Source organism: Bartonella sp. P12B, from assembly GCF_055796185.1.
On the sequence record NZ_JBTTDI010000009.1, the window covers coordinates 1 to 48629 of the forward strand.

Below are 48629 nucleotides of genomic sequence, written 5' to 3' on the forward strand. Positions count from 1 at the left end.
GGTGTTAACCAGTGCCGGTGTTAACCAGTGCCGGTGTTAACCAGTGCCGGTGTTAACCAGTGCTTGAGATCTGGAAAAAACTTGTGAAGGAAAACGCAAAAGAAGGGATTGAAAAGTTTTATTAAGACTGGTAAACGAATCCTTAATGCATAAAGCTGTCAAATACTTGTGAATGGGCGTTGGCTGTTTTGTTTCATTGGGTGCAAAGAGCCAAGGGGTGCGAAAAGTTAGGGTGTTCGTGCTGAATTGGGTTCATGGCATTTCGTGCTGTTCATTGGTATGTGCGTGTTTTCTTATACATGTTGAATATGGGGGGAAAATCCGTGAAAAAGCTCTAGGCAAGTGTCTCGTAAGAGTTGGTTTGTAAAAAAATGAAAAAGCGGAGTAATGTCAGCATGACAAATGAAAATATACCACCACAAGACAAATCACAAGCACAACGCGAATATGCCAAAACGTAAAAGGGCGCCGCAGCATATGGTAAGGGATCTAAGCTCTTGTCCTTCAAAGGGGATATGGTGCTTTCGATGAAAGATTATAAAATGATCTTGTGCATCGCTCTCGTTTTGTTGATCTTAGGGGCCCTTCGAGCCGTGTATCTGCCTATGTTTTTCTTCGGATTATTCGTTGGAGGAATTTATACTGGGGGCGAGGGCTTTATGGATTTCATAATCTTCTTGCCGACTTTTCTATGGGCGTTGGCTGTCATCTTCTTACCGGTTGTTTTGATCCTCCATTTCATCATTGATCGACGTTTGAAAGCAATGTTTCAGCAATTGGAAAAATCATCTGAACAGCAAAATGAATCTGCTGTTGCACAAACACGATAGGGGGAAAAAATGATTATTATTACACTATTGTTGGGTATTCTTGCCTTTTTTGGTCTTATCATCATTGCTGTTTTAAATAGTATGGTTCTGGTCGGAATTTATTACTTTTTTGTCAAACGTTTAAGATTGTATCTTAGAATGGATGAAGAACTCAACAAGAAGAGTTAAAAAGTCATAGAAACAAAGGTATGCTGCTAGAGTGTGCTGATAAAGCGTCTTCTTGTAAAAGGCATGGTGAAAAGAGAAGGGGCAGAGCTCAAAATTGAGTAAATGAGCGCTGCTCCTTGCCTTCAAAAAAATGCTCCTTTCGGAGAAGAATCTAAGGAAAAGATCAAAAGCGTCTTTTTCGTTTTTTTTTCTCTGAGGGGTGTAACAAGGGGGGCGTTTTCAGAAATGCCGTTCTGAAAAGCGGTCATTCTTAAATCTGAAAAAATAATTCTGAAGAAAGACAATAACGGGCTCTTTTGCACGGTAATCTTGCGCTCCACACGAAAATTGTGCCCCGTAAAGTGTGGTTTATCATACAAAGAAAGGGAGTGTTCCTTTGATAAAAAGGATTCGTTTGCTTTGATGTGGGGTGATTGCTCTTAATGTTGATTTCTTGGGCTTTGTATTGACGATCCAATCGACTGGGTGAAATCAAACTTACTTATGGGTCTAATAAAACTTATGGATGAAATAAAATGATCCTCTGTCTGATAGAGGTGTGAGAGGGTCCCTCTAAAGAGTGCTTGCTTAATTAATACATTGATTTATGAAGAGAATTCATCGTTTGCACCTGGAATGACAGGTTCGAAGAGCGTAAGATTCTTCTCTTTTAAACCCTTTTAATTGAATCCATCAAAACAATCTTCTTGCTCCTTATAAAGGGGATTATCGTGGGGGATAACTCTGGGCGAAAAGGCGTTGAATTGCCTCTCATGAATCGTCTTGATGCAAGGGCTCTCGCACCATTGGAAGTTGGCAAACAGACCCTTGGAAGCGAGAAAATATCATGATGATGCCGGCTTGTTCCTTGAAGTGAGACATAGAGAGGGGCAAAGGTTTCTTCCTTTCGTTTTACGTCCTCTTTTTAGCAGGATTTAACGCTTTTTAATGCAATACAATTGGAAAAGTAAAGCGCATGGGGGCATCATCCGTGTTGTGGGTGAATGCTGCTTAGAATATGTTTTGTCAGTGTTTCTCTGATTTGCTGGTCTGCATCCTTCTTGCTTTGTGAGGGAAAAGGGATTCAGCATTGAGAAAAAACAATAAAAATAATCAAAGGCAATTCGATGACAAGATGGTTCGATTATAAGGAGAGAGTCATTTCTCTGTAGAGTGCTAAAAAGGGAAAAGAATAGGAGAGGGGTAAAGTTATCAATGCGTTTCTCTTTTAAGTGTTTTACTTTTGCTGTTTTGGATGTTAAAGGAACTCCTTACTTTGACTGTGTTCGTTTATGTCATGTGATTCTTTTTAAAATGTGTGGCATTGTTCCTCGTTTTGTTGAGAAACTGAAAAGCATGATATGAAGGAAAGTGCATGGTTATAAGAAGAGTTTTTAGCAGAGGCTTCACTTTGGTGAGCGTCTGAAATCTTTAAGAAGGGGGGGAATCTCAGCGTGACGATAGATAAACCACACCAGCAATCTTTGCAAAAATGTGGGGGGACGGCTTCTGTCCCTCAGGGAACGTTTGAGAGAGCGCAGCTTTTTGCTTTCAAAAAGAAGCTGGCTCTCTCAGCAAAAGATTATATCCTCATCTTTTGTTTGGCTGTGATCGTCTTGTTGGCTATGGCTGCGGTAGTCTACATCAATCCTCTGGATTATTTTCACGTGATCTCTAGGGAACAGCTTCAAGCCATGGTTCCAGAACAGCAGCAAGGAGCGTTTCTGGAAAATTTGACCGCACAGTCTTGGCAAGAAAGTTATCGCCAACAAATGCAGATGGTAGAATTGTTTCGTGCTGCGGGGTGGAATGGTGTTTGGGCTCTTCTCTGTTTTCTACCGCTCTTCATTTATGGAGCTCTTGTTGGGTTCTTTCCACTCATTTTTGTCTACTCTGCTCTCTTGAAGCGTGAGTTAAAAGCAATGTTTCAGCAATTGGAAAAACCGCTCGAGCAGCAAGGTATCCATGACTTAGCAGAACATAAGAGGGGGGGAAAGTGACTGTTATTTTCATCTTAAATGTAATAGGGGTATCTGTGCTGGTTGGGCTAAGCTTTATCATGGTTAGCTTTGTTACCATTATGGCAATTATTGCACTTTACTACTCTTTTGTTAAGCGTGCTGCGGTGTTGTTTAGTATGTTTCGAAAACTAAAAAACAGTGCAATGCAGAAATTGGGCAATGAGAAGAACGAGAAGAAGGGGCACAAGAGCGTTCTTGGGACAAAGTTAAATGCCTTTTCCTTTCAAGAATCTCTCACGCTTTCAAGAAGAGATTATATAATCATTTTTTTGGTCGCTTTTATCATGGTTGCTGGTTTTGCGGGAATCGCGAGTTTTATGGCTTTTCTCCCAACATCCGCGGCTTTCTTGGCAACGCATGCCCCTGCTTTTCTTAGGGTTTTTGACGTCGCCTTCCAACTGTATTTTATGATGTGGGAATGTATTGTCTTCTCTTTACCAGTCCTTTTGATCCTCCATATGATCCTTAATTATGGAGTGGAAAAAGTGATAAGGAAATTGGAAAAGTTTGCTTGAGAAGAAACGAAATCAATTGTTTCACACAATGTGATAGGGGAAAAAAGTGCTTTTTTTTACAGAATATTTGGGTCTTTTAGGACTTGGCATCATTGTCATTTTATTCTTTATGGTTATCATTGGGGCTGCTTACTCTTTTATCAAGTTTGTGAGACTGTACTGTAGCATGGCTCAGGAATTGAGAGAGAACATGATGCAACAAAAGAAGGCAATCCAACAATTAAGCAATGATGAGAGGGAAATAAAGGGGCAAAATTTAGCACGCGATGCAAAAAGACGCTTGCTTTCTTTCAAAGAGTCTCTGTTCCTTTGGCCAAAAGAGTGTAAAATATTGTTTTTCATCTCTCTCATCCTTATCATTTTACAGCCTCTCTTCTCTATAGGGAATCTCTATTGGTGGAAGAGTGAAGGAGTTGCTTTTATAACTCTGCTCTTGGGGATTCTATCACTCTATGCTTTTCTCTTGTCTCCTCTTATTGGGGTGTTCTTGATCAGATTAACTGGTAAATTGAGAAAAGTGGTCCAACAATTGGAAGAAGCAACTGAACAACGCGATGAAGCTCTCCGCATAAAGAGTGCAACAGGGGGAAAAGATGACCAGTAGTTCTATAGCATTAATCGTTTTCTCTTTGCTGGTTTGGATAATAGTAAGCGTTTTTATTACTCTGCCGATGTTGGTGCTTTTTTACCTGTTTATCAAGCGTGCAAGAGTGTATTGTAAAGCCAAACAGGAGTTGAAACGCGTGCTTCAAGAACGCGATAGCGTTCTTACAGAGATTTCAAACAAACAATAGCAAGATAAAAGAATCTTCAGTGTTTGATAAAGAGCAGCTTTCTCTTTCTTGGCAAGATTATAAAAGAATATTTTACGTCTCTGCGGTTATGATGACGACAGCCATTGTTGTAGGATTTTGGAAAACGTGGGGGGATGTTTGCGTTCTTTTCCTTTATGATCTTACAACTGTTGATTTTTCTTAAAGCCGTTATTAATTCTTAGATGTGCTGTTTTATTCTCCTTAATGATTGGGGTGCGCCATGTTGTTGTGACGCGTCAATTGAGAGAAATGATTCAGTATTGAGATAAAACAACGCATAAAAAACAATCAAAGGCAATTCGATAACAAGATGGTTCGATTATAAGGAGAGAGAGTCATTTCTCTGTAGAGTGCTAAAAAGGGAAAAGAATAGGAGAGGGGTAAAGTTATCAATGCGTTTCTCTTTTAAGTGTTTTACTTTTCCTATTTGGGGTGTTAAAGGAACTTCTTACTTTGACTGTGTTCGTTTATGTCATGTGATTCTTTTTAAAATGTGTGGCATTGTTCCTCGTTTTGTTGAGAAACTGAAAAGCATGATATGAGGGAAGGTGCACGGTTATAAGAAGAGTTTTTAGCAGAGGCTTCACTTTGGTGAGCGTCTAAAATCTTTAAGAAGGGGGGAATCTCAGCGTGATGATAGATAAACCACACCAGCAATCTTTACAAAATCGTGGGGGGACGGCTTCTGTCCCTCAGGGAACGTTTGAGAGAGCGCAGCTTTTTGCTTTCAAAAAGAAGATGGCTTTCTCGGCAGAAGATTATATCCTCATCTTTTGTTTGGCTGTGTTAGTCTTGTTGGCTACTGTTGCTACATATTACATCAATCCTCTGGATTATTTTCACGTGATCTCTAATGAACAGCTTCAAGACATGGTTCAGACACAAAAGCAAGGAACGTTTCTGGAAAATCTTAAAGAAATATTCCAAGGACAGTTATCGTCAGATGGAAAGCATACAGAAGAATTGTGGCGTGCTGCGGGATGGAATGGCGTTTGGGCTTTTCTCTGTTTCTTACCACAAGCAATCCTTGGCTGGATTCAAATAATTTTTCCTAGCCTTTTATTCTTATTCATCATTTTAAATCGGAACTTGAAAGAAATGGTTCGGCAATTGGAAAAATCACCAAAATAGCCAAGAAAACCAATTGCTTTATAGAAGACCATAGGGAGAAAAAGGTGGATTTTTTTGTAATATCAACCGCAATAGTGTTCATTGTGTCAATGGGTATCGTTTACCTCATAGCGGGTGTTTGTGCTGTTATGGCAATTCTTGCACTTTATTATTCTTTTGTGAAGCGTGCTATGCGTTTGAGAGCGTTTTCTAAGTTCTTTAAGAAACTACAAAACAGGGAAACACTGGGCTTCAATGGGCATGAAACAGACAAAAGAGTGCAGACTATACTCTGTGATATGCAAACTAATCCCCTTGCATTTAAAGAGTTTTTGGCTCTTTCAGGAAAAGATTATAAAAGAATATTCATTTCCTCTTTGATTGTCTTTCTTATAATGTCTGCGCCCATCATAATCTCAGCTGTGTGGGTTGGGGTGGTGGGATTGATGGGAATGGACGTCAGTCAAGTGATGAAACAGTTTTTTCAAAGTCATCCTGTAGGGTTTTTCGTTTATGGCTTTACAGCTGTATTAATGGCTTTGGTTTGGGCTTTGTTTGCCTTCTCTTTACCGGTGATTCTGATACTCTACGCTATGCTTAATCAGAAAGTGAAAAAAATAATGAAAAGATTAGAACAGTTTTCTTAAGGTGCTGCTAGACTGATTAAGTCTATAGAATACGAGAGGGAAAAAAGTGCTTTTGTTTATCGGATATTGGGGTCTTTTAGGGCTCATCATAATGGCCATTTTATTCTTTATGGTTATCATCGGGCTTCCTTATTTTGTTATTAAACGTGCGAGATTGTATTTCAGTCTACTGAGAGAGATGAAAAAGAAGATGCCGCTAAGTTTTCAGGAGAGAGGAAAAATGAGCCAAAATTCAGCCCTTAATACAGGGTTTGGCTCCTTTTCTTTTATAGAATCTCTAGATTTTGGTCGTAAAAAATATAAAATGCTGTTGTTTATCTCTATTCTCTTTGGAATTTTACAGAGTCTACCCCCTTTCTTGAGCATGATTGGGGAGAGCAGTGATGCGAAGGCTTTTATAACCTTTCTTCCAAATTTTATAGCAGGGTGTCTGATGTTCTTCACACTCATTCTTGGGGTTCTCTGTCTAAGATCTCATGGCAAATTGAGAGAAGTCAATCAACAATTGGAAGAAGCAATTAAACAACGCGATAAAGCTCTCTATATAAAGGGTACGATAGGGGTAAACGATGACCAGTAGTTTTATAGCATTAATGACGTTACGTTTTTTGACTTCGACAATCGCCGGTGTTCTAACTATTATGCCAGCTTTGGTGCTTTTTTCCCTGTTGATCAAGAACGCAAAATTGTCTTGTAAAGCCAAACAGGAGCTCAAACGCGTGCTGCAAGAACGCGATAGCGTGGTTGCAGAGATCTCAAGAAAAACAAGAGCAAGATAAACAAGATAAAAGAGTCTTCCATGTTTGATAAAGAACAGCTTTCTCTTTCTTGGCAAGATTATAAAAGAATATTTTATATCGCTGCAATCATGACGACGGCTCCGATAGCCATTGTTGTAGGGTTTTTGAGTGCGTGGGGCTATGATTCCTTTTCCTTCACAATTTTACAGCCGCTTGCATGGATTCTTGGTTGTGCTATTTTATTCTCTCCGATTATTTGGGTGCTCCATCTTATAGTGACGCGTCAATTGCAAAAAATGATTCAGCAGTTAGAAGCAGAGAGCCAGCAGTCAGAAAAATAGGCGCTCTCGTCATCTTGCCCAAGCGGAGACCTGCCAAGTGGGGGACTGTAAGTAGTGGCAAGGGAAGCTTTTAAAATCAAACCTAAAGCGAGACTTGTTTCGTCGTTCTTCATGGCTGTTTTTTCGAGCCATCATTTTTGATTTGGTCGCTCGGGGGCGTTGTTGCGCTCTATGCTTCTTTTTTAAGAGGGAAGATCTATGGGGCAAAATCATTGGCGCAATGACTCCCTGTGATGGGAACCCCGTGAAGCATTTTCTTGCAGGATGCTTTATTGTCTTTTACGATTTTCGCTGTGCTTAGCGATGTTGAGATCCTAGAATTATTTTACCATAAAAGCTTTTTGAGAGGTCATCAACTACTTGATTTTAGTGGGAGTCTCTGTGATGAGAGTATCTTCAATGTCAATATTGTTTGTAGAGTCCTACCGATCTAGTCCTACCGATCTAGTCCTACCGATCTAGTCCTACCGATCTAGTCCTACCGATCTAGTCCTACCGATCTAGTCCTACCGATCTAGTCCTACCGATCTAGTCCTACCGATCTAGTCCTACGGGTATCGTCCTACCGGTGTAGTCCCTTACCAGTATCAATATTGGCTCTGCAAAGGTACCAAAAGCCATCTTGAATGTGTTTTGTGAGGGAAGAAGAGAGGAAAGGACAAAGCAAGTCTGTTACGCTTTGCTTGAAATGAGAAGCAGTCCGAGTGTTTATACAGAGTTGGTTTGCTCTCAGAACTGAGAGAGCCCTGCAATTCGTGTCAATAAAGAGTATATCGTTGAAAGTGAAAAGAACTGACAGCGAAAAGAACAATAAAAAAACAGGAATTTCATGGGGGTGATGAAGGAGCGCTCTTTGGTTTGAAAAACGCAAAAAACTTTGTTTTAATCTTTTCATGACGAAAAATGGGCAATTAAATTTATGGTTAGAAAGGGGGCGGATGCAATTACGTCTTGAGAAAAATCAATAATCCTTCTATAGAGAATAACTCTTATAAGAGATGAAAAGAAATTAGAAATTTGAGAATAAAAGATAGAGCGGGGGAAAATGAAGCAAAAAAATTTAGAACTTAAAAAAGAGCCACGCTTTTTTTTCTTCGAGCAAGCGCGTCTCTCAATGAGAGAGTATAAAGTTATCTTCTGCTTTACTGCTATCTCTGTGATGTTTATCGTGCTGCTCTGGTTAGGGTTGGACTTGACAAAGTGGCAAAATACGACTCTTGCTCTTGCTGGGCTTATTTGGGCCATTATAGCGGGATGTGTTGTTAGTCTGATACCAATTATGGTGGTGCTTCGTATTATATTGGGCGTTCTTTTGAAAAAAAATATCAAAAAACTGAAAGAAGCAATTCGGCAACGCGAAAAAATGAGTCAGGAGCAGTAGGGGAAATGGAAAATAATCTTGCAGCGATCATGTCCGTGATACGGCTCGTGGTTGACTTTGTATTTTTCATTAACATGTTCATTTTTGCACTTTATTACTCTGTCTTTAAGCGGGCAAGATTGTATTACCAGGTCAGAAAAGAACTGAAAAAAGTGCTTCATGATATAATGTTTGTGCCGCCCATAGGTGAGGGGAATAATTCAGCAGATGCGTGAAGAAGAAGTCCGCGAAGAGCTTTGTGAATATGATGATGTTCTGGCTATGGAAGGTGCGATAGCGCTTTTAAAGAATTTGTGATTGGTGAATGAAATTGAGAAAATGAGAAAAAAGCTGATCCTCTGGCACGCACGCATTGATCCGGTCGTGAAGTGTTGTATCGGTGTCATGATGAGAGAATGAAGAATTCTAAGGACGAGAAAAGAGAGGATTGTCGTGATGAGAAAGGGAAAGATAGCTCCAATTTGATTGTGGTTTGTGCGTTATGAGCGGTCTTCTTCTCATGATTTATGACACGCTTGATCCGAACAATTCTAAGATTTTGTCGGGCTTTTAACGGGATTTTGTGGTGAAGGAATTGGAAATTTTTTAAGAAAGGTGCGTAGAGGGTGCTTGAAACAGGTGCTTGTTGAAGCAAAAGGATGGTGAGAAATTGCTTTTCATGCATTGCTGCGTTACTCATGGGCACCCCTCCCTTGGAAAAGGAGACTTCTTTAAGGAAATTTCCTTTTTGGAACAAAGGCGAAACAAAGAGAGCCTCTTATGCTTAGTGGTATCTTGGGGGGCTTGCTTTGCTTGGTGAGGTGGAGATTTGTGCTCTTACAGACAAAGTTTTGTGCAAAGAGAACAACTTGGGAAAATTGACTTTGGAACTTGACTTGGAAAATCCGTTTGGGGAAAATCCGTTTGGGGAAAATCCGTTTGGGGAAAATCCGTTGGGGACAATCATCTTGGCTTTGAGAAAAAGAATAGAGAAATGCATCTTGAACGTGCTGTAATGGGAAAAGAGAGGGAAAAGACAAAGCAACTCAGTGATGCGTTGCTGGAACAGGTTGAAAATTGTTCCTGAAAGTGAAGTGCACTCAGACTTGCAGAGCGAGAGATTTAAGAGTTGTGCAATCAATAAAGGGGTGTTTACAATAAAAAGAGGGCTTGGCATAAAAAAGTTGTTGAGGAGAAAAACAACAATGAAGAGCACAAGGTTTTATTGTGTATGATGAGAAAATATCTATGAAGTGGATAACAAAGATACTCAGCACGATTGTCTCTTTTTGGGTGCTGATTGCGAAAGCAAAACGTTGAACAATGGGGCTGAGGGGTAACTTCCGCAATAAGGGATGGGGAATTATAATTTATGGAGGGTAAAAAGTGGAGGCTTAAAAAAACAGCTTAAAGCAGTCCAGTGTGGAGAAAAATAACAGCTCTTTTTTAGGCGATCAAGAAGAGGATAAAAACTTTAAGAACAATGAAAGGGTAACAAGTAGGGGAAAACATGAAGAAGAAAAATTCAGCATCTTATAAAAAATTGTCTTCTTTTTCATATAAAAAATTATCGGTTTTTTCTTTTAGAAATTATAAAATAATCTTACGCAGCTTTGTCATCATGTCCTGCGCATTTTCCATCATAATGGCTTTAGAGGTCCAAGCTTGTGCAAAGACTGCCATACAGATATTGCAGGGATGGAGTGGTGTGGGGCATGCTATTTTTCTTCTTCCGGTTTTAATTTGGCTCTGTCTTCTCACATCTTTTTCTATCCTTTGGGGAATTCACAGCATACGAGAGCGGAAATTGAACAAAACAAAACAGCAAGGAGAACAGGCAACGGAGCAAGATGAATCGGTTCAAGGATAAGGGCTATGGGATTAGCAACTCTGCTGCTTACAACACCGTTTACTTTGTGCCTGTTTCTTAATACCGTGGTCTTTGGCATCTTTGTTAATATGGTCATCGTGCTGCCTTATTATGCTTTTTTCAAGCGTTTGAGAGTGTATTGCCGCGTGAAAAAACAAAGGAATGGGGGGGGGAAAGAGTCTCTCCAGTGCTTTTGTCATCTTGAAAGACGTGAAAAAAAGTCAGGGTGCCAAAATTCAATTCTCGAGACAGAGCAAAGGTCCCTTATATTCAAAAAATGGCTGGCGTGTTCTTGGAAAGATACGCTCATTATATCCTCCATTTCTCTTATCATTATAGTTTTTAAGGCGGGGCTTTATAGCGCTTTTTGGTGGGAACTGAATCGTCCTGTCAACAGTAAGGGGTTAGAAGTTTTTAGCTTGCTTTTTTCGCTGTTGTTTTTGATCTCGGCATGTGTTTTGCTAATGGTTCCTGTTATTTTAGTGCTTCGTGCCCTCTTAACATCTGAGTTGAAAAAAAAGATCCTGCAGTTGGAGGAATTAACCCGACGACAAGAGAAAATTCTTTAGCAAGAGAAAGGCTAGGAGGGAAAAAAATGACTCATCTCATGGGGAGGACTATGGTGGAATTAAACTTTCTCTTGCCTTTTGTGGCGATAATCCTTGATGTTTTTTTAACGATAGCCGTGATTGCGCTGTATTATTCTTTTCTCAAGCGTTTGAGGTTGTATTCTAAGGTGACTGGGTTATTAGACAGAGCGGTGAAAAAGCATAGAGAGTGCTTGGAATGTCAATAAAATGGACATGTCCTTAAAAATTGTGCTCTTGTAAAAAGTGTTTTATGGTAAAAAAACGAAGTCAAAAGTGAAAGGGGAATTGCGTTATGGTCAAAAAGAACAGAGGGGAAAGGGCAGGGGAAATGAAGCAGAAAAATCCAACATTTTATCATATACTGCGCTCTTTTTTCGAGGACTTCCCTTTTTCTCCGAGAGAAAATATCGTCATTTGTCTCCTCTCACTCATTATTGTGCTGGGGAGTAGAATCCTCTTTATGCCATCCTTGGCACAAGAGAAATTTATAATGGAGGGGGGATTTACAGCGTGGGAGGAGACTATGCTTCTTTCTCTCCTGATGTACTGGAAAGTTTTTGCCATCTGTGTTCTCGCTTCGATACCGATTATGATCATACTTTGCCTCATCTTATGGGGTGTGTCGAAAAGAAATATGCGGAAATTAAAAGGTGTCAATCAGCAATGGGAGAAAATACCCTGGCTTCAAAACAACGGGTGTAAAAAAAGTAACAGGGAGGATCACTACGAGACTGTTATCCTATTCTTTGCTGTCGTGCTTGGAATGCTATCATTGTTTATTTCTTTTTTTACCGTGTTCCTTTTAGAACTTTATTATGGTGTCTTTAAGCAGATAAAAATGTATTGCCGCGTGAGAGGAGAACTGAAAGGAGCGTTGCAAGAGTAGAATATAATCTTTGTAAAGTCATGAGAGGGAGAGAGATATGCATGAGCAAAATGGCGGAGAAGAAGGATAAGAAGAGCTTTATGAGGTTGTTGATGATGACGAAGTTGTGACCATGGAAAGGGGGACAGCGCTTTTAAAGAGCTTGGAATGTCCGCAATCAATGTTTCATGGTAAAAAACGGGGTAAAAAAGCGGTAGGGGGAATTGCACTATGGTCAAAAAGAGCAGAGGGGAAAAGCAGGGGAAATGAAGCAGAAAAATGCAGAATTTTACGACAAAAGGCGCTTTTTTATCGAGAAAGTTCTTCTTTCTCCGAGAGAAATTATCGTCATTTGTTCCCTCTCACTTATCATTGAGCTGTGGAATAGGATTCTCTTTATGCCATCCTTCGCAAAATGGAAATTTACAGTATGGGCGGAGACTACACTTTTTTCTCTCTTAGTGTATTGGCAAGTTTTTGCCGTCTGTGTTCTTGCTTTGATCCCGATTATGATCATACTTTACGTCATCTTATTGGTTTTGTTGGAAAAAAATGTAGGAAAATTAAAAGGAGTCAATCCGCAATGGGAGAAAATACCTTGGCACCAAAATAACCGGTATAAAAAGAGCAATAAGGGGCATAGGTACGAGACTGTTATCGCATTTTTTTCTCTCGTGCTTGTCTGTGCGGTAACGTATATTTCGCCTTTTAGCATGGCTATTTTATATTTTTATTATGGTGTCTTTAAGCAGGCGAGACTGTATAGCCGCGTGAGAGGAGAACTGAAAAAAGTGTTGCAAGAGTAGAATACAATCTTTGTTAAGTCATGAGGGAAAGAGATATGGATGAGCAAAATGGCGGAGAAGAAGGACAAGAAGAGCTTTATGAAGTTGTTGATGATGACGAAGTTCTGACCATGGAAAGTGCGACAGCGCTTTTAAAGAGCTTGGGGTGGTCGGTGGAAATCGAGGGACGAGGGGATCATTTGGCTACCCTCTTCTTGCCCGATCGCGAAGTGCAGTTTCTCTATAATGACGAACATGATGAAAATGACGAACATGACGAAATGAGCAAAGATTGCCCAAATTTTGATCGTGGGCTTTTAGTTATGACCGGTATTTTTGCCGCAGCTTGCCAGACCATTAATCCTGATAATTCTCAAATTTTGCCAGTGGTGCATTTGAGTTTTGTGGCTAGAGGACTAGAAATTTTCGAAGAAAGAGTGACGGGGAAGCGTTTAAAGCAGGAGCTTGATAAAACTTTACAATGGGTGATGGATGATACACGTCTTCAGGAAATGTTTCACTCTCGCTATAGTGCGCCGCCTTGGGAAAACAACACTATAATTTGGTCAACTGATGAATACGTCGATCAGTTAGCTGTTAAAACCAATGGGGCACCTTATGCTCTGGCGCATCTTGCAGCTCTTGCGCTGCTTGGTGATGGGAAGACTTTACGCTCTTATCAAAAACGCTTGGCAGCAGGCAATCGGCTTGGCTTTGATGTCGGGAGCGAATCGGCAAATCTTGACGAAAGCCATCTTGAACGGGCTATGGTGATAGCACAAGAGGTGGCTAAAACAGAGCAGCTTAGTTACGCTGTTCTTGAACGGGCGGCAGATAAACTGTTCTTGAACGCTCATGAGTATCGGGATTTTAGATTTAGAGACCCAAATTTGTGCAATATAAAACGAGATTTTCAGAGAAAATGCGCCGAACGCAAAAGACAGGAATTAAGGGAACAAGGATTCATTGTGTATGATGAGGAAGCGATCTTTAAAGTTGAAGAGAAGAAGTACGGTTTCGATATCGTTTATATCAAGGATGGTGAACTAGAATTTCTCGATGTCAGCATTGATTAGTTGAGATGCTTCATGGGTGAGGAAAAAAGGCACTTCCTACAATCAAAAATTTTAAGGAAAATAAGAAAACAACACCATGCTTTAAAAAGTGCATTGAAAATTCCTTGAAAAATTTTGCTGGGAAAGAGTTGTAGCAAAGTGATTGCTCTATGGCTTTAAAGAAAAACTCATCCTTCCCTCGTGGAGGAAAAGATGATTGCTGTACAAAGAAAAGCTGTTGGGGCAGGTTTTCATTCTCTCTGTTTCCTTTTTGTTGAGAAGAGAAAACAAAGCAATCTTTTCATTGAGAGAAAGAAGTAAAGTAAAAATAAGGCCCCATCTTTATTGGGGCCTCTTCATTTTTATCTATGACGCTCTATGGGGGGCTTTAGAAAAGACTCCCTATTTTCTTGTAAAAAAGTATTTGTACGCAAACCATGATAGCAGAACGCAAAAAGTCAGTGAGCGCATAGAGTAAATTTTTTCCTGTATGATATAAATCATCTATTCCCCTCTCTTTTTTACAACAGTTACTTTTGTTTTTTAGTATATCCGATGTATCAAATGAGCCACTTGTTGGTTCGAGAAGCTGTAAATCATTTTTATCAACTTCATCAACAGTATAAGGAGAAACAATTGGTGCTTCTTCTTTATTAACTATACGATCAGAGTCTTGGAGTGCAAGAGCTAAGCCACTGGTGATTGCACTTGCTATGAAAAAATATCTTATATTCATAGTTTTTCTCCTATATTTATTTATAGAAATAAATATCAAAATGTATTATATATAAATTTTAGTTAAATACCTATAGTAAAAATGCAACAAACATGAAAAAGAAAGAAGTTTGTCTAGAAATTGACAAAATTAACCCTTAATTGCCTTAATGAATTCTTTCAGAATCTGTTTTATGGATGCATAAAGGTTGTTTTTAAGAGTCTTTACAGAGACTCATACAAAATGGGTGACAAAAAGAGCTGCTGAAAAAACGTCTTTTTGTGCCTATAGCCAAGGTGCTTATAAGCGCTGAGCATCCATAAGCGCTGCAAACACCCCGTAAGGGGTTGGGGTATATTCTATGAGGGGTAGGATACACTCTATGAGGGGCGGGATGCACTTTATGAGGGTCGGTGCATCCCGTAAGATTTGGGGTGCATCTTATGAGGGTTGGATGCACCCTATGAGGGGCGGGATGCACTTTATGAGGGTTGGTGCATCCCGTAAATTGGGGTGCATCTTATGAGGGTTAGATGCACCCTATGAGGGGCGGGATGCACTTTATGAGGGTTGGTGCATCCCGTAAATTGGGGTGCATCTTATGAGGGTTAGATGCACCCCATAGGGATTAGATTTTCTTATCTTATATCGAGTGATTGGCGCAGTTTCTATAGAAACTTTATTCTGTATCCTCAATATTTGCGATGATTATCCTCAATATTGTGATGATTTTATGATAAATTGAGTAAGGTGCTCTCAGAGGAAAAAGCTGAAAAATCTCAAAGAATACGGGTCCTTTGCTGCTCTTATTAGGGCGTTTCTTGATCTTTTTTTTTCATACAAGATTTAAGATTTATAAGCGATGTGCTTATAAAATTCTTGCATTAAAATAATAAACATAATGAGATATTAGACAGAAAAAAAGAGAGCCATATTTGTTCTTTTTCTTTAAGCAATGCAGTAAAATATATTTTTATTCAAATACACATCCTATCAATAGTCTCTGTTATAGATATCGTTCTGTCGTTATAGAAAATACTTTTATTTTAAAATGAAATTTTGAAGAAAAAATAAGTTTGAAAATCTGCTTAGGGGTGAGAGCAGAGGGAAGGCTATAGACTCGATTGATGAGAACATGATCAGATAACAGATGAGAAAATTTGGGTAGAAAAGTCTGAAAAAATTGCAAATTTTTTTTAAAATGGAAAGCCTTCAGTAAGGTTAATTGTTGGTAAAGGAATTTGCGAGAGGATGAAGGATGGGGGGAGTGTGATTGCCAGTGAAGAGGTGTGCGATGGAGGGACTGTTTGGTGCGTGTGATTCCAGCCAAGGTGTGTGATGGAGGGGCTGTTTGGTGCGTGTGATTCCAGCCAAGGTGTGTGATGGAGGGACTGTTTGGTGCGTGTGATTCCAGCCAAGGTGTGTGATGGAGGGGCTGTTTGGTGCGTGTGATTTCCAGCCAAGGTGTGCGATGGAGGGGTGTCGATGGTGCTTGCTGTTGTTTTGATTCGTTTTGCGGGCTTGCGTCCTCTCTCTGATGTTTCGTTCTTTTACAATCTCACTGAGTTTTATTGGCTCACTGGGGTTTATTGGTTGTATGGAGGGATGTCTTCATTTGTTGTTGTGTTCTTTGTGGTGGAAGATGATACAGAGCTCTTTTGGTTTGCGTAGCCCCAATGAAATGCGAGTAAGTCTAAACAGTCTCGTAAATGATCCGCAAGGGAGTTTTGTTTGCGTTTTGAGTCGCTTAATTCTTTGATTGCTTGATCGTAACCAACAACCTTTTCTACAAGTGAATAGCCAAGAACACCAAGCAGAACTTTGACCTTTTGTAAATGCGTGGAGGCTTCTATCTGACGTTCAATAGGGTGTGTGTAACCTTGGCTGTTTGCAACCTTTTCACGTGTATAGTCAGGGCTCATGTGAAGATCTGCTTGAGTTTGACGCCAATAAAGATAAAACCGTTCTGCTGCCCTATATTGCGCTTTGCTCAGATGCCCTTTCGCATATAAAAGGGCAATCGGACGGCTTTTTGCATTGGCAATGGCTTTGATCGTGCGCGGATTGCTGGAGCTTTCTCGATGAGCCGGTTGAAAATAAGGATTGCTTGTTTCAACAGCAATTTCTTGTGTCTTTAGGTGGCCAATGTGCGGTTGCTCTTCGCCGTGGTCGGAGGAAGCAAAAGGGTGTGTGTTGTTTTTGTGGTCCTCTTGGTTGATTCTTTTCTCTTGATGGTTCATGTCATCTCCTCCAAAATCATCATTTTATTTTCCGTTCAAAAAATCGGCTGTCAGTAGTTGTGGGCGCATGAGGGGGATAAGCTTTGGTTATTGTCTCCTTGGGGAATCCTTGGGAAAGTATTGGGTGTTAGGAAATTGAGGGGCTCTGTTTTGTTTGGATGTTGGCACTGATAGCTCGGTGTTTGAGGGGAATTTTTATGCACGCTTGCTTTTAAGCAGAAGGCGTTCTCAAAGGGGATGGTGTTTTGCCGCATTGTTGGCGGTGTCTTTCGTTTGTGCGTATAAAGGAGCGGGGGGATCGCTGTTGTGTGGGGATTGTTCTTGCCGGTGCTGGTGGTGTTCGCATGGTTGGAGTTGTCCTTGTTTTTATTTCTGAGAGAGCAAAGCAGAGGTGTGTTTGCTAGCTCTGGTATTCAAATGAGAGGATGTTTCTCTTGATGATGGTGCTTTTCTTTTGTTCTCTTATGAAAAGTGATGTGTGTTGAGGGGCTATGGGCGTGGTTCTTGAAATGGAAGTGTTTTGCTGCATGGTTGGAGTTGTCCTTGGTTTATCAAGGGGAAGGCATATAGAGGACGGGTGCATAAGGAAGCAGAAGATGCGGGGCATATGGTGTGTTGTTTTTGAATTGGTTGGCGTTTTACTGTATTGTTGGTGTTGTTGTTGATAAGGAGTGAGCTATGGCCATTACGTGGGGTGTATTTTTGGAGCGGTTGGCGTTTTGTGGCATTGTCTTTGGTGTCATCTGTGGTGCCTATGCTTTACTTTATAGAGTATCGAGGAGGTTTGGGGTTACGCGGGAATTGTTCTGGGTGTGTGCGGGGGCTAGCTTCATTCTTCCCCCTGTTGACGATTTTATTTGTAGGCAAACAGAGCGAATTGGTTTGGACTGGCTTTGGTTCTCGAATAAGTGGGTGTTTTGCTTCATGATGGGCATTGCTCTTGGTGTTATCTCTATCGTTGTTCAAGGGGAGTCAAGCGTTGTGGTGTGATGTGGGGGGGGTGATGGGGGGCTTTGCATTGTTGGAACTATCCTTGATTTTGCTTCTGTGGGAATGAGGTGCCTTCGTGTCATGGGGGATTGGTTCTTGAAATGAGAAGTGTTTTGTTGCATCGTGCTTGGGGTTGTTTATAAAGGAGCGGGCGTATGGCTGCTATGCGGGGCGTGTTTTTAACGGCAGTGAAGTTTTGTTGTCTTGTCGGTTTTTTTCTTGGTTGGGTTTATGTAACTACGGGGATGCCCGTTGTGACGTGGGAGGTCTTTCTGCAAGGGCTGGTGTTTTGCGGTGTTGTGAGTGCTGTCTTTGTTTTTATCGGGGTGGGGGCAAAGAGCACGACTGTTGCGTGGTTGGTGTTTTTGAAGGCGTTGGTGTTTTGCTGCATTGTGGGCGTTGCTCTTGTTTTTGCCTATCAGGAATTAAAGCGTTCTGAGGTGATGTGGGATATTTCCTTAATAGTGGCGGGGATCATTGCATTGTTGGAGCTGTTCGTGATTGTGCTTTCAAGGGTGCACAGTGAATGGGCGGCGCGTTGTGTATGGCTTTTGAAGCTTTTGGTGTTTGCCGGCATTGTTGGAGTGGTCGCGAGTTTGGCGCGTATGGGAGCGAGGAATATGGGGGTTGACTGGTTTGTGATCTCGGATGATGGGGTATATTCCTGCATAGGTGTGTTGATTGTTCTGTTTGCTTATGAGGGGGTGAGGTGTGTGAGGGTTCTATGGGCTTGGTTATTGGAGAGGGGGGCGTTGGCTTTGCGTTCAAGATAACGCCTTGGCGTGAGGGGCTGTTCATGGGAGCAGCGATAGCGGTAGGTTTTGGGATCAAACCAAAGACCAATTTTACCTTCAAAATCACCTGAACGTTGTTTGGCGATATTCATAATCACACCAGGGCGTTTGGCTAATTCTGCTTTTTCTTCTTCACCTGACGCGGCAAAAATTTTGTCTTCTAAGGATCGATTGCGCCAAATGGTGATGATGTTAAAGGCATTGGCACCAATTTCTGAGGCCCCTTTAATATCTTCCGTGCCGGGGATCTCTTTATCCAGCCCTCCTTTGCGGGCATGGGCGACAAGGTGAATGTGAACGGCGTTTAAAACAGCCCAATCAACCATCTTATAAACCGCTTGTTCTTGTCCCGCATAGTCATCTGAACAGATACCAAGCCGCATGAGACTGTCGATGATAAATTGATCGCAACCATAGCGCGCACGGCAATAGTCAAAAACATCTAGCAGTGTGTCAACGCTTGATTTACCAACATGCTCGTAGAGAATCAGCCCGTCGTCTAAAAAATGAAGAATCCGTTCAATCATTTCTCTGGTCGGTTGTTCTAAGCCTCCTGTTTGTTTTGTTAAACGGCGTAGCGATTGTTCTCCTTTCATTTCTAGGGAGGCTAAGCAAAGACGACTCTTTTGCGAAATCCAATGGGGAATACAGTCTGATAATAGTTGACTCTTGCCGGCACCACTTGCACCACTCCATAGCGTTAATTCCGCTGGACGGAAATATAATTTCCCATTGAGTTTCGGATAGGGAGCCGTATAGCCTTCATGCTGTTCAGGCGTTGGCCAAAACAGCCCTATCACTTGATCCTTATAGTCTGAGGCGCGGCGTAAACCTTTTGGCGCAAAGCTTTTTGCTGATAAAAAGGCTGCTTTTATGGTGGCTGCATCAATACCAGAAGTTAAACAGTCATTGGCATCCTTACGGGGTAAGCAAACGCGATAGCAACGGTGGCGACCAAGTCGGTTGGCAATTTCATGGGCTGCTTCTTCACCCGGTTTGTCCATATCGGTGGCTAAAAAAATGGTCTCAAAAGGTTCTAAATTGTCAAATTCATTTTCAATCCAGTTGTGTTTTCCACCAACGCCTCCTCCAAACGGGACAGAAACTGCCGGATATCCATAGGCTGCTAAGGAAAGTGCATCAATTTCTCCTTCAGTGATAACAAGAGTTCGATTGGTCGAAGCAAATGTTTGATTTATGGGAGTGGTGTGCGTGGATGCGGGGGCGGTGTGCGTGGCTGTGGGGGTGGTGTGCGTGGATGCGGGGGCGGTGTGCGTGGCTGTGGGGGTGGTGTGCGTGGATGCGGGGGCGGTGTGCGTGGATGCGGGGGCGGTGTGCGTGGCTGTGGGGGTGGTGTGCGTGGATGTAGGAGCGGTGTGCGTGGCTGTGGGGGTGGTGTGCGTGGATGCGGGGGTGGTGTGTGTGGCTGCGGGGGTGGTGTGCGTGGATGCGGGGGTGGTGTGTGCGGATGCGTGGGCGGTGTGCGTGGATGCGGGGGTGGTGTGTGCGGATGCGTGGGCGGTGTGCGTGGATGCGGGGGTGGTGTGTGTGGCTGCGGGGGTGGTGTGCGTGGATGCGGGGGCGGTGTGTGTGGCTGCGGGGGTGGTGTGCGTGGATGCGGGGGCGGTGTGTGTGGCTGCGGGGGTGGTGTGTGCGGATGCGGGGGTGGTGTGCGTGGATGCGGGGGTGGTGTGTGTGGCTGCGGGGGTGGTGTGCGTGGATGCGGGGGTGGTGTGCGTGGCTGTGGGGGTGGTGTGCGTGGATGCGGGGGCGGTGTGCGTGGATGCGGGGGTGGTGTGCGTGGATGCGGGGGTGGTGTGCGTGGATGCGGGGGCGGTGTGCGTGGATGCGGGGGTGGTGTGCGTGGCTGTGGGGGTGGTGTGCGTGGATGCGGGGGTGGTGTGCGTGGCTGTGGGGGTGGTGTGCGTGGCTGCGGGGGCGGTGTGTGCGGATGCGTGGGTGGTGTGCGTGGCTGCGGGGGTGGTGTGTATGGCTGCGGGGGTGGTGTGTGTGGATGCGGGGGTGGTGTGTGCGGCTGCGGGGGTGGTGTGTGCGGCTGCGGGGGTGGTGTGTGCGGATGCGGGGGTGGTGTGTGCGGCTGCGGGGGCTTGTGCTGGGGAGCAAAGAGCTTGCCAGCCAAAGAGAATCGGTTCACACTGTGCTGTTGTTGGTTTCGGTTTTGCACCTGCTTGTGCGAGCCGTTCTTTCACCATGGCTAGGGTGCCATCCGGCTTATAAAAGGGAAAAATGATTTTTTCACCCTCTTCTCCTATGCGGTAACGCTTTAAAATCTCTAGGGGAATATGGCGCTCTTGATTGAGATAGGTTTTTACTAAATTTTGCGGTGTTCCACCTGTGGGAACTGGTGGGCGACGATAGGAGCGATGGGGTGCCATAAAGGGTTTTGGACGCGTCAGATTGAGAGTGGCACGCGCTTCTTCTAGTGCTTGAGAAAGACTTATCCCTTTGACTTCACACCAAAGATCTAAAAGGTCACCGCCTCTGCCTTCCGCAAAATCATACCAAAGACCCGCTTTATTGCCGCTTAAGCACACCGATAAGCTTTTGCCCGTTTCGCCGCGCGTGCTTCCTACAAGCCAATCATTACCGCGTCTGCGCCCTTGTGGAAGAAGCATTTGGGCGATTGTTCCTGCTTGGGCGATAAGTTTTTGTTTGATCTCAAAAATGGTGCTCATGTTGACCTGTGGGGTTGTTGATCGCTTGCGTGAAGGGGGCTGTTGTCATTGCCGTGTTGGTGCCCTTGTGGAAGAAGCATTTCAGCGATTGTCCCAGTTGGTGGGTTCAGTTTTTGTTTGATTGTGAAAATGGTGCTCATGTTGACCTGTGGGGTTGTTGATCACTTGTGTGAAGGGCGTCATTGCCATTGTTGTGCGTGTTGGTGCTAATCTTGCCGTGTCTGCTCTTGTTGCACTTGCCATTGCTGTGTTGGTGCCCTTGTGGGAGAAGCCTTTGGGCGATTGTTCCGGATGGTGGGTTCCGTTTTTACTTGATTGCGAAAAGGGTGCTCATGTTGACTCGTGGGGTTGTTGATCGTTTGTGTGAAGGGGGTTATAGTCATTGCCGTGTCTGCTCTTGTTGTGCTTGCCATGGCTGTGTTGGTGCCCTTGTGGGAGAAGCATTTCAGCGATTGTCCCTGCTTGGGCGATAAGTTTTTGCTTGATTGTGAAAATGGTGCTCATGTTGACCCATGGGGTTGTTGATCGATTGCGTGAAGGGCGTCATTGCCATTGTTGTGCGTGTTGGTGCTAATCTTGCCGTGTCTGCTTTTGTTGCACTTGCCATTGCTGTGTTGGTGCCCTTGTGGGAGAAGCCTTTGGGCGATTGTTCCGGATGGTGGGTTCCGTTTTTACTTGATTGCGAAAAGGGTGCTGGTGTTAACGCGTGTGGTAGTTGATGAGACTGCGGTAAAGAGCATCATTGTCGTTGTAAGGCTGCTTGCTGGAATGTTGGCTAAAAATGGCAAGCCTTTCTTGATGTTCTTTTATGCGTTCAATTTCTCGGCGATACCAATTGCGCCATGTGGCTTGCCAATCGACTTTAAGCGCTTCCTTGCCGCTTTTGGCTTGCCAATAATCGCGAAATTTCTTTTCTTGCCAACGCGCTTGATCTTCACTTAAACCTTCTGAAATCGCTGCGTTAATGTCTGCTTGCCAATCGGTTGGAAGACGGTGGCCCTTCGCTATCGTTCCTTTGGCTGTCCTGCCTTCGCAACTTGTCGGACTGCTTTGCTCCTGCCTGCTCTCGCCCGAGGCGCTTTTTGTGAGAGAGACTACAGGAGTTGAGGAGGGGGAGCTTTTTGTGTTTGTATCACAAGTAACAGAATTTTCTACGGCTCCATCAGAGAGGAGAAAATTTTTTTTGCCTTCTCTCACGTTGAGAGAGTTCTTTGCCGTTTCATGAGAGAATTGTTGGGAAGGGGTGAGAAATTGTTCGCTGGATGGGTGAGGGGGCGCTTTATCAAGTGAGGGGGATGAACAGGGATGCTGTTCCTCATTTGATTCTTCCTCTAATGCTTTTGTGTTCAGTAAAAGAAATTTCTTTTCTGAAACACCGTTAGGTGTTTCCTTTTCTTCTCCCTTTTGAGCTTCTGAGTTTCGTTCAGCATCTCTTGGACTCCCGTTGAGCAGTTGTTGAATCTCTGCATTGATTTTCTTGCGTTTTCTTGCTGAACAGTGCCCCGCAAAGGACTTCTGTTCAAGCAATTTTGCCCGCTCTTGAAAGATGCTTTCACAACGCTTATTCCATAAACCATTGGCTAAATTTAAAATCTTGCCCTCTTGAATGAGCATTTCTAAAACATTTACAAAAGTTCGCTTGTCACAACCACAAAGACGCGCTAAACGTGTTTCCGATAACTCTAGAGGACGGCCACGTGCATACATTTCATTGAGAAGAATCGTATAGATTCCAATCTCGTGGGCGCGCATTCCCCGTACCCCTCCTAGAAAATCATTCTGATACCAACAAACATAAGGAAGCGTAGACGATTCATAGTGAGGAGTTTCTTGGTGATTGGTTTGTTTCATGGTTTAATCCTCTTCCTTCTGTTTTTCTATTTTGGTGGTACAAAACCGAAAACAGCATTTTATGTGTTTTGGAGCGTTCGATGAAAATTGTACGCTTGAGAAATAGGTGCTTCGGTTTTGTGCAGTTTGTTTTGTGAAATGATGACTCTTTTTAGGTGTTTCTTTATGAAGTCTAACAGTCGTTTGCCATGTTTAGATGTATGCAACCTTACCGTTTAAAATACGGAGAGGGCATCGATAAAGAGGAACAATAGTTTTAAACGCAAGAGGCTTTCTGAAGTCTTGTAGGGCTTTGGGAGATGCCTTTTTGCATTTTTTGGAGTGATGAAATGTGCTCTTGATTTGAAAAATGAATGTTTATTCCCCCTTAATAAAGTAAATTTATCTTCTTAATTCTATCCTTTTTGGAGGATATTTCAAGCCCGTTTTACAAAAAGGACGTGTTTTTTTTAAAAGACGCGCTATATGGTGAAACTATGAATATCGATGGTTGGCGACAAAGATTACGTGGCACTCTTGAAAAAAGTGGACGGTCAAAAAGATCTGTCTCCCTCGCCGCTGGTAAAGGTGCAGGGTATCTTCATTCTATTCTCTCTGAGGGAAAAGAGCCAACAATCGAGTCCCTCTCGCGCATTTGCAACGAAATTAATATCAGTATGAATTATATTCTCTATGGTCAGGGGGCAAGCCCTGAAGATAAAGAATTTATCGAACTCATCTCAAAGATTTCTCCTGAAGAGAGGAAGGCAATCTTGACTCTTTTGCGGCGACCAACTGCCGAAGTAACAGAATAAGTTCTTTCTGTGTTTTTGAATCAAGAGTGCGCCAGTATTCTATCAATTTTAAATCACTCATTTTAGCTCTCCTGTCTGTTTGTGGTTGCATTGAGTAAGAACAAATAGAGAACAGTGGAAGGGAGTCAGGTGAACAAAAGAGCACAGAATTTTGCCCATAGCCGGTGGTTGCGCGTCATAAAGACTAAAAATATATCTTTTATTAAGGATAAAATAATTGACTTGTCCCCCATAGAGGATATAAGGGTAACGCTATATTTTGTCTTGTCAAGACAAAGCTGTGCTTTATCAACTATCGAAAGGGGGGAAATTATGAAAAATATTCCATTCGTTAAAGAGGATGAAATTATTGTCATTCTTTGTGAGGAGGAAAAGGGCGAGGCTTATGAAGGACCGCTCGAACAAATCGAAGAAGTGCTCGAAATCATTGAAGAATATGAAACGGTTCAAAGAATCTTGCGTCTCGATCTCATGACGCTGCATGCAGAGGATGTTAGTGAACAACTCGCTGATGCCTATGTCGCAAATTATGAAATTGACGAAGAACAAAATACCCAACTTCAACCTTTCATCCTGAATAGTGAGGCTTATCATATCTGGTTAGAGGAAAAAGTCGCCCGCGATTATGAAGATAATCGCTATGGGTCTTACGAAAAACAACATCGTTTGCGGCCGTGTGATGTCTTGAAGGATTACTGGTGGTGAAAAATTATGGCAAGTTATCTTCAGACTTTTTATCAGGGATTTCCACTCTATTACGCTGGAAATATAAAAAATACAATCAGACTCGAACCACAAAAACACCATGCAATCCTCTTCAGTTCAACAAAGGTTGCAGAGTGTGTCGCGAAAAATTTGGCCGAAACATATCAGCGAGACGATTTTTCCATTGTGCAACACCATGATTGAAAATTTTGTAACAGCATATTGAAAGGAGATCTTGCGCAAAGCCAAGATGCGGGGTGGGGCATTGTACAAGGGTATTCGTGTACAAGGGTATGAGCGCATTGATGCATGGGGGCGGAAGTATACCTTGTGCATGAGCGGAGGCATATGCTGTGCTTGGGGAAGGCAGGAGGGGGCAGAAGGGATGGAGGGGGCAGGTATGGGTAGGTATGGGAAGCCTCTGGGGGAAGTGCTTGGGGGGGGCATTTGCGGGAAGATCTTGCCGGCTGCTGAGGGATTGGCGGTATGGGGAGCAGGATGTTTAAAAGCTTCTCAGTTGTTGGGCAAAGGAGGCGATGGGTTCCAAGGAAGGGTGGCGGGGGTGAGCATGGGGGGATGAGCATGAGTGGGGGTGTCAGCAGAGCGGGTAAAAGATGCGGGGGTCTTTGAAAGGGCTTGGCATAAGATCAAGAGGGGCGTTTTTATAGGAACGTTAGCACATTGGTTATCTATGCGTTGATGCATGGGGGGCAGGAGGGATGGAGGGGGCAGGTATGGGTAGGTATGGGAAGGGAGGGGAAGCCTCTGGGGGAAGTGCTTGGGGGGCATTTGCGGGAAGATCTTGCCGGCTGCTGAGGGATTGGCGGTATGGGAAGCAGGGTGCTTAAAAGGTTGTAAAAAAATGTAGTAAAGTGTGGGGAGAGGGTGATGCCAATACTTATCGAGTGTGTTCAGGGAACAGAGCAATGGCTACAAGCACGCAATGGCTTGATTACCGCTTCTTTGTTTGAAATGGTGATGGCACGAAAAAAACAGGGACAAAAAACTTCAAGATATCATGCTCTTATGATGAAACTGGCTGGGGAAAGAATCACTGGCAAAATCGTCGATGAGGGAACGACATTTTCTATGCGGCGCGGAACAGAGCTAGAACCAAAGGCGCGACAGCTTTATGGAACACTCACCAACACTCAGCCTGAATGTATTGGATTTGTTCTCGCCGATGATCGTATGAAAGGTTTTTCTCCTGATGCTTTTGTTGGAAAAGAAGGAGTGTTGGAAATTAAAACTAAAAAGCCCGAAATCCTTATCCCGTATTTCTATCAAAAGAGTTTTCCCGAAGAACATAAAGCACAATGTCAGGGAGGATTGTGGATCGCTCAACGGGAATGGGTGGATTTAATGCTCTATTGGCCGGATATGCCGCCTTTGATTAAGCGCGCTTATCGTGATGAAGTTTATATTCGAAAACTTGAAAGTGAAATTGACCGTTTTAATGAGGATTTGCAGATCATGGTACAGCACATTAAGTCTGCTGAGACAGGATTTGGTCTGCGAAGGGAAAATGTCTTTGAAAGAGAGACAAGAAAAAAGCATACACGAGAAAGGGGCACAAGGAGAGGAACGAAGTAAGAGTTTTGTAGAGCGGGATGGAGTGTGTTTGCTGGGGAGGGGTGAGAGTTTGGTGGAGGAGTGGAGTGTGTTTGCGGAGTGGGATGAGAGTTTGGTGGAGGAGTGGAGTGTGTTTGCGGAGTGGGATGAGAGTTTGGTGGAAGGGGGAGTGTGTTTGCGCGGAGTGGGATGAGAGTTTGGTGGAAGGGGGATGGAGCGTGTTTGTGCGGAGAGGACAGTGTTGAAGAATTAAAAGATGTGAAAAGATCTCATGATCTCGCAAAGAGAGGATCAAAGGGTGGTGAAAATGGGGTGATGGTAAGAGCGATAGCGTGAGACTATACTTTCGGGGAATGGAAGAGCGCAAAATGGGGAAGAAAATACCGTAAAAAGTGGGCGGAATGCTGGAGAAAATGGTGCTGCGAGAGAGGATTGAACTCTCGACCTCTCCCTTACCAAGGGAGTGCTCTACCACTGAGCTACCGCAGCCCTTTGCAATCTGTGCGCTGTCTTGTGCCATATTGTCATAAAATAGGCAAGAGAACATTTCTGCATTCTTGAAAGAAAACACTTCTTGTGTCATGACAGAGACTGCTTATACAAAAGCCATAAGTTGCTTTAAAAAACCCATAAAAGGTTGCGTAATGATGATGACACAAAGGGATCAGAAACAACAGGAACTTAATCACAAAGATGAAAAACAAAAACGACGCCAAGAAAGATTAGCTCAACAATTGCGCCAAAACTTAAAGCGCCGAAAAGAGCAAAGTCGAAAAAGAATACAAACAGAAAATTAAAAAATGTCCTTTATGACTTCTTTGCAACCAAAATCCACTCTGATTCGTTCTAACATTGAGGACTCGTCTTAAAGTTGCCGATTCCATTCTAAAATTATAACAAAAATGACTTCTCAAGGGGGTAAAACCTTTGGAAGGGGAAACACAAAGGGAAAAAGGGAAAACACCTATGGATGCTATTCAAATTGTTGGTGGCAAAAAACTTAAAGGAATTATTCCTATCTCAGGGGCAAAAAATGCTGCTTTGCCTCTTATGATTGCATCGCTGCTGACTGAAGAAACGCTCACTTTAGAAAATATTCCACATCTGGCTGATGTCGAATTGCTTATTCGTATTCTCAATAATCATGGAGTGGGATATGCTGTCGATGGGCAAAAAGTCCACAACGATTGTACAGATGCAAGAACAATCCATTTTACCGCACAACAAATCGTTACAACACGCGCCCCATACGAATTGGTGCAAAAAATGCGCGCAAGCTTTTGGGTGATCGGCCCCTTGCTCGCGCGTTGTGGTGAGGCCTATGTCTCATTGCCTGGGGGATGCGCTATCGGGACAAGACCCGTCGATTTTATCCTTGAGGGGCTTAAAGCTTTAGGAGCCCATATTGCTATCGAAAATGGATATGTCCATGCTAAAGCTCCTCGGGGACTAAAAGGTGCACAATATTGTTTTCCTAAGGTCACTGTTGGTGGAACTCATGTCATGCTGATGGCTGCAACGATGGCTAAGGGAACAACCGTTCTTGATAATGCTGCTTGTGAACCTGAAGTGGCTAATCTTATTCGAACCCTCAATGCTATGGGGGCAAAAATAGTCGGGGAAGGAACTAAAACACTCACAATCGAGGGGGTGAAAAAACTTCATGGGGCTAGAGTCAAGGTCATCCCTGACCGTATTGAAGCTGGAACCTATGCTATGGCGGTGGCTATGACAGGCGGCGATGTCTTGCTCAAAAATGCAAACCCTAACCATCTGACCAAAGTGCTCAAAGTCCTCCAAAAAACCGGACTCGATATTCAAATAAAACCTAAAGGAATTCATGTTAAACGAAATCCACTGCAATCAAAAATAATGCCAGTCGATATCAAAACGGGACCTTATCCCGATTTTCCAACCGATCTCCAAGCGCAATTCATGGCACTGATGACAAGAGCTCAGGGAATCGCGCAAATCACTGAAACAATTTTCGAAAATCGCTTTATGCATGTGCAGGAACTCTCCCGTTTGGGCGCTCAGATCAAACTCGATGGGCAAACAGCAACCGTCTATGGAACAGACCAACTACAAGGGGCGCCCGTGATGGCTACTGATTTGCGCGCCTCCGTCTCTCTTGTGATTGCTGCTCTGGCGGCAAAGGGCGAAACTGTCGTGAACCGTGTCTATCATCTTGATCGCGGCTTTGAGAAGCTGGAGCAAAAATTAGCGCAATGTGGTGCTCTCATTCAACGCGTAACAGCTTGAATTCTCTCCGCATGTTTCTTCTCTTTGCGGAGGTCTTTGCTTTAAGAACCTTGAGCTTAAGAACCAAGGTTTGTTGATTTTTTCAATGGCGGATATGAAAGGGCGGAGGATGTTATGCGTTAACTCGTGTTTCTCATCGTAATTGCGGCTTTGGGAAGCTGGAGCAAAAATGAGCGCAATGGGGTGCTCTCCAACGCGTAACAGCTTGAATTCTCTCCGCATGTTTCTTCTCTTTGCGGGGGCCTTTGCTTTAAGAGCCTTGAGCTTAAGAACCAAGGTTTGTTGATTTTTTCAATCAATGGGGGGATGAAAGAGCGGAGGATGTTAGGATTTTGGCGAGCAAGAATAAGAGAGCTTAAAGGCACCTGCCTCTTATAAAAAAATCAACAAAGACTCTTTTCATTTTTATTGCTCATCTCCTGAAATTGTCATGTTTTGCTGTAAGGACACTATAGGGCGGTGAGAAAAGCTAGGGATAAATTGAGAGATCAAGTGCTTTTAAGAGTGTGGTGGTCTTCAGGAGAGGGTTTGGCTAATGGAGCCCTTGAGGAAATCACTCATGAGGGGGTGTGATCAGTAAGCGAAACCAATTGAGAGAGGGCGGTCTGTAAATAGGGCGATACTGCTGGAAAGTTTCGTCCTTTAGAGGGGAAAGAGATCAAAAGTTAAGTCTGATGATTTTGTGCGTCGCCGCGATGATTGAGGGGGGAAACAGAGAGCTCAAATCTAGAAGGGAAAGAAGTATACTCTTTCGTATTTTTAGAATGTCGCAGAGGGTGCGAGGTGTTACTCTCTCCAAGGGGCATGGAACGAAAAGCAAAAGGCGTATTCGAGGTCTGTGCTTTTTATTCCCAGAAGATCAATGCAAAAAGCGCGCTCGTACCCGGTGGGGAATAAGGTGCGAGCGAGAAGTCAACAGTTTAACGCTATTTCTATAGACAAAATGGGCTGCGCAAGAGAGGGAAATTGCTCAAAAAATAAGCAAGGCATCCGTGAGAGAGAACCGTTCAAAAGAGATGAAAGACGAAAAAATTCAAACAGAGAGGTGCAAGGCGCGTTTGCAAAAAATGACTGAGAGACTCGATGCCCCTCTTTGCTTTTTTATACCGATCTCTCAATAAAAATGCCTCATGCTTGTGAGACAATCTGGTCCTTGAGACAATAGTGTGGTGAGGCAATATTATGAGGAGTATTTGCCTCCTGAAAAATTTTATAGAGCTTAAATCTAATAATATTAAGGGAAGTTGGTGGTTTATTTTTTATAAAAGTAAAAAAAATTTAAAGAAGCTCTTGCTTAATAAGAAATTATTCGCTATGGAAGGTCTCAGGGAAGAGGTTTTCATGTTTCCCCGCAGAAATATCCCAATGGGGCCTCTTTCTCTTCCTTTTGAAAATCATAAAAATTTTATCATTAACACGAGTGTGTGCGACGCTGAAATGGAAGCGTGTGTAACGCTGAGACGCGAGTGTGTGCGGCATTGACTGCGTGTTGCAACCGTTTTTACAACTGTTTTTTGTTGGCGCTCATCTTGTTCCCTTGCGCTGCTATTCTCTTCATTGGTGGGGGGAAAGTTTTGGGTGGGGTTGAAAAATCTGCTTGCCAAAAAGTGTTGCTTAAAACAGTGGAGCGCAATGATCAAAGGAAGCGCTGAAAGAGATTACCAAAAATCTGGAATTTCAGGCTTTAAATGAGGACCAATTCGGACGGCTGAAACCTTTTCTGCTAAGCCCGTGCGGTCTGAAAGTTCAACCGCTAAACCACAAAGAGTGGCTGGGCCTTTTGCGGGTTCATAACGATCCTGCTTCTTCTTATAGAGAAAACGGTGGAGAGGTTCTTCCTTATCCATGCCAAGGGATGAGTTATAATCACCACACATTCCCGCATCCGTTAAGTATGCACTGCCACCTTCCAGAATTTGTGCATCAGCCGTGGGAATATGCGTATGCGTTCCTGCAATGACGCTTACACGACCATCAAGAAAATGGCCGAAACATTGCTTCTCACTCGTCGTTTCTGCGTGAAAGTCAAAAATAATTGCATCGGCTTGTTCCATCAAAGAGCAAGCACATAAAATCTTTTCAGCCGTTTCAAAGGGATCAATGACCTTGCACGGCATAAAAACACTGCCCAAAAGATTCGCAACAAGAACACGGGCGCCATTCTTAGCCGTAAAAATATCAGAACCCTTGCCTGGAGCTTTTTTCATAAAATTGGCTGGACGTAAAAAACGATCGCTCTCATGCGCATATTGAAAGGTTTCTTGACACGAAAAAGCATGATTGCCCGTTGTGACAACGTCAACACCTACCATTAAAAGATCTTGATAGGTCTCTTGGCTGATCCCAAAACCGTGAGAGGCATTCTCACCATTCACCACCACAAAATCAAGGCACCATCTCTTGATCAGTTGCGGAAGCTGTTCAAAAACAACCCTACAACCTGTCATTCCTACAATATCACCTAAAAACAAAAAACGCATAGGCGTTTTAATCACATTTTAACGCTTGAAGGAACCCTTTTCTGTAAAAATTTCTTGCAACACAAGATCATGCTCAGCATGGGGAATGGATTCAACTTCCTGACATGAAAAGCCTAAACCTAATAATTTAATCTGATGCCCCTGTTTTTCAAGAGCGCAAACCGCGCGATCATAATAGCCCCCTCCATAACCAAGACGGTGACATTGTTTGTCAAATGCGGAAAGGGGAACAATAATCACATTCGGTATAACAACCGCATGGTCTTTACCAGGACCGAATGTGCCAAAGCGCATCGGTTCTAACGCCATGTCTTGCGAAAAGGCACGAAAAACCATCGTGGTTTCGTCAAGAACTGCTGGTAAGGCTAAACGCCCACCACGCAATGCAATGGCTTCTAATAAAGGGCGCGGATCACTTTCCGATTTAATCGGCAAATAACCCGCAAGAATCATGCGTGAAAAATCAGCACCCTTTTCTTCAAGACTCTCAAGAATTAAAGAACAGGCACGCTGCGAAAAAACAGTCCGCTCTTTTGACGCAAGAGCATCACGCTTTGATAAGCCCATTTTGCGTAGCGCGCTGCGAAATTGTGAAGCAGACTCCCGCCCTTTTGTCTCCATTGGTCTCTCTACCCCATTGCCTTAGAAAGGCTTCTTCCCTTATGAAAGCCCATTGCTTTATATAAGCCCATTTCTTTATGAAAGATTTTATGTCTATCGTCTTGTAACAGAATAAAGCCCTAGCCTATAAAACATGCGCAAATTTCTTGAAAAAAGTATCATAATCCGCTTCATCTCTAAAAAGAGGTGATCCGCAACAGCCGATGGAAAAAGTTGACCCCGGGAACCTAAATAAATAGGTGGGCGCCATATGAAAAAGCCCACGGGCCTTCTCAGGGACAGCTCCCTTGGAGATCAATAAGGTCTCAGGAATACGTTATTTCCTGTCGAGAAGTGCAGAACACCCTCTCTTACTATAAAACAGTTTTCAATTTTCAGCTAGAGATAAAATCATCTCAATGCAATCTCTTTAGAGTTGTCCTCAATAAGCTATTGTTTGGTCGGGTGGTGGATGACAAAAATCTCTCGCCTGAGGGTTTCTGAGAGCTAGAGCCATCTTGCTTCTAGGAGTTTACAAATTCAAAAAGTGCCTTTTCAAAAAATGCCCTGTCAATTGCGTGGCTCATGCTCTAAAGCAGGGGTTAAGATCACGCATGCTTAAAGGTGAGCAGGGTTTAAGGGGCGGGAGGGTAAGTTTGTCACATCGAGGGATGGTAATCCATCTGTATTCCGCAACGCTTGAGGGGCAGTGCGGTAAAGGGCAATTGGCAATGTTCTCATCGTGATCGCGGCATTTTCAAAGGTAACTTTTAAAGGGGGGGGAAGTTTTAAAGGAGTGGGTCAGTTTGGCTTGGTTAAGTTTAAAGGGCTTGGCTAAGTTTAAAGAGGTTGTGCGGTTTGTTCGTCTAACAGGACCTCAAGGCGTTTTTGAAGCTGCTGCATTTGCGGATAATATTCAAGGGCTTTTTCATCAGTCTTGAGAGCAAGTTTGGGACGCTGCGTTGCTTCCATGGTTCTTCCCAAGCTCAAAAAAACCTATGTAATTGCGTGGCTCACGCTCTAGAGCGTGGTTAAGGTTACGGAGGCTTAAAGGTGAGTAGGGTTTAAGGGGCGGGAGGGTAAGTTTGTCACATCGAGGGATGGTAATCCATCTGTATTCCGTAACGCTTGAGGGGCAGTGCGGTAAAGGGCAATTGGCAATGTTCTTATCGTGATCGCGGCATTTTCAGAGGGAAGTTTTAAAGGAGTGGGGCAGTTTGGCTTGGTTAAGTTTAAAGGGCTTGGTTAAGTTTAAAGAGGTTGTGCGGTTTGTTCGTCTAACAGGACCTCAAGGCGTTTTTGAAGCTGCTGCATTTGCGGATAATATTCAAGGGCTTTTTCATAGGCTTTGAGAGCAAGTTTGGGACGTTGCGTTGCTTCCATGGTAACTCCAAGCTCAAAAAAACCTATGTAATTGCGGGGTTCAAGCTCTAGAGCGTGGTTAAGGTCAAGCATGGCAAGTTTAAAGTCACTCAGTTGAATATGAATCCACGCGCGTCTTATCCAAGCTGCAGCGTAAGTAGGCTCAAGCACTAGGGCATTGTCAATGTAATCAAGAGCAAGACCATAATTGTCAGCATTGATCGCATTTTCAGCCCATGACATCAAAAGGTCAAGGGTCTCACTGCCCGATTGTGACCATAAACGTTGAAGCTGACCGCTTATCTTTTTGGCTTCTTGAATATTCGCACAAAATTTTAATTCTTTCAGAAGACGTGAAACTTCTGCCTCTTTGCGCTGCTTTGCTCTGTCAACAGAGGAAGGGGCATTGACAAAATCTTCTAAAATCATCGCAGATGTATTAGAATCAGAGGGGGCTGGTGCTGAGGGGGAATCACTGGGGATCAATTCATCTAATGGCAAAAACAATTGGGGCGAGGGATGATCTTCAGGAAGTGAAGGAGGTTTCTGCCCATAGCTAGCAGGAATGAAACAAAAAATGCTGAAAACAACAAAAAGAGAATGTGCAAAAGAATGCAAAAAATTACGCCGAAAAAAACAAAAGAAACCTAATGGCAAAGCTCTAAAAAAAATAAAAAAACACATCAAGACAACTTCTCTAAAGAGAAAAGCGTACCGCAACTGAGATGCAAACCGGAATAATCTCACAATTAGTTCTTGAGAAAAAAATATTTTTTGAGAGATATAAAGCTTTAATGCCCGCAAAAAGCAGGCACAAAAACTCTCAACCCTGACGGGCTCTAAAACGCGGGTTTGTTTTATTGAGGATATAAACACGACCTTTACGGCGCACCAAACGATTGTTACGGTGGCGCTCCTTCAATGCTTTAAGCGAATTTTTAATTTTCATGATACTCACCGTCTCACATTCATGTAACGCAATACCATAATGAACCACTCTTTCGACACTTTATGCGTTCCTAACAGAATTGAATTCCATTAGACTCTTGGTAGACTCTACCAAATGACTTCTCATAGTATGTCATACTATCGTGATTGCACTATAACACTTAATTATACACTTCTCTATCGTGATCACAAAATAAAAACGCACCCCATCGGGACGCATTGATCTTCTTATAAACACAATAAATAAGCGAAAATTGCAAAAAAAACTGCGCTCCTTCTAACAAAAAGTCTTCTTCTTGTCAAGTATGGATCTCTTATAAATTTCCTCTTAAGGTGAGGAGAGGGAAAGATGCACTGTCTTTGCAAGAAGGGCATGCGGGGGTTGTTTGCTGGGTGAGGCATGTGGGGGAACTGTTCGCTGGTATGGCGCGGGGCGTCCATGGTGTTTGAGAATAAGGAGGGTGGCAAAAAAGGCATGCTCTTCAAAAAGAGGAGATGGACGAGATTTGAAAACAATGCTGCAAACAATAAAGGCTGCGGTGCTTGGGCAAGCTTTAACATTTGTGGTTTTGTAAGGAAAGAGCTCGAGAGGGCGTTGGGGGAGAGGGCATGGAGGGTATGGGAAGAGAGTGGTGAGAAGGGGAAGTGTTTGGCAAATGTTCTTTTAAGCGTGGTGGGCAAGAGCTATGACGATCAGGGGGTGTCCATGGGTTGAGAGGAGCGTTGTGGTGCTATGAAGGGGCAAGCTTTAACATTTGTGGTTTTGTAAGGAAGGGGGGTGAGAGGGCGTTGGGGGAGAGGGCATGGAGGGTATGGGAAGAGAGTGGTGAGAAGGGGAAGTGTTTGGCAAATGTTCTTTTAAGCGTGGTGGGCAAGAGCTATGACGATCAGGGGGTGTCCATGGGGTGAGAGAAGAGTGGCGGTGCTATGAAAGGGCAGCTTTAAGATTTGCGGATTTATAAGGAAAGAGCTCGAGAGGGCGTTGGGGAAGAGGGCGTGGGGAAGAAGGTAGTGAGAGAAAGGGGAAGTGTTTGGCAAATGTTCTCTTAAGGGTGGCAGGCAAGAGCTATGACGATCAGGGGGTGTCCATGGGGTGAGAGAAGCGTTGTGGTGCTATGAAAGGGCAGCTTTAAGATTTATGGTTTTGTAAGGAAGGAGCTCGAGAGGGCGTTGGGGAAGAGGACGCTGAAGGACAGGGGGGTGAGAAAATGTTGCTAAAGCGTCTGGTGGCTTCTTCCTTTGCTTCCCTTTGCTTTGTTCTTGTGTGTAGAATCTTGTTGAGAGAGTACTTTTAAAATTTGGTGGCTGGTCCTGTTAATTGGATAACATGCCCCATTTTGCGAAGCGGTTGTACAGTGCTTTTGCCATATAAATGAACCGATGTGTGTTCTTGTCTGAGAAAATATTCAACTTCATGGAGATTGTTGCCAAGAAGATTGGTCATTTTACAATTGCTATGGCGGTATGTGCTGCCTAGGGGAAGTCCACAAATAGCACGGATATGCTGTTCAAACTGTGATGTCACACACGCTTTTTGTGTCCAGTGTCCAGAGTTATGAACACGAGGCGCCAATTCATTCACTAAGAGACTGCCATCTATGAGAACAAAAAATTCAATGCATAAAACCCCAACATAATTTAAAGCATCCATCACTGTCACACTTATTTCTTGGGCCGCTTTTTGGACGCTAAGCGGAATGCACGAGGGGGCAAATGATGTGTGAAGGATACCGTTTTTGTGCTGATTTTCAGAGCAATCATAAAAAACATGTTCCCCTTTGCTGGTGCGGGCCGAAATAACCGAAATTTCTGTTAAAAAAGGAACAATTTCTTCCAAAATCGATGGATGCCCCTGAAAAGCCTTTAAAGTTTCCTCAAGCGCTTGTTTTTCGGGATGATCGAGCATTATTTGATTCTTCCCATCATAGCCAAAACGGCGCGTCTTCAAAAGACCACGCCCCTTTAATACCGAAAGGCCGGAAAGGAGAGAAGAAAAATCATCGACAGCATACCAAGACGCTGTAGAGATGTTTTGCTCGCGCAAAAATTGCTTCTCAAAAAGACGATCTTGCGTAATCTCTAACGCTTTCGAAGAGGGATAAACACTTTTGCCTTGCTCTACATATTGAACCATTTGAAGCGAAAGATTTTCAAATTCATAAGTCACGAGATCACACAGAGAAATAAAATGATCTAAGGCTGAAGTATCATCATAGGATGCAATAATATGGTCATTCGCTGTTTGGGCAGCCGGACAATCCGCTTCAGGGCAAAAAACAACCGTTCGAAAGCCTAATTCTGCTGCTGCTATCGCTAACATGCGTGCTAATTGCCCTCCGCCTATTAAACCAATAACCCTTTTCGAAGGTGATCGTGGGAAGGCGCGAGATGTGTTGGGTGCGTTGGGTGTGGGGGATGCGTTGGGTGAGAGAGAGGATTGGGTCATTTTAAACCTCAGTGATTGGGGTTTGCGCGACATTGGCTGTTTGTTGCTGGCGCCAATCTTGCAACCGCTTTGCTAGCTTGTCATCGTAAACTGCCATAACTGCTGCCGCTAAAAGTGCTGCGTTAATAGCACCTGCTTTGCCAATCGCTAAGGTGCCAACAGGGATACCAGCTGGCATTTGCACAATGGAAAGCAATGAATCTTGACCAGATAAAGAGTGTGAATGGACTGGTACGCCAAAAACAGGAAGAGGTGTCAGTGATGCTAACATACCAGGAAGATGCGCTGCCCCTCCCGCTCCGGCTATCAAAATTTTAAAACCCGATGCTTTGGCCCCTTTCGCAAACTGATAAAGGCGTTCAGGAGTGCGGTGGGCTGAGACAATCTGCGAAATATGCGAAATATCAAGACAGGTCAAAATATCCGCACTATGACGCATTGTTTGCCAATCCGATTGACTGCCCATTAAAATCGCTACATCATAGGATTTGTTCGTCATTGATTATCCTCTCTCTAAGAGCATGCGCTCTTTGAAGTGTTCTCTGTCATTCTTTTTACTCTTCTTTTAAGAGTTTTACAGGCTCTTTGCAAAGTTAATTGATAAGAGAACAACAGTTTTTTCAACTCTGCTTTAAGCGCGCATACAGATCTCATAAAGAAAGCTTGATAAAATGGTGAGAGATCTTTCCTTCTCTCTAAATAGTGTTTTCCGTAGAAGTCTTTTTAGAAAAATAAATCTTTATAAGAGATAGGGTGCCCCGGTAAAAAACTCAAGGTGAGAAATGGAAGATAAAAAACGGTAGGTAAAAAGCAATCGCGTTGGCTTGCTCCCAAGAACCGAAGGAATTTGCTCGCGCTCGTGAGAGGGCAAATCTCTGCGGTTTGCAATGTTTCAATTGAGACGCAATGTTAAAAAACTGAAGTTAAAGTGAAGATTTTCTTCCCTCCTGTCCTCTCCTTGAGGGATGTTGGTTTCAAGAGCAGCGGTGCTCCATTGGCTTTGGTCAAATAATAATGTGGATAAGAGAAAAGTCTTTACTCTTTTGGCTTGCAGTCTCTTGGCGTGGAAAGCAGTTCTTTCAAAAGAGCCGTTGCCTCTTGCGGGGGCGGCGGGTGAGAAGAGAGAGGATAAAATTCTCGAAAAATCCCTTTCTTCTAAGTTTCTCAAGGGTTTGGCTGCTTAAAGAGTGTGGACTTTCTTTAAGGGACTCGAAAAAGAGTAATGTAAAATATTGCTGCTTAAAAAAGAAATCTTTATGGCAAAAATACGTTAAAAATAAAACAGATTCCTTGTAAAAAACAAATATAAAAAGCAAAAGTTTCAGCACAGAAAGCTTACTTGCTCGTTTAAATGATTCTTTATTGACAATAGTGCTGGGAAAAAATAAAGAGCCCTTCTATTCTTGGGAATTAAAGGGATCAACGTAAGAAAATCGTTTTGTTGAACTTTACTGTTGATACTCTACATACTCCTTTGCTTTCTCTACTCTTGCTGAAGATAAGAAAAGAGGAGGGTGAGTTGTGTATAATAAATTCATGGTCTCTTTTTTGCCCAATTTTATAATATTTTATGCATTAAAAATAAGAAAGGAGATTTTAAAACCATGTTTGTTCCATTTTTAATCGCTTTGGGTGCAGCAGTGACTACTGTGTGTGGCAAAAAAAACGTTAGTTATGTCTTGTGGGCTCTTTTGTTACTTGTCATTCTTCTCACTTTTAATCACCACGCAACTTCTACTTTAAACTTGTCTTTTTGAGAGAATAATCATGGAAAATGTTGAAAGAAAAAATCCTCATTTCATCATCTTTATGAATACATTAGGACTTATTGGTTTATCCATCGTCTTGGTCGTAGCCTTTTATTATCAACTGGTAAAATTCGAGTTACCTTGTCCACTTTGTCTGTTGCAACGCGTCGGGTTGATGCTGGCCGGATGTGGATTCTTGCTCAATATTCATTATAAGATCAAACATACTCATTATGGAATGGTTATTCTTGGGTGTATGGTGACCAGTATCGTAGCTGTCAGACAAGTGCTCTTGCATATTACACCAGATGATCTTGGATATGGTTCAACGTTCTTTGGATTGCATTTCTATACGTGGGCACTCATTATCTCGCTTCTTTGTATTCTTGCCGTTTCTATCTTCATGATTCTAGGCGAATTGGCACATAAAATTAAAACATTCGCTCCTTTACCAATTTTGAGCCAAACAGCAAGCTTCTTATTTATATTCTTAATTGCGGCAAATTTGATTTCGACAATCCTTGAATGTGGTAGTGGTCAATGTGCTGATGATCCCGTAAGGTACGAGTTGCTCTCAAGCTGGTCCTCTAATGCCCCTTAAAGATTTTCAGAGAGATATCTTAAGCCTTACTTAAAGAGATGGTCATGGAAAAAGGTCCGTCTCTTTGTTTATGCTTCCTTTGCAAAAAAACGCGCGAGAGAAACCTTCTTTACAATCTTGATCTTTGTAAAACAAATCAATGCCTTCTTGCTCTGTCTCCTTGAGCCAATCTTAAATCTTGCCCTTTAACGAAAATTTTTTTCTTGTACTTTTTTAATTCTATGCTACTATAGGTTGTAGTTTAATGTTCACTCTAGTGCTTCAGGGGTAGTGTTAACGCTTCAGGGGTGCTTGTTTAAATCAGAAAAAAATTCTGGCAAGAATAATTTTCTGCGAGAGGTCTGTTTGTTATGAACGGACCTCTCTTTTATTTGTTCTTCGCTCATTCCGCAGTATGCCTCACACTGGAGTGGGGGCTGCCGCTCTATGGTGGCTTATTGGTGCGTTTATACCCTCAGAACGGGTTTGTAAAATGAGGGAAAAAATCATCCTGCTTCCTTTGGATTGTTGCAATTTGCCTCTTACAATTTTAGGGGGAAGGCCTTTGTTGCTGAAAGAGATAAGGATTGTAACTGTAATTCTACAGAAAAAACAGGAAGAATTGGATCTCTTGGCTGTTTTGAAAATTGTGGTTTTAGGGGCAAAACAAGACCACACAAAAACAGCTTGTAAAGGGTAAGACGTTAGGGGCAATTTATTTTTGTTTTGTATGCTGTGAGCGTGATTATGGGAAGAGAGTAGGGGAAAAACTCTCTTTTGTGGGCGATTCTGTTCTAAGCTCATCTCAACTCCTGTTGTCGGTGGGGCCCCCTAGGGGCGACGTATGAGAGCTTAAGAAGCTTCTCTCAACGATCGTGTGCGTGTGGGATGTCCGTTCAATGTGTGAGAGTGCTCAAAGAAAGTTGTGGCTGTTTGGTTGGGATGGATCAACTTTTTATTCGTTGGTTGGAGCCAAGACAAAAAAGCCTGAGTAAATTCAAAAATAAAAGTTGACAGATGTGTTGCTCTGAAAAATCAATCATGGGTAAAAATCCTTTGTTGAAAGGATTGTCGTTTAAGAAGAGTGTTAAAGATTTGATGTTTTCTGTAAAAATGTAAAAATGTAAAAATGTAAAAGCGTGAAAACGTGAAAGAGCAAAGAGAGAAGCTTTGTAAAGCATGGGCTTTTGTAAACGCAATAACAGAGGGAAGAAGACAGGAGAGAGTTATAGAGGGGAGAGCTCTGTTAGGGAAACAAAAAGGCGCAAAGAGGAAAAATAAACGGGGCTGTAAACAGATGCGTGAGGAAGCCTTCGAACCTGTTCATCAGAAGAAGGACTGAGTATAGAGAAGAATGAGTTGGAGAGAAGACGAAAAAATCCGCTAAAAGAGTTTGGAGAAAATGCGAGACACTCCTTGTGTGTCCTTGTTCTCAAAAGAAGAGGTTAACAGAGAGGCGAAAGCTTTTGAAACAAAGAACAAACAGAGAGGAATTGCTTTTTAAGTGTTTCTCAACAGGGGTAAGTTTAAAAGAATTAAAAATATTATCTGTCAATTTATCCTATTGGCGTGCCCCTTGTCTTCCTTCCTTCAAGGAAAGAAAGGAATGCGATAAAGAAAATGAATTTTTAGAAAAAATGCTGACTGGAAATCTCTATAAAAGAGCAGTGCGGGAATTGATTTTTTAAGGATTGCAAAACGCTAGAGAGAAATAGATTGTCATTTTATCAAAATGATTGATGACACACCCCTTTAATGAAAAAACCTTTCCTTTTGTGTTGAATTCTTGTTCACAAAACCAACAAAATAAGCTATGAACGCTGAAAAATATTACGTAATCTTAGAAAAAATAGCATATAATTTTAAATATATATACTGTAAAGGAAATGATTATTTATGTCAAAAGAAGAAGTTTTAGAATTTTCTGGTATCGTAACGGAACTCTTGCCCAATGCAATGTTTCGCGTGAAACTGGAAAATGATCATGAAATTATTGCCCATACTGCCGGAAGAATGCGCAAAAATCGTATTCGTGTGTTAGCCGGTGATAAAATTATGGTCGAAATGACCCCCTATGATTTGACAAAAGGGCGTATTACATATCGCTATAAGTAAGCGATCGGTGGTTTGCATTTTCTGTGAAAATGGCGTTCTTAATCATTTCTAAAAGACCTTTGATGTTTTGTCAAAAGTGACAATCAAAAAAGACAACAGATTAAACTGTTCTTAAAGAATGCATGAAACCATTGAAATATATCAATGGCGTCAAAAGGAGTGGGGTATGACGTCAATTTATCCTTGAGGGGCAAAAATGCAAAATTTAACCAAAACCTTCTTGGGAAAAGCACGGGTAAAAAAAAATCTTTCTCAAGAAATACAGTTGGTGCTCGCTTCTGCTTCACCACGCCGCTTGGCGCTCTTGGCACAAATCGGTCTTGATCCTCATTATGTGCATGCAACAAATATTGATGAGACACCAAAATTAAAAGAACATCCCGCAAATCTCGCTAAACGTTTGGCAAGGGAAAAAGCCCTTAAAGCACAACAAACACTCCTTTGGGGGAAAAAAAACAATAAAACAAATTTATCAGCAGAGAAAAAAGCAGAGTTGTTAGCCGAAAAAACCATGATTTTAGCGGCTGATACTGTCGTGGCCGTGGGAAATGTTATTTTGCCTAAACCAGATAGTGAAGACGAGGCTTATGAATGTTTACGCTACCTTTCGGGGCGCTCTCACAAGGTCTATGGCGGGATTTGTGCCCTCAATGAAAGCGGGAAAATAGCCGTCAAATTGGTTGAAACCCGTGTCCGCTTTAAACGGTTAACGGCCCCCATGATGAGGGCTTATCTTGCTTCTGGGGAATGGCAAGGAAAGGCGGGTGGATACGCTATTCAAGGAAAGGGCGGGGCTTTTGTCGTTAATATCCTTGGATCTTATTCTAATGTGGTCGGCTTGCCATTGGCTGAAACAATGGATCTTTTGTTGGCTTATCGTTATCCAGTTCTGGAAAATTGGAGAGGAGAAATTTGCTAAAAACTGCACAAAGGGGAAAAGCCAAAATGGAAAAAACGAGGCAGAGAACTCTAAAAGCCAATAAAAAATCAGCAGAAAAATCAAAAAAATAAAACAGTGAAAAATCAAGCAAAATGCCCGAAAAAACAACAAAAATACAAAAAACATCAAAAAAGATAAATTTAAGGCAAAGATCATCTTCTCTTCGTCCTGCGCACCCTTGTCCAATTTGTGGGCAAATGGCACAACAAAATGCTTATCCTTTCTGTTCAACACGATGTCGAGCTATAGATCTTAATCGATGGCTTTCTGGGGCTTATATCTTGCCTGCGCCAACGCAAATGAGTGATGATGAAGCTTAAAAAGCTGTTTTAAAATGTTGAAAATGTGATTGAGAGTGTGGGAAAAGGGTGCAAACAGACAAGAGAAGAAGACTGTTCTTTAAAAAATAAGGTATTTGCGCTGAGGGGGAAGACAACGATGTGCTCAAAATGTTTGAAATGCTTGTCTTGAGGGATATGGGCTTTTGAGAACCGTGAAGAGTAAGAATTCGAGTCCTAAAGAAAATGGGCACTTTAACTTTATGGTCATGGGGGGGATAAAGATGGTGAGAGAAGTTGGATGTTTGAAAAAACAAAAGACTTTTTAAAATTAAGCTATTCTTTTATTCAGAATAAAAATTAGATCTGAAAAATCATGAGAAAAGTTAAAAAACAGCCGCAAAGAGGGAACAAACTATTCCTTACGCTCATTTTTTTTTAATGAAGGTGAGGAATGTTTCTTCATAAAAAGAAATGGGTTAATTCGTTTTCATAATCTTCCAAGTTTTTCCATCAGACATATACATAATTTTTTGGCCTGTGGTGATTTTTCGTATCTCATGGTGGGTATGAATTGAGGCACTCAAGACTGCTATATTATCTACGAAGATTGATTTCCACATAAAGGAGCTAGGGGATGGAAAAAAGATATTGGGTGCCCAAGCGCCATTTTTTAAACGAATGACAATAAGATCTTCTTTTTTCAATTTATCCGAAATGGTCTGTGCTGAGAGATCTTTCCCGTTGGCAATGGTGATCCCTCGTGCTCCTGGTGAGGCTAATCCCTTAAGATCGCTTATACTATTCATGCACGTGCTGCCCTTACATGCTATTTGGACGACATAAGGATCTTTACAGGGGCCTTTAGCTGAGGCATTCAGAAGTGCTTGGTATGTATAATCAGCTATAGGGCTGAAAAAGGTGGAACTTTGCGGGCTTAATACATAACAGGAAGTAAGATGCCTTTTCCAACGAGAATGGTCTTCAACAAAACTTGAAGATTTATGGAGTTTGCCAAATGATTCTGGAACTTCAATAACACCAACGGTCGTTTCTTTATCGGTTATAAGGTCGATTATTGTTGCTGTAACAAGATTGCCCTTCTTGGAAACATCTAATTGATAGCGACGCCCTATTTGCCACGGAAATGCAATTTCACAGCGTACTCCGGAGCCCTTATGGGTAAAATGTTTACATTGATCATTCTTCCATCCCGTTGCATTCCAGATAGAAAAGTGAACGGTACGGGATCCTCTGTTGAATAAACCAATATAGCCACTCTTGCCGTTTTGAAATTGAAATTGGTTCCCCCAAAAATAGATGGACTGAGGTCCACCATCGTAAGTGATTTGTTGAAAAAAAGAAAATGTATCGAATGATCTATTGTGAGGCCATTCGTGCTCCATCGTAACAACTTTGTCGGCAAAAACAGCGTAACTTGGTTTGCTTATGAGAAAAAAGAAAAGAATGAATAATGTCTTTTTTACACGATAATTCATACTTAATCTCCTTGATTACAAGAAAGATAGTATTTTCATAAATATTAAAAAATATAATCGATGTTTTGTTAAGAAAAAAGAGAAAAATAACTTTATCTTCAATATAAACTGTATAGCCTAAAATACTAATTGTTTACAATAAAAATCCTATTTATACGATTCTTTCTGTTGTTAAAATTTAAATTTTTAAGAGTGGAACGTGAATGGGAAAGTTCGGTGGAGGCAAAGAGAAAGTACCCATTTTCTTGAAAAATGATATCGTGTTTCTCTCCCTTCTTGTTGTTCGTTATGGGGCTTATAAAAACCAGATTCGTTTTAACATTACGGTTCTTCTTCATGTGGTATCATTTGTGATGCGGGGGAGGATTTGTTTGATCCTTTTAAGAGGACTCTTTTATGGAAGGCTGAGGGGAATAAAAGCGCGATGGTGGGGTAAGATTAAGGAAAAAATAAACTGGAAAAAATCAAAAATAAAACAGGAATAAAATTAAGAAATACCCGAAAAAACAACAAAAATACAGAAAAGATTAAAAAAAACAACGTGAACGCAAAGGGTATTTTCTCTTCGTCCTCGCGTATCCTTGTTGTCCAATTCGTGGTCAAATGGCACAACAAAATGCCTCCCTTTTTTGTTCAATACGATGCGGAGCCATCGATCTTAATCGCTGGATTTCCGGTGCTTATATTTTGCCTTCGCTAACGCAAGTCACTGATGAGGAAGACGTGAAAATGAGAGGCGCAAAAATACTAAAATTGTGCTTTTAAAAGCAGAAAGAAGGAGAAGTCCAAATCAGTGGAGAGAAATTCGAAAAAAAATTTCAGAAGAAAATGTGAGAAAGAAGACAAAGGGGCGGCTTGAAGAGGCAAAGACTATTGGAGAAAAGCAAGCCTTAGTGGGGGGGGAGTTGTCAAAAATCAATCCTTTCAAATCGAGAGCGTATGAAGCTTTTGCTTTGACGAGCAAAAATAGGGTCGAAGCTGGAAAAAATTTGACTGTTTGAGGTCGAAAAAAGCTGAATGCCTTAGCAAAGAGTTTTTGCAAGCTAAGGCATTCTGTTCCCTCGCATAAAGAAAAAGAATGAGAGGGGGAAAGTAATTGGAAAAGGGAAAAACAAAAGCATTGAGAAAAATAACGCCTAGAAAATCAAGTTTACGCTTTTTTTCTCGTGCTTTTAAAGTGGCGGATTCAGGATTCTTTATCCTTAAGGAAGAATCCTAGAGAAAAAAATCACTTAGTATGTTTGTATCATTTTCCATTTTTTACCATCAGATCTATACATAACTTGCCGCCCTTGGGCTATCTTTTGTGTGTCGTTATCGATATCAAGGAAAGTGTGAGACGTTGCTTGATTGTCTACAAAAATTAATTTCTTCTTTAATGGACCAGCCGGCGGGAAAAAGATCTTTGGGGCCCACTGATCGTCTTGGAGGCGAATAGCAATAAGCTCCTCTTCCTTTAAGGCATTAAAAAGAGTTTGTGCCGAAAGATCTTTCTTATTGGCAATAATCAGTTTTGGAGCCGTGGGCGATGGGACTCCACCAAGATCATTGATATTATTGATGCAACCATGCTTATTGCAAAATGTTTGAACAACATAAGGGTCATTACAGTTTTCCTGAGGAGAGGCTTTTAACGCTGCTTTGATTGTGTTGTTGCCGATCGGGTTCAGAAAAATGGAACTTTGCGCATCTAACGTAAAACACGACTGGTTCCCTTTTTTTCTATGAGAATGATTTTTGATAAAACTTGAAGATTTATGAAATTTGCCAAATGTAGCGGGAATGGCAATGATACCGATCATGGTGGTTTTTTTCGTGATAAGGTCGGTCATTGTTGCTGTAACAAGATTTCTAGATTTGGAAACATCAAGTTGATAACGATGCCCTATTTTCCATGGTAAGGAAACTGTGCAGCGCACTCTTGGACTCTTTTTGGTAATATGCTTACATTTGCCATCTTTCCATCCTAAGGCATTCTCGATAGAAAAGTGAAGGGTATGGATGTCCTTTTTAAAGAAACCAATATATCCATTTTTGCCATTTTGAAACTGAAATTGGTTGCCCCAAAAATAGATCGAACGGGGATCACCACCGTAAGTGATTTGTTGAAAAAAAGAGAGCTTATCAAAAAGGACATTTTTAGGCCATGTGTGCTCCATCGTAACAATCTCACTGGAAGAAAGCGCAAAACTTGGTGCACTGATCAGAAGAAATAAAAATATTAAGGGCACTTTTTTTCCATTACGCTGCATCTTTAACCTCTTTGTGGCTAATCTAGTTACGTCAATCCATAAACATATCTTCAATATTTTGTTAAGACACAAAATGATAAATACCCTTCTTTTTTACGCGAGAAGAGGAGGGGCTAAAGCGGGGTTTTTTAAGGGGCGTTTGTCGGCTCTGCGTGAGCGTTGAGATTGAAACTCTAAGGCGTGCGCTATTAAGGGGTGCTTTGATGTGGGGTGTTTTATGAAAAATTACTGGGTTTGTTGAAAAATGACAGCAGCTTTCTGTTTTGCCTCTTGCTATGGCACTTGTGAGAACCCATATTCATTTTAACACAACAACGCTTCTTCATGCTGCCGCGTTCGTTGTGTTTTACAGGGGTTGATTCGTCCTTGTGGGGTGGGTTGGCGCGTAAAGTGCGGTGGTGGTCTAAAGTAAGGGAAAAAAATGAATTTGGAAAAATATAGCGAACGGTTACAGGGGTTTGTGCAAACAGCGCAACAGAACGCTCTTTCTTCTGATCATCAACAGTTTCTGCCGGAACATTTCCTTAAAGTGTTGTTAGACGACCCGCAAGGATTGGCTGCTTCCCTCATTCAAAGAGCCGGTGGGGATCTTTCCCTCATTCAAAAGACACTCAAAGAATCGTTGGAGGCTTTGCCAAAAGTTCAAGGGGGAAATGGGCAATTGTATTTGTCGCAACCATTGGCAAAGGTTTTCGCTATGGCGGAAGAGGTTGCGCAAAAAGCCGGCGATCAGTTTGTCACCGTGGAGCGTATGCTGCAAGCGCTTCTCATGGAAAAAGCTGCAAAAACTGCCGATATTTTAACAAAGGGCGGGCTAACGCCTCAAGCCCTTAATCAAGTCATCAATGATTTGCGTAAGGGAAAGACGGCAACAAGCCCCCATGCTGAAAGTCAATATGAGGCTTTGAAAAAATATGCCCGCGATTTGACAAAAGATGCAAGCGAAGGAAAATTGGATCCTGTCATTGGTCGAGAAGAAGAAATTCGCCGTACCATTCAGGTGCTTTCTCGTCGGACCAAGAATAATCCCGTGCTGATCGGTGAGCCTGGTGTGGGAAAAACCGCTATCGTTGAAGGTTTGGCTTTGCGCATTGTCAATGGCGATGTGCCGGAAACTTTGCGCGATAAGCAACTCTATGCGCTCGATATGGGGGCGCTTATCGCTGGGGCAAAATATCGCGGCGAATTTGAAGAACGCCTCAAAGCCGTGCTGGCTGAGGTGCAAGCCGAAAATGGACAGATCATTCTGTTTATTGATGAACTGCATAATCTCGTTGGAGCTGGAAAATCTGATGGTCCTATGGATGCTTCTAACTTGCTTAAACCCGCTCTTGCGCGTGGTGAACTCCATTGTGTGGGCGCAACAACACTTGATGAATATCGCAAATATGTTGAAAAAGATGCCGCTCTTGCCCGCCGCTTCCAGCCCGTCTTTGTGCCTGAGCCAAATCTTGAAGATACGATCTCTATTTTGCGCGGTATTAAAGAAAAATACGAACAACATCACAAAGTGCGCTTGGCCGATAGTGCTTTGGTTGCTGCGGCAAGGTTATCTAACCGTTATATTACCGATCGCTTCTTGCCTGATAAAGCTATCGATCTTATTGATGAAGCCGCCGCACGCTTGCGCATGCAGGTCGATTCAAAACCTGAAGAACTCGATGCTCTTGATCGGCGTATTTTACAGTTGAAAATTGAACGTGAAGCTTTGAAAACAGATGTCGAGCCAACGGCAAAAACACGTTTGCAAGCCGTGCAGGACGAACTCAAAATCTTGGAACAGCAGTCTGCTGAAATGACAACCGCTTGGCAAGCTGAAAAACAAAAATTAGGGCATGCCGCCGATTTGAAAAAACAATTGGAAGAAGCACGCAATGCTTTGGCTATTGCTCAGCGTGATGGACAATTTCAACGCGCTGGAGAATTAGCTTATAGCGTTATTCCTCAGCTCGAAAAACAATTGAGTATGGCCGAAAATGATGATCAACAAAATCATCTGGTCGAAGAAACCGTCACTGCTGAACATATCGCGCGGATTGTTTCACGCTGGACAGGAATTCCCGTTGATCGGATGCTCGAAGCTGAACGGGAAGCATTGTTGCGCATGGAAGACGAAATTAGTACCCGCGTGGTGGGACAGGGGGAAGCTGTGCAAGCTATCGCCCGTGCTGTCCGGCGCGCACGCGCAGGGTTGCAAGATCCCAATCGCCCTCTTGGTTCCTTTATGTTCCTTGGACCTACCGGTGTGGGGAAAACCGAATTAACCAAAGCACTTGCTGCTTTTCTTTTCCAAGATGCTAATGCAATGTTGCGCATTGATATGTCTGAATATATGGAAAAGCATGCTGGAGCACGCTTGATTGGCGCACCGCCCGGATATGTCGGATATGAAGAAGGAGGCGTGCTTACCGAAGCCGTACGCAGAAGACCTTATCAGGTCATTCTCTTTGATGAGATTGAAAAAGCGCATCCCGATATTTTTAATCTCTTGCTCCAAGTCTTGGATGAGGGGCGCTTGACCGATAGCCAAGGACGAACAGTGGATTTTCGCAATACCTTGTTGATTATGACCTCAAATCTTGGTGCTGAGTTTTTAACCGCTTTGCCTGAAGGACAATCAACCGATCAGGCGAAAAATGATGTCATGAATGTGGTAAAAGCTGCTTTCCGTCCTGAATTTCTTAACCGTATTGATGAGATTATTCTCTTTCAGAGATTGCAACGCCACGATATGGAAGCAATCGTTGATATTCAGATGCAACATTTGCAAAAGTTACTTGATGAGCGCAAAATAACCTTGCAGATCGATCCAGAAGTGCGAAAATTCCTCGCCAATAAAGGCTATGATCCCCTCTATGGTGCGCGTCCTCTCAAACGCATTATCCAAAAAGAAATACAAGATCCGCTTGCAGAAAATATCTTATTTGGAAAAATTCACGATGAATCAACCGTGAAAATTGTCAAGCAAGGGGACCAGTTGACTTTTTTGCCTGAGGGTTGAAAATATTCTCATAAGAGAATGTTCCTGTTAGGGTGTTCCTGTTAGGGTGTTCCTGTTAGGGTGTTCCTGT

At 42.5% G+C, this 48629-nt stretch carries 57 protein-coding genes, 1 tRNA gene, 1 other RNA gene and 1 pseudogene; 43 read left to right on the forward strand and 17 right to left on the reverse strand.

Annotated elements, in window-relative coordinates; genetic code table 11:
• Positions 1–527: 527 nt before the first annotated feature.
• From AC0QT1_RS06230 to AC0QT1_RS06305, 16 genes are all read left to right on the forward strand, one after another.
• A complete protein-coding gene (locus AC0QT1_RS06230) occupies positions 528–830 on the forward strand; it encodes a hypothetical protein (protein WP_473201881.1) in 303 nt (100 codons plus the stop codon).
• A gap of 1601 nt (positions 831–2431) precedes the next feature.
• A complete protein-coding gene (locus tag AC0QT1_RS06235; protein WP_473201882.1) occupies positions 2432–2977 on the forward strand; it encodes a hypothetical protein in 546 nt (181 codons plus the stop codon).
• On the forward strand, positions 2974–3513 hold the full coding sequence (locus AC0QT1_RS06240) for a hypothetical protein (protein WP_473201883.1): 540 nt from the start codon (positions 2974–2976) through the stop codon (positions 3511–3513). Before AC0QT1_RS06235 ends, AC0QT1_RS06240 begins: the two co-directional genes overlap by 4 nt.
• A 46-nt stretch (positions 3514–3559) precedes the next feature.
• Positions 3560–4117 (forward strand): hypothetical protein, encoded by a 558-nt coding sequence (locus AC0QT1_RS06245; RefSeq protein ID WP_473201884.1) that lies wholly within the window; start codon positions 3560–3562, stop codon positions 4115–4117.
• Between the two features lie 209 nt (positions 4118–4326).
• A complete protein-coding gene (locus AC0QT1_RS06250; protein WP_473201885.1) occupies positions 4327–4491 on the forward strand; it encodes a hypothetical protein in 165 nt (54 codons plus the stop codon).
• A 470-nt stretch (positions 4492–4961) separates the two neighbouring features.
• Positions 4962–5459: a hypothetical protein gene (locus tag AC0QT1_RS06255; protein ID WP_473201063.1), complete on the forward strand. Its 498-nt coding sequence runs from the start codon at positions 4962–4964 to the stop codon at positions 5457–5459.
• Between the two features lie 89 nt (positions 5460–5548).
• Positions 5549–6085 carry a hypothetical protein gene (locus AC0QT1_RS06260; RefSeq protein WP_473201064.1) on the forward strand — a complete coding sequence of 179 codons (537 nt, stop codon included), beginning with the start codon at positions 5549–5551 and terminating at the stop codon, positions 6083–6085.
• 220 nt (positions 6086–6305) lie between these two features.
• Complete coding sequence (locus tag AC0QT1_RS06265) at positions 6306–6665, forward strand: hypothetical protein (protein WP_473201019.1); 360 nt, start codon at positions 6306–6308, stop codon at positions 6663–6665.
• Positions 6655–6864, forward strand: coding sequence for a hypothetical protein (locus AC0QT1_RS06270; RefSeq protein WP_473201020.1), 210 nt, complete (start codon positions 6655–6657; stop codon positions 6862–6864). The genes AC0QT1_RS06265 and AC0QT1_RS06270 overlap by 11 nt, the downstream gene beginning before the upstream one ends.
• Before the next feature lie 20 nt (positions 6865–6884).
• A complete protein-coding gene (locus AC0QT1_RS06275) occupies positions 6885–7166 on the forward strand; it encodes a hypothetical protein (protein ID WP_473201886.1) in 282 nt (93 codons plus the stop codon).
• Between the two features lie 1045 nt (positions 7167–8211).
• The gene (locus AC0QT1_RS06280) at positions 8212–8547 is read left to right on the forward strand and encodes a hypothetical protein (protein WP_473201022.1); all 336 of its coding nucleotides are present in this window, start codon (positions 8212–8214) and stop codon (positions 8545–8547) included.
• Between the two features lie 1600 nt (positions 8548–10147).
• Positions 10148–10396: a hypothetical protein gene (locus AC0QT1_RS06285; protein ID WP_473201023.1), complete on the forward strand. Its 249-nt coding sequence runs from the start codon at positions 10148–10150 to the stop codon at positions 10394–10396.
• A gap of 5 nt (positions 10397–10401) precedes the next feature.
• The gene (locus AC0QT1_RS06290) at positions 10402–10965 is read left to right on the forward strand and encodes a hypothetical protein (protein ID WP_473201887.1); all 564 of its coding nucleotides are present in this window, start codon (positions 10402–10404) and stop codon (positions 10963–10965) included.
• 313 nt (positions 10966–11278) lie between these two features.
• Positions 11279–11872 (forward strand): hypothetical protein, encoded by a 594-nt coding sequence (locus AC0QT1_RS06295; protein ID WP_473201888.1) that lies wholly within the window; start codon positions 11279–11281, stop codon positions 11870–11872.
• A gap of 245 nt (positions 11873–12117) precedes the next feature.
• Positions 12118–12657, forward strand: coding sequence for a hypothetical protein (locus AC0QT1_RS06300; RefSeq protein ID WP_473201026.1), 540 nt, complete (start codon positions 12118–12120; stop codon positions 12655–12657).
• A 35-nt stretch (positions 12658–12692) separates the two neighbouring features.
• Entirely contained in the window at positions 12693–13712 is a 1020-nt protein-coding gene (locus AC0QT1_RS06305) for a DUF6990 domain-containing protein (RefSeq protein ID WP_473201889.1), read from the forward strand.
• 367 nt (positions 13713–14079) lie between these two features.
• Here the strand turns inward: AC0QT1_RS06305 and AC0QT1_RS06310 are convergent, their stop codons facing one another.
• The 3 genes from AC0QT1_RS06310 to AC0QT1_RS06320 all read right to left on the reverse strand — a co-directional run bounded on the left by AC0QT1_RS06310 (position 14080) and on the right by AC0QT1_RS06320 (position 16646).
• Positions 14080–14427 carry a hypothetical protein gene (locus AC0QT1_RS06310; protein ID WP_473201028.1) on the reverse strand — a complete coding sequence of 116 codons (348 nt, stop codon included), beginning with the start codon at positions 14425–14427 and terminating at the stop codon, positions 14080–14082.
• Positions 14428–15602: 1175 nt separating this feature from the next.
• A complete protein-coding gene (locus tag AC0QT1_RS06315; protein WP_473201890.1) occupies positions 15603–15869 on the reverse strand; it encodes a hypothetical protein in 267 nt (88 codons plus the stop codon).
• 123 nt (positions 15870–15992) lie between these two features.
• Complete coding sequence (locus tag AC0QT1_RS06320; protein ID WP_473201891.1) at positions 15993–16646, reverse strand: hypothetical protein; 654 nt, start codon at positions 16644–16646, stop codon at positions 15993–15995.
• Between the two features lie 275 nt (positions 16647–16921).
• Between AC0QT1_RS06320 and AC0QT1_RS06325 the strand changes: the two genes are divergently transcribed.
• The 3 genes from AC0QT1_RS06325 (at position 16922) to AC0QT1_RS06335 (ending at position 18409) form a co-directional block, all read left to right on the forward strand.
• Complete coding sequence (locus tag AC0QT1_RS06325; protein WP_473201892.1) at positions 16922–17050, forward strand: hypothetical protein; 129 nt, start codon at positions 16922–16924, stop codon at positions 17048–17050.
• Positions 17051–17324: 274 nt separating this feature from the next.
• Positions 17325–17636 (forward strand): hypothetical protein, encoded by a 312-nt coding sequence (locus AC0QT1_RS06330; protein WP_473201893.1) that lies wholly within the window; start codon positions 17325–17327, stop codon positions 17634–17636.
• A 155-nt stretch (positions 17637–17791) separates the two neighbouring features.
• Positions 17792–18409: a hypothetical protein gene (locus AC0QT1_RS06335; RefSeq protein ID WP_473201894.1), complete on the forward strand. Its 618-nt coding sequence runs from the start codon at positions 17792–17794 to the stop codon at positions 18407–18409.
• On the opposite strand, the gene AC0QT1_RS06340 is transcribed toward AC0QT1_RS06335, so the two are convergent.
• Positions 18331–21126: a toprim domain-containing protein gene (locus AC0QT1_RS06340; protein WP_473201895.1), complete on the reverse strand. Its 2796-nt coding sequence runs from the start codon at positions 21124–21126 to the stop codon at positions 18331–18333. The genes AC0QT1_RS06335 and AC0QT1_RS06340 overlap by 79 nt on opposite strands.
• Here AC0QT1_RS06340 and AC0QT1_RS06345 point away from each other — a divergent pair.
• The 4 genes from AC0QT1_RS06345 to AC0QT1_RS06360 are packed head-to-tail and all read left to right on the forward strand — an operon-like array spanning position 21125 to position 21845.
• Positions 21125–21247, forward strand: coding sequence for a hypothetical protein (locus AC0QT1_RS06345; RefSeq protein ID WP_473201896.1), 123 nt, complete (start codon positions 21125–21127; stop codon positions 21245–21247). The genes AC0QT1_RS06340 and AC0QT1_RS06345 overlap by 2 nt on opposite strands.
• Before the next feature lie 27 nt (positions 21248–21274).
• A complete protein-coding gene (locus tag AC0QT1_RS06350; RefSeq protein WP_473201897.1) occupies positions 21275–21481 on the forward strand; it encodes a hypothetical protein in 207 nt (68 codons plus the stop codon).
• Positions 21469–21651 carry a hypothetical protein gene (locus AC0QT1_RS06355; RefSeq protein WP_473201911.1) on the forward strand — a complete coding sequence of 61 codons (183 nt, stop codon included), beginning with the start codon at positions 21469–21471 and terminating at the stop codon, positions 21649–21651. The genes AC0QT1_RS06350 and AC0QT1_RS06355 overlap by 13 nt, the downstream gene beginning before the upstream one ends.
• Entirely contained in the window at positions 21639–21845 is a 207-nt protein-coding gene (locus AC0QT1_RS06360) for a hypothetical protein (protein ID WP_473201898.1), read from the forward strand. The genes AC0QT1_RS06355 and AC0QT1_RS06360 overlap by 13 nt, the downstream gene beginning before the upstream one ends.
• Here the strand turns inward: AC0QT1_RS06360 and AC0QT1_RS06365 are convergent.
• A complete protein-coding gene (locus AC0QT1_RS06365) occupies positions 21826–22977 on the reverse strand; it encodes a YdaU family protein (RefSeq protein ID WP_473201040.1) in 1152 nt (383 codons plus the stop codon). The genes AC0QT1_RS06360 and AC0QT1_RS06365 overlap by 20 nt on opposite strands.
• 476 nt (positions 22978–23453) lie before the next feature.
• Between AC0QT1_RS06365 and AC0QT1_RS06370 the strand changes: the two genes are divergently transcribed.
• From AC0QT1_RS06370 to AC0QT1_RS06400, 7 genes are all read left to right on the forward strand, one after another.
• Positions 23454–23771, forward strand: a complete 318-nt coding sequence (locus AC0QT1_RS06370; RefSeq protein ID WP_473201041.1) for an XRE family transcriptional regulator — start codon at positions 23454–23456, stop codon at positions 23769–23771.
• Positions 23772–24083: 312 nt separating this feature from the next.
• A complete protein-coding gene (locus AC0QT1_RS06375) occupies positions 24084–24476 on the forward strand; it encodes a hypothetical protein (protein ID WP_473201042.1) in 393 nt (130 codons plus the stop codon).
• Positions 24477–24482: 6 nt separating this feature from the next.
• Entirely contained in the window at positions 24483–24680 is a 198-nt protein-coding gene (locus AC0QT1_RS06380; RefSeq protein ID WP_473201899.1) for a hypothetical protein, read from the forward strand.
• A 31-nt stretch (positions 24681–24711) separates the two neighbouring features.
• Positions 24712–25056, forward strand: coding sequence for a hypothetical protein (locus tag AC0QT1_RS06385; RefSeq protein WP_473201900.1), 345 nt, complete (start codon positions 24712–24714; stop codon positions 25054–25056).
• A 101-nt stretch (positions 25057–25157) separates the two neighbouring features.
• The gene (locus AC0QT1_RS06390) at positions 25158–25292 is read left to right on the forward strand and encodes a hypothetical protein (protein ID WP_473201045.1); all 135 of its coding nucleotides are present in this window, start codon (positions 25158–25160) and stop codon (positions 25290–25292) included.
• 72 nt (positions 25293–25364) lie between these two features.
• On the forward strand, positions 25365–26069 hold the full coding sequence (locus tag AC0QT1_RS06395; protein WP_473201901.1) for a lambda exonuclease family protein: 705 nt from the start codon (positions 25365–25367) through the stop codon (positions 26067–26069).
• A 168-nt stretch (positions 26070–26237) separates the two neighbouring features.
• On the forward strand, positions 26238–26384 hold the full coding sequence (locus tag AC0QT1_RS06400) for a hypothetical protein (protein WP_473201902.1): 147 nt from the start codon (positions 26238–26240) through the stop codon (positions 26382–26384).
• Positions 26385–26462: 78 nt separating this feature from the next.
• On the opposite strand, the gene AC0QT1_RS06405 is transcribed toward AC0QT1_RS06400, so the two are convergent.
• Positions 26463–26537, reverse strand: a tRNA-Thr gene (locus tag AC0QT1_RS06405).
• 155 nt (positions 26538–26692) lie between these two features.
• Here AC0QT1_RS06405 and AC0QT1_RS06410 point away from each other — a divergent pair.
• Together AC0QT1_RS06410 and murA are read left to right on the forward strand one after the other, a co-directional pair.
• A complete protein-coding gene (locus AC0QT1_RS06410) occupies positions 26693–26845 on the forward strand; it encodes a hypothetical protein (protein WP_473201912.1) in 153 nt (50 codons plus the stop codon).
• 169 nt (positions 26846–27014) lie between these two features.
• Positions 27015–28310: a UDP-N-acetylglucosamine 1-carboxyvinyltransferase gene (murA, locus tag AC0QT1_RS06415; protein WP_473201048.1), complete on the forward strand. Its 1296-nt coding sequence runs from the start codon at positions 27015–27017 to the stop codon at positions 28308–28310.
• A gap of 1658 nt (positions 28311–29968) precedes the next feature.
• Here the strand turns inward: murA and AC0QT1_RS06420 are convergent.
• From AC0QT1_RS06420 to ykgO, 7 genes and pseudogenes are all read right to left on the reverse strand, one after another.
• Positions 29969–30790 carry a TIGR00282 family metallophosphoesterase gene (locus AC0QT1_RS06420; protein WP_473201065.1) on the reverse strand — a complete coding sequence of 274 codons (822 nt, stop codon included), beginning with the start codon at positions 30788–30790 and terminating at the stop codon, positions 29969–29971.
• Between the two features lie 18 nt (positions 30791–30808).
• On the reverse strand, positions 30809–31411 hold the full coding sequence (locus tag AC0QT1_RS06425; protein WP_473201903.1) for a 5-formyltetrahydrofolate cyclo-ligase: 603 nt from the start codon (positions 31409–31411) through the stop codon (positions 30809–30811).
• A 184-nt stretch (positions 31412–31595) separates the two neighbouring features.
• Positions 31596–31756: non-coding RNA, 6S RNA (gene ssrS, locus AC0QT1_RS06430), on the reverse strand.
• A 252-nt stretch (positions 31757–32008) separates the two neighbouring features.
• Positions 32009–32131 (reverse strand): hypothetical protein, encoded by a 123-nt coding sequence (locus AC0QT1_RS06435; protein ID WP_473201904.1) that lies wholly within the window; start codon positions 32129–32131, stop codon positions 32009–32011.
• Between the two features lie 99 nt (positions 32132–32230).
• A pseudogene (locus AC0QT1_RS06440) lies at positions 32231–32441 on the reverse strand (hypothetical protein); the annotation flags it as partial.
• A 200-nt stretch (positions 32442–32641) separates the two neighbouring features.
• Positions 32642–33436: a tetratricopeptide repeat protein gene (locus AC0QT1_RS06445; RefSeq protein WP_473201051.1), complete on the reverse strand. Its 795-nt coding sequence runs from the start codon at positions 33434–33436 to the stop codon at positions 32642–32644.
• A gap of 139 nt (positions 33437–33575) precedes the next feature.
• The gene (gene ykgO / locus AC0QT1_RS06450) at positions 33576–33701 is read right to left on the reverse strand and encodes a type B 50S ribosomal protein L36 (RefSeq protein ID WP_004863016.1); all 126 of its coding nucleotides are present in this window, start codon (positions 33699–33701) and stop codon (positions 33576–33578) included.
• A 438-nt stretch (positions 33702–34139) separates the two neighbouring features.
• Between ykgO and AC0QT1_RS06455 the strand changes: the two genes are divergently transcribed.
• Complete coding sequence (locus AC0QT1_RS06455; protein WP_473201905.1) at positions 34140–34415, forward strand: hypothetical protein; 276 nt, start codon at positions 34140–34142, stop codon at positions 34413–34415.
• Positions 34416–34991: 576 nt separating this feature from the next.
• Here AC0QT1_RS06455 and AC0QT1_RS06460 read toward each other — a convergent pair.
• Positions 34992–36146: a 5-(carboxyamino)imidazole ribonucleotide synthase gene (locus AC0QT1_RS06460; RefSeq protein ID WP_473201906.1), complete on the reverse strand. Its 1155-nt coding sequence runs from the start codon at positions 36144–36146 to the stop codon at positions 34992–34994.
• A gap of 1 nt (position 36147) precedes the next feature.
• Positions 36148–36645, reverse strand: coding sequence for a 5-(carboxyamino)imidazole ribonucleotide mutase (gene purE, locus AC0QT1_RS06465; RefSeq protein WP_473201054.1), 498 nt, complete (start codon positions 36643–36645; stop codon positions 36148–36150).
• 466 nt (positions 36646–37111) lie between these two features.
• Here purE and AC0QT1_RS06470 point away from each other — a divergent pair, with 466 nt between their 5' ends.
• The 7 genes from AC0QT1_RS06470 (at position 37112) to yacG (AC0QT1_RS06500) (ending at position 41849) form a co-directional block, all read left to right on the forward strand.
• Positions 37112–37330 carry a hypothetical protein gene (locus AC0QT1_RS06470; RefSeq protein ID WP_473201907.1) on the forward strand — a complete coding sequence of 73 codons (219 nt, stop codon included), beginning with the start codon at positions 37112–37114 and terminating at the stop codon, positions 37328–37330.
• A gap of 420 nt (positions 37331–37750) precedes the next feature.
• The gene (locus tag AC0QT1_RS06475; RefSeq protein WP_473201055.1) at positions 37751–37903 is read left to right on the forward strand and encodes a DUF5993 family protein; all 153 of its coding nucleotides are present in this window, start codon (positions 37751–37753) and stop codon (positions 37901–37903) included.
• Between the two features lie 10 nt (positions 37904–37913).
• Entirely contained in the window at positions 37914–38495 is a 582-nt protein-coding gene (locus AC0QT1_RS06480; protein ID WP_473201056.1) for a disulfide bond formation protein B, read from the forward strand.
• Positions 38496–38889: 394 nt separating this feature from the next.
• Complete coding sequence (locus AC0QT1_RS06485; protein WP_473201908.1) at positions 38890–39174, forward strand: hypothetical protein; 285 nt, start codon at positions 38890–38892, stop codon at positions 39172–39174.
• Between the two features lie 1196 nt (positions 39175–40370).
• The gene (infA, locus tag AC0QT1_RS06490; RefSeq protein ID WP_004857577.1) at positions 40371–40589 is read left to right on the forward strand and encodes a translation initiation factor IF-1; all 219 of its coding nucleotides are present in this window, start codon (positions 40371–40373) and stop codon (positions 40587–40589) included.
• 196 nt (positions 40590–40785) lie between these two features.
• The gene (locus tag AC0QT1_RS06495) at positions 40786–41508 is read left to right on the forward strand and encodes a Maf family nucleotide pyrophosphatase (protein WP_473201057.1); all 723 of its coding nucleotides are present in this window, start codon (positions 40786–40788) and stop codon (positions 41506–41508) included.
• Positions 41509–41621: 113 nt separating this feature from the next.
• Entirely contained in the window at positions 41622–41849 is a 228-nt protein-coding gene (gene yacG, locus AC0QT1_RS06500) for a DNA gyrase inhibitor YacG (RefSeq protein ID WP_473201058.1), read from the forward strand.
• 437 nt (positions 41850–42286) lie between these two features.
• Here the strand turns inward: yacG (AC0QT1_RS06500) and AC0QT1_RS06505 are convergent, their stop codons facing one another.
• A complete protein-coding gene (locus tag AC0QT1_RS06505) occupies positions 42287–43306 on the reverse strand; it encodes a DUF3472 domain-containing protein (protein ID WP_473201909.1) in 1020 nt (339 codons plus the stop codon).
• 591 nt (positions 43307–43897) lie between these two features.
• Between AC0QT1_RS06505 and yacG (AC0QT1_RS06510) the strand changes: the two genes are divergently transcribed.
• Both yacG (AC0QT1_RS06510) and AC0QT1_RS06515 read left to right on the forward strand, forming a co-directional pair.
• Positions 43898–44071, forward strand: coding sequence for a DNA gyrase inhibitor YacG (yacG, locus tag AC0QT1_RS06510; protein ID WP_473201066.1), 174 nt, complete (start codon positions 43898–43900; stop codon positions 44069–44071).
• A gap of 65 nt (positions 44072–44136) precedes the next feature.
• Positions 44137–44307: a hypothetical protein gene (locus tag AC0QT1_RS06515; protein WP_473201060.1), complete on the forward strand. Its 171-nt coding sequence runs from the start codon at positions 44137–44139 to the stop codon at positions 44305–44307.
• Between the two features lie 231 nt (positions 44308–44538).
• Here AC0QT1_RS06515 and AC0QT1_RS06520 read toward each other — a convergent pair whose 3' ends face one another.
• The gene (locus AC0QT1_RS06520; protein WP_473201910.1) at positions 44539–45558 is read right to left on the reverse strand and encodes a DUF3472 domain-containing protein; all 1020 of its coding nucleotides are present in this window, start codon (positions 45556–45558) and stop codon (positions 44539–44541) included.
• Positions 45559–45979: 421 nt separating this feature from the next.
• Here AC0QT1_RS06520 and clpB point away from each other — a divergent pair, with 421 nt between their 5' ends.
• Positions 45980–48559, forward strand: coding sequence for an ATP-dependent chaperone ClpB (clpB, locus tag AC0QT1_RS06525; RefSeq protein ID WP_473201062.1), 2580 nt, complete (start codon positions 45980–45982; stop codon positions 48557–48559).
• Positions 48560–48629: the final 70 nt, after the last annotated feature.

Coding starts and splice junctions, on each gene's coding strand:
- AC0QT1_RS06230 (WP_473201881.1), top strand. CDS start 528: ATGAAAGATTATAAAATGATCTTGTGCATCGCTCTCGTTTTGTTGATC.
- AC0QT1_RS06255 (WP_473201063.1), top strand. CDS start 4,962: ATGATAGATAAACCACACCAGCAATCTTTACAAAATCGTGGGGGGACG.
- AC0QT1_RS06260 (WP_473201064.1), top strand. CDS start 5,549: ATGGGTATCGTTTACCTCATAGCGGGTGTTTGTGCTGTTATGGCAATT.
- AC0QT1_RS06265 (WP_473201019.1), top strand. CDS start 6,306: ATGAGCCAAAATTCAGCCCTTAATACAGGGTTTGGCTCCTTTTCTTTT.
- AC0QT1_RS06270 (WP_473201020.1), top strand. CDS start 6,655: ATGACCAGTAGTTTTATAGCATTAATGACGTTACGTTTTTTGACTTCG.
- AC0QT1_RS06275 (WP_473201886.1), top strand. CDS start 6,885: ATGTTTGATAAAGAACAGCTTTCTCTTTCTTGGCAAGATTATAAAAGA.
- AC0QT1_RS06280 (WP_473201022.1), top strand. CDS start 8,212: ATGAAGCAAAAAAATTTAGAACTTAAAAAAGAGCCACGCTTTTTTTTC.
- AC0QT1_RS06285 (WP_473201023.1), top strand. CDS start 10,148: ATGTCCTGCGCATTTTCCATCATAATGGCTTTAGAGGTCCAAGCTTGT.
- AC0QT1_RS06290 (WP_473201887.1), top strand. CDS start 10,402: ATGGGATTAGCAACTCTGCTGCTTACAACACCGTTTACTTTGTGCCTG.
- AC0QT1_RS06295 (WP_473201888.1), top strand. CDS start 11,279: ATGGTCAAAAAGAACAGAGGGGAAAGGGCAGGGGAAATGAAGCAGAAA.
- AC0QT1_RS06300 (WP_473201026.1), top strand. CDS start 12,118: ATGAAGCAGAAAAATGCAGAATTTTACGACAAAAGGCGCTTTTTTATC.
- AC0QT1_RS06305 (WP_473201889.1), top strand. CDS start 12,693: ATGGATGAGCAAAATGGCGGAGAAGAAGGACAAGAAGAGCTTTATGAA.
- AC0QT1_RS06310 (WP_473201028.1), bottom strand. CDS start 14,427: ATGAATATAAGATATTTTTTCATAGCAAGTGCAATCACCAGTGGCTTA.
- AC0QT1_RS06320 (WP_473201891.1), bottom strand. CDS start 16,646: ATGAACCATCAAGAGAAAAGAATCAACCAAGAGGACCACAAAAACAAC.
- AC0QT1_RS06330 (WP_473201893.1), top strand. CDS start 17,325: ATGGCCATTACGTGGGGTGTATTTTTGGAGCGGTTGGCGTTTTGTGGC.
- AC0QT1_RS06335 (WP_473201894.1), top strand. CDS start 17,792: ATGGCTGCTATGCGGGGCGTGTTTTTAACGGCAGTGAAGTTTTGTTGT.
- AC0QT1_RS06345 (WP_473201896.1), top strand. CDS start 21,125: ATGTTGACCTGTGGGGTTGTTGATCGCTTGCGTGAAGGGGGCTGTTGT.
- AC0QT1_RS06340 (WP_473201895.1), bottom strand. CDS start 21,126: ATGAGCACCATTTTTGAGATCAAACAAAAACTTATCGCCCAAGCAGGA.
- AC0QT1_RS06360 (WP_473201898.1), top strand. CDS start 21,639: ATGGGGTTGTTGATCGATTGCGTGAAGGGCGTCATTGCCATTGTTGTG.
- AC0QT1_RS06365 (WP_473201040.1), bottom strand. CDS start 22,977: ATGAAACAAACCAATCACCAAGAAACTCCTCACTATGAATCGTCTACG.
- AC0QT1_RS06370 (WP_473201041.1), top strand. CDS start 23,454: ATGAATATCGATGGTTGGCGACAAAGATTACGTGGCACTCTTGAAAAA.
- AC0QT1_RS06375 (WP_473201042.1), top strand. CDS start 24,084: ATGAAAAATATTCCATTCGTTAAAGAGGATGAAATTATTGTCATTCTT.
- AC0QT1_RS06380 (WP_473201899.1), top strand. CDS start 24,483: ATGGCAAGTTATCTTCAGACTTTTTATCAGGGATTTCCACTCTATTAC.
- AC0QT1_RS06395 (WP_473201901.1), top strand. CDS start 25,365: ATGCCAATACTTATCGAGTGTGTTCAGGGAACAGAGCAATGGCTACAA.
- AC0QT1_RS06400 (WP_473201902.1), top strand. CDS start 26,238: ATGAGAGTTTGGTGGAAGGGGGATGGAGCGTGTTTGTGCGGAGAGGAC.
- AC0QT1_RS06410 (WP_473201912.1), top strand. CDS start 26,693: ATGATGATGACACAAAGGGATCAGAAACAACAGGAACTTAATCACAAA.
- murA (WP_473201048.1), top strand. CDS start 27,015: ATGGATGCTATTCAAATTGTTGGTGGCAAAAAACTTAAAGGAATTATT.
- AC0QT1_RS06420 (WP_473201065.1), bottom strand. CDS start 30,790: ATGCGTTTTTTGTTTTTAGGTGATATTGTAGGAATGACAGGTTGTAGG.
- AC0QT1_RS06425 (WP_473201903.1), bottom strand. CDS start 31,411: ATGGAGACAAAAGGGCGGGAGTCTGCTTCACAATTTCGCAGCGCGCTA.
- AC0QT1_RS06435 (WP_473201904.1), bottom strand. CDS start 32,131: ATGAGAACATTGCCAATTGCCCTTTACCGCACTGCCCCTCAAGCGTTG.
- AC0QT1_RS06445 (WP_473201051.1), bottom strand. CDS start 33,436: ATGTGTTTTTTTATTTTTTTTAGAGCTTTGCCATTAGGTTTCTTTTGT.
- ykgO (WP_004863016.1), bottom strand. CDS start 33,701: ATGAAAATTAAAAATTCGCTTAAAGCATTGAAGGAGCGCCACCGTAAC.
- AC0QT1_RS06455 (WP_473201905.1), top strand. CDS start 34,140: ATGGTGTTTGAGAATAAGGAGGGTGGCAAAAAAGGCATGCTCTTCAAA.
- AC0QT1_RS06460 (WP_473201906.1), bottom strand. CDS start 36,146: ATGACCCAATCCTCTCTCTCACCCAACGCATCCCCCACACCCAACGCA.
- purE (WP_473201054.1), bottom strand. CDS start 36,645: ATGACGAACAAATCCTATGATGTAGCGATTTTAATGGGCAGTCAATCG.
- AC0QT1_RS06470 (WP_473201907.1), top strand. CDS start 37,112: ATGTTGGTTTCAAGAGCAGCGGTGCTCCATTGGCTTTGGTCAAATAAT.
- AC0QT1_RS06475 (WP_473201055.1), top strand. CDS start 37,751: ATGTTTGTTCCATTTTTAATCGCTTTGGGTGCAGCAGTGACTACTGTG.
- AC0QT1_RS06480 (WP_473201056.1), top strand. CDS start 37,914: ATGGAAAATGTTGAAAGAAAAAATCCTCATTTCATCATCTTTATGAAT.
- AC0QT1_RS06485 (WP_473201908.1), top strand. CDS start 38,890: ATGCCTCACACTGGAGTGGGGGCTGCCGCTCTATGGTGGCTTATTGGT.
- infA (WP_004857577.1), top strand. CDS start 40,371: ATGTCAAAAGAAGAAGTTTTAGAATTTTCTGGTATCGTAACGGAACTC.
- AC0QT1_RS06495 (WP_473201057.1), top strand. CDS start 40,786: ATGCAAAATTTAACCAAAACCTTCTTGGGAAAAGCACGGGTAAAAAAA.
- yacG (WP_473201058.1), top strand. CDS start 41,622: ATGCCCGAAAAAACAACAAAAATACAAAAAACATCAAAAAAGATAAAT.
- AC0QT1_RS06505 (WP_473201909.1), bottom strand. CDS start 43,306: ATGAATTATCGTGTAAAAAAGACATTATTCATTCTTTTCTTTTTTCTC.
- AC0QT1_RS06520 (WP_473201910.1), bottom strand. CDS start 45,558: ATGCAGCGTAATGGAAAAAAAGTGCCCTTAATATTTTTATTTCTTCTG.
- clpB (WP_473201062.1), top strand. CDS start 45,980: ATGAATTTGGAAAAATATAGCGAACGGTTACAGGGGTTTGTGCAAACA.